Raw genomic sequence first — 57,671 nt, forward strand, 5'->3', positions numbered from 1 at the left:
GCAAGGGCCCGGTGTACTGCGACCCCGATCGCATCTGCCAGGCTTTGCTCGCGCTGCTGGACAATATTTGCCAACACGCCACACCGGGCACCGTCAGCATTGAACTGGGCGGTGACGAGCGAGGCCACTTCCTGAGGGTCACAGATGAGGGCCCGGGGGTCGACGCAGCATTCGCCCCACACATTTTCGATGCGTTTCAGCGTGGCGAAAGCTCACGCTCGCGTGCCCAGGGCGGCAGTGGCCTGGGCCTAGCCGTGGTGCGGGCAATTGCCCTCGCCCATGGCGGCGCAGTGACCTGTCGAACGGCGATAAACAGCGGCACGGTGTTTGAGCTGAGTTGGCCATGCGGCGCCTTGTTTACTACTCAAGCCTGACAACCAATAAACAATTAATACCAACTAAGGTGATGGCATGCGTCTCTCTATTGGCCTGTTCAAGAGAGCAATAAAGTATCGCCACTTTGCCTTACTGGACATACACGGACGTTGCGTTGCTTTCTTGAGTTGCGAAGGGATTCCTGCCAGGGGTGAATGGGTGGAAGTCAACGAAGTCAATCTCGCCTGGCTCAGCCAAACGCTGCCAAGCCAGGAGCGCCAGGGCAGCGAATAGCCGTATCGCCTGCCGCCTGGCTCTGATGTTTAACGTTATTACGTGGATAACTGTTATGCCGACACAGCATTCAGCTCGGAACACTATCGACCTTAAACAAGTGGAAGCGTCACTGACGCTCTACACGTTTAAATTGAGAAAGTTGCAACGTTTCTGGATTCCCCTGCAGAAGTACGCGCCGCGGTGTGTATTGGCGTTGTGGCTGATCGGCGTGGGCGTTTCTTTAGTGACGCTGTCGTATTACCACTGGCTGGTCATCGCACCCGCTATTTGTATGTTGATCACCGTGGAAATCATTATCGAAGAAGTACAGATCGATCTTTTATTGATGACCGATGAAGCGCGATATTTGCTCGATGTCACCCGTGGCATCTATCAGCGAACTACGCGCGCCGCAGGTGCCCCATGCAGCCCGTAACGCCGCCGACTCTGCTCGAAGAGAGTAAAAGACTGGGGCAGCAATCCGCCAGCCAGACCCTCAAGGCGATCGCCAAAGCCTATCCCGGCAAACTGTTCGGCACCTTGTCGCTGGTTGCGTTGGAGAATGCTTTGCTGCTGGCCTACCCGTTGTTCGCCGGGTTTGCCGTCGACTCGATCATCCGTGGCGATGTCGGCAGTGCCGTGTGGTACGCCGCCGTAGTCCTCGGTTTCTGGGTGGTCGGCGCGGCTCGCCGGGCCGTGGATACGCGCACGTTCACGCGCATCTATGCCGACCTCGCGGTGCCAGTAATTCTCAACCAGCGCCTGCAACGCCACAGCACCTCCAGGGCGGCGGCGCGAGTGGTACTGGCGCGGGATTTCGTCGATTTTTTCGAAAAGCATGTGCCCACCATAGCCACTGCGCTGGTGTCGGTTGTCGGCGCAGCGGGCATGCTGTTGGTGATCGAGCCCTGGGTCGGCCTGGCCTGCCTGCTCGCACTGCTGCTGTGCGTTACCCTCATGCCGGGCTTCGCACGGCGCAACCAGCGCTTGCATGAACGCTTGAACAATCGCCTGGAAAAGGAAATCGGCCTGGTGGAAAAAGTCGGCGCCAACACCCTGCGCCGTCACTACCACGTGCTGTCGCGATTGCGAATCGGGTTGTCCGACCGCGAGGCCGTCGCCTTCCTGTCCATCGGCTTGCTGGCGGCGTTGCTGTTCGTGGTTGCCATCAGCCAATTGGCCTTGGCGCCGGAGGTGAAGGCCGGGCATATCTATGCGGTGATGACCTACTTGTGGACCTTCGTCAGTTGCCTGGATGAAGCGCCGTCGACGATCGACCAACTGGCGCGGCTCAAAGATATCGGCAAGCGCGTGGACCCGGGGCTGGCTTAAGGCCGTGACAGGTGGGCGATGCACTTTGCGCCGATGTGTGTTTCCTTGCGTCATCCTGGCAACGTTGAAGATCCACCCGCATTGGCACGCGCTTTGTCGTGTCAGTATGACGCTCGGCGTGTTTCGGACGGCGATTCACCGAACAGCTCACGGTAATGCGTGGCGAAATGGCTCAGGTGAAAAAAACCCATGGCCACGGCGATCTCACCGATGTTTTTCTCGCTCGCAGGGGTTGCGATCAACTGTCGCCTGACGGCGTTGAGTCGCAAATTGCGCAGGTATTCGACCGGTCGCATATCGGTGACGGCCTGGAAACTATTTTGCAGGGTCCTGCGACTGACGTGCAGCTGTTCACACAGATCAAGAATGCTCAACGGCGTATCGCCGCTGGCAATGATCAATTCCTGGCTGCGCCTGACCAGGTAGGCACTGACGGCGAAATTGCCACGCCGGCAGCGCACCTCGTCGCTGGCATGGCTGAACAGATCGAGGAACGCGCCAAGCAATTCGTCTTCCAGCATCTTTTCCGAGGCCGGGCTTATAGCGCCTGCATGTTCCAAAAAGTGACGAAACAGCGGGTGGATGCGCTGGCGAATGCGCAACAGTAACGTTTCATCCACGCTGAGCGCAGACACGCTGGTCAGGCGTTTGAGCTGATCGTTGGATAGTTCGAAGGCGGCCAGTTTGGCAAAGCGCACGGCATCGACATTGAGTGCGAAAAAGTGCGTGCCTTGCGGCGCATGCAACACGAACTCTTCGCCGTCACGCAACAGCACCACGCTTTGCGCGCTCACCTGCTGGCCTTGAACCACCGGCGGGCTGCCCAGTGACATGGCCGCACACAAGCGCCCCTTGGGCGAGCGGCCATGCTGCACCACGCGCTTGTCCAGCACCTCCTGGAAGATCTGGAAACGATCGCCGGACAACTGCCACAGTTCGCTGGTCAGGCAACCACGACCGAGTTGGTCATACACCTGCTGCCAGCCCTGGATCGAGCCGGCGTGCTGTTGAGAGTCATTGAAGGTACGGACTTCGGCGAGCATATGCGTCATTCCTCGGCGGCCAGATTGTTGTTTTTGGCCTGAAGGCGGGCTCAGTCATCCATAACAGTCGCTGGCGATTGCGCAGGCACGAGGCCTGGGTGGAAATCCAAAGCCAGTTCCGTGCCAAGCATGCGCAAACGATAAGCGCCCGGTCGTATATCCAGCGGTGCCAGCAATGCACCGGACAACACGACCTGCCCGGCGTCCACGGGATAACCGTCCGCCAACAGACGCCGCACCAGCCAGCACAGGTTGAACAGAGGGTTGTCTTCGCGCGTCTGGGTATCACCGCTGCCGAGCAATGCGCCGTCATGCTCCAGGCGATACTCCACGCACGCATGCCGCACCGCATCGAACGACACGCGCGGCCCGACACAGTAAAGCCCTGCGGCGGCGTTATCGGCCAGGAACGTACCCAGCCCGAAAGCCCAGCCCTGCCAGCGGCAGTCGGCGATTTCGAAGGCCGGGGCCACCTCGGCAATTGCCGCCAGAATCTCCTCGTCAGGGTAATCGCCTGGCGCCAGGGGCCGCCCGAACACCAGCGCCAGTTCAACCTCAAGCTTGGGCTGGATCAGCCGCTCGAACGACACCGCGCTGCCCGGCTCGACCGCCATGGCCGACGTGAGCGCGCCATACACCGGTTCGTCGAGGCCAAAACGCGCCTGCGCCGCCCGGCCGGCAAAGGCCACCTTCCAACCACTCAGGCGCTCGCCACCTGCCAGACGCTGGGCCAAGCCCTGGCGCAACAGCGAGTAACCTTGCTGCTTGTCCAGTGCCTCGGGCGGCAACGGTGCGATGGCCCGGGCGCTATGCCCGGCCTCGTGCAGTTGGTCGAGCAACTCGTCAGCGCCACTCATGACAGTTGCTCCGCCAGCTTGCGCAGCACGCCGTCAAGCCGCTCAGGCGTGGTGATGGCGGCGACGAAGCGGTCCGGACGCACCACGACGATGCAGTCGCGCACCTTGGAGAACCATTCGCCCAGGCGGTTATCCACATCCTCCACACTCAAGGCATCATTGGCTTTCAACGGCTGGTTCCGCCCGACGCCGCTGCGCGAACGATTGACCTGGATGAAACGTGTATCCCAGCGCGTCCAATACTCGGCCATCGCCTCACTGAGATGCTCACGCGGGTTCACGCGATACCCCAGCACGGCATAACCATTGCCGAGCACCTCGTCCAGGCGCCGCCGCTGGCCCTGGTCGTCTTCGATGTTCGGCTGGATGAACAACTGCCCGACCAGATCGTCCTCACGCAACTCGGCCCGCTCGTGATAAACCAAGCCCTTGGTGATGGTGGCCTTGGGTTTGAACTTGAATTCCAGCAAGTGCGAGCGCAGGTTATCCACGCTGTTCACCGCCTGGAACAGCCAGTCGCGCACGCCAGCCATCAGCGGGTTAGTCAAGCCGAGTACCGCCCCCATGTTGTCGGCCAGAGCCACCAGTTCGGTCGCGTGACCACGCCGCTCCTGGTCGTAGGTAGCGAGGATCGACGGCGCCGCGCGGCCCTGGATGATCGCTGCCAGTTTCCAGGCCACGTTGGCCACGTCGCGCAGGCCCGAGTTGAGACCCTGCCCGGCCCACGGCGGGGAGATATGCGCGGCGTCGCCCACCAGTGCCACACGCCCTTCGACAAAGCGCGCCGCGACCCGCGAGTGGTGGGTATAGGCACGAATACGGATGATGTTGAGGTTGTTCACGGCATCGCCGATATGCCCGTGGATCAGTTTGCGAATCGTCGCCTCTTCGCACATTTTCGCTTCGTCCTCGCCCTCCATCAGCATGAATTCCCAGCGTCGCTGCTGGTAAGGCAGGTAGATGCACACGAAGGGCCGCTGCGGGTCGGCATGCAGCGCTGTGTAGGGCGCATCAAGTGTGTCGTTGGCGGTGTCGACCACCACCCATTTGCGCGGATGGGTCAGCCCAAGCAGTTCGATGCCGAGCTTTTTGCGCACGGTGGAGCGTCCGCCGTCGGCACCGATCACATAGTCGGCCTGAAGCTGGTAGATCTCGCCTTCGGCATCGCGCACCTGCAGGGTCACACCCTCGGAATCCTGCTCGAGTTCCAGCAATTCGTGGCCCTGACGCAGCTCAACGCTGGCATGCTGGCCGAGGTGTTCACGCAGGGTACCTTCGAGCAACTGCTGCATGAAGATATTGCGCATCGGCCAGCCGTACTGCGCGGCACTCGGCTTGACCTCGGCGAAACACACACCGCGTGCGTTGTAATAGCGCAGCGGCACGTCACAGATCATGTCGCGCACCGCCAGCTCGGCGATGCCGATTCCCTGCAGCACACGCAACGCTTCATCGTCCATGCCCACTGCACGAGGATAAGGCAGGATGCCGTCGGCCAGCTCAAGGACGACGCAGTCGACACCGTACATTCCCATATAGTGCGCGGCCGTAATGCCGTTGGGGCCACCGCCCACAATGACAACTTGGGTCTTCTCCTGCTTCATCGCTATTCACCGCTTTTCTTGTTGTGGTTTGGGTCCAGCACCGCTTGATCCTGCGCGCTTATCAGTGCAGACCGTCAAGGCCATTTACGTCTTCGGCTTTGAGCCCGCCCAACCGCGCATGCAGGCGTCCGCGCGTGGCGAAGGCCCAGATCACGACGATCTCATCCGGCGAAGGGCCGTCGCCGAAGGTCACCGAGAAACTGTCGTAGTGCGAGCGCACGTACAGGGCGTCCTTGTGCGCCAGCGGCACGTCGATGGTCGAGCCTGGGCCACCCCGCTTGCCGGTGGAGGGCACCCACGACTTGCCACCGCCCAGGGCGACGCGGATCGGATCGGCGGCCGGGTTGGTCAGGAACGCATTGCCGTGCTCGTACTCGCCTGCGCTGCCCACCAGGATGGCCTTGCCGTAACTTTCAATCTGACGCGAACCGGCCAGGGCCTGGATGCGCCGGCCGAACTCTTCACCCAGCAGTGGCGACGGCTCGATCAATTGCGAAAGGTCTTCACTGTAACGGCCGGCATACGGGTTGGCGATCACTGCAGCGACGGCGTATTTGAACACCGGCTCGCCATCGGCCAACTGGCCGGTTTCATTGGCCAGGGTCTCTTCAACGAAGCTGTACCATTTGCGGATGTGATAGCTGGCGAAATTTGCGGTTTTCATCGGGGCTGCCTCTGTTCAAAGGGGGTCGAGTGGGTCAAGCGTGATGTTGCGACTCGGCGCACCGGCGGCCTTGAAGCGGGCCTTACCGCACGCATCGTCATGCTCGGTTTCGAGAAAAAACTCCATGCGATTGCAATCGGGATCGTTGAAATACAGGCCGTTGCCGATTTCATGATCGGTAATTTTCACCACCTCCACTCCCTTCTTCAGCAACATGCCGTAGAGCTGGCGCAAGGTGGTCATGTCGCCGGCGATTTCCAATCCGTAGTGCTGCAGCCCCAGCCCGCCCTGGTGGGCGCCGGGTTCTGCGCGAATCAACGCGATGTCGTGATGCTTGGTGCCAAACGCCATCATCACCCAGCTCTCGCCACGGGCACTTTCGTGCATGCCCAGAATGTCGGCATACCAGCGCGCCGACACATCAGGATCACTCACCCAGAGCGATAAGTGAGTTCGAAGGATTTCGACTTTCATCACTGTTTACCTCAGTTTTTCTTGACGATGGATTGATGCCCGGCCTTGATTTGCGCCACGGCAGGCGTCCATAGCACGTCGGCGATCTCGCTGAATTCGCGCCAGTGCTTCTGCCAGCCATCACCGCCGTTGTCGGACGTAAACAAGTGCCCATACTTGGTGCCCGCCGCCATCTGGCGCGGGTTGGCCGGGTTGAAGGCAATGGCCCAGACGCAGGAATTGGGCTGCTGCGGTAACGGCAGCACGTTCCAGCTGAGGGCGGCATCATGGGAGACGAGGATCTTGCTGGTGGTGCCCGGCGTACCATCGGAAATGCTCAGGTACAGCTCGTCTTGAGTGCCCAGCGGCGCATTCATGGCACGCAGGTAGTACAGGCCGAAGGCTTCGCGACCGATAATGCCGGTCCAGGTCAGACCCTCGTCCAGGCTGCGGTAGACCGCATTCACGCAAACCACCACGATGACTTTCTTGCCGTGATTGGGCAGTACCACAATGTTGTGGATGTCCGAGTTGTAGTCCCACAGCAGTCGGTCATCGACGCGGGTCCAACTGTCGCCGCCATCGCGCGAATGGAACAGGCCACCCTCTTCCAGGCCAAACCACAGCTGATTGCGGTCGGTGGGGTCATAGGCGAAGGCAAGCAGGCGCGGACGACTGACACCATCGCAGAACTCGGGGATTTCCACCGGGGCGCGATCCCAACTCAGGCCGGCGTCGAGGGTGCGCCATAACACGGCGCGCGATGGCGCACCGGTGCCAACAAAAATCCGTTTGGCGTCCTGCGGGTCGACGGCGACTTTCCACACTGTCTCGCCGTTGAACGGCGAATCGACGCGCTTCCAATGGCCACCGGTGTCGCGGCTGATGCACAAGCCCACGTCCGTGCCGGCGTAGATCACTTCGGGTGCGTCGGGATGCACGCTCAGGGATCGGGTGATTGCATCGAACTCCAGGTCCTGCCCCAGGCCCAGGCGATGCCAGGTCTTGCCATCGTCGGCGCTGCGGATCACCGCTTGCCCAACGGTGGCGACCAGAAGGGTTCCATTACTCATCTGTGATACTCCTCAGATATAGATGCCACGGGTCAAACCGCCGTCGATGCCGATGGATTCACCGGTCACCGCAGCAGCTTTCGGCGACGCCAGGAAGCCAATCAGCCAGCCCATTTCAATCGGTGCGAGGGTGCGGCGAATCGGCGTCGCGTCGATGTAGGCCTGCTCGACCTGCTCGGCGGTCTTGCCCTGCTTGACTGCTTCGCGCTCGTACAACTCCTGGATATGCGGGGTATCGACGACGCCGGGGTGAATCAGGTTGACCGTGATGCCCGAAGGGCCGAGCTGGTCGGACAGGGTCTTGGTCATGTGGGCGATGGCCAGGTTGCGCATGCCCGAGAGCACTTTGCTGCTGCGCCCGGTGAGGCCGCCGATGTTGATGATGCGCCCGAAGCCGCCCGCCTTCATGTGCGGGGTCACGGCCTTGGCGCACCGGAAGTAGCCGATCACCTTGGTGTTGAGGTCCGACAGCAGTTCATCGTCGCCGGCGTGTTCGATGTCATTGCGCACCACACCCGACGGCGCTGCGGCACCGTTGACCAGGATGTCGATGCGGCCGAAATGCTTGTGCGCCGCCTCGACCATCTCCGACACGGCCTTCATGTCATTGGTGTCACAGAACAGCGGCAGTACTTCATTGCCGGTCTGTGCAGTGATCTCTTCGGCCGCCAGTTGCAGGAACGCCATGCGCCGCGCGCAGATCACCACCTTGCAGCCTTCCTCGGAGAGAAAACGTGCGACTTCCTTGCCGATGCCCATACCGCCACCGGTGACAATGGCCACGCGGCCTTTCAATTCCAGATCCATAGCAATTACCTCTTGTGATTATTCAGTTCAGGCCAGATCGACAAACACGCTTTTGGTCTCGGTGTAGGCATCGATCACGTTTTTACCCATCTCCCGGCCCCAGCCGGATTGTTTGTAGCCACCGAACGGTGAAGAGGGATCGACCACGTTCCAGCAGTTGATCCAGACCGAGCCAGCCTTGAGCTGTGCAGCCACGCGGTGCGCCGAGCGCAAGTCGCGGGTCCACAGGCCAGCAGCGAGGCCATAGGGCGAATCGTTGGCGCGCAGCACCAGTTCATCGATTTCGGTCCAGCTCATGACGGTCAGTACCGGGCCGAAGATTTCTTCTCGGGCCACACAGGCGCGCTCGGCACGGTCGAGGAACACGCTCGGTTGAATGAAATGCCCATGCTCGAGGTGTTCGGGACGGCCGCCGCCGCAGATCAGTTCGGCGCCCTCCTCCTGGCCCCGCTGCAGGTAACCCTTGACGGTCTTCAACTGCCGCGCGGACACCAACGGCCCCATGCTGTTGGCCGGGTCCAGGCCATTGCCCAGGACATAGGCGGCAGCGTGGCGCTGCAGTTCTTCGAGCACCTGGTCGAGCACACTGGCGTGGACATACAGGCGCGAGCCCGCCGTGCATACCTGGCCCTGGTTGTAGAAAATCCCATCGGCGGCCCCCTTGGCGGCGCGCGCAATGTCGGCATCGGGCAGGATGATGTTCGGCGACTTGCCGCCCAGCTCCAGCGAGACCTTTTTCATGTTGCTGGTGGCCGCCTGGGCGATCAGCCGCCCGACTTGGGTCGAGCCGGTAAAGGCGATCTTGTCCACATCGGGGTGCTGTGCCAATGGTGCGCCAGTGTCGGCGCCCAGGCCTGTGATCAGGTTGACCACACCGGCGGGGAAGCCTGCAGCCTCGATCAGTTGCACCAGGCGGATCGCGATCAGCGGCGTTTGTTCGGCGGGCTTAAGCACCGCCACGCAACCGGTGGCCAACGCGGGGCCGAGCTTCCAAACGCACATGGTCAACGGGAAGTTCCACGGCACGATCAGCGCGCAGACCCCCACCGGTTCGCGCAGCGTGTAGTTGAGCATCGGCGCGCCGCTGGCCGGCGATACGGGCAGCGTGCTGCCTTCGATCTTGGTGGGCCAGCCGGCAAAGTAGCGAATGATGTTCGCCGCGCTGGCCGCTTCACCGCGCGCGTTGGCGATAGGCTTGCCGTTCTCCAGCGTGATCAGTTGCGCGAGTTCCTCGCGGTGCTGGTCCAACAGATCGGCCAGGCGAAACAGCAACAGGCCGCGCTGCGCCGGTGACTGCAAGGCCCAGGTGCCGGTAAAGGCTGCGCGCGCGGCCGCAACGGCCGCATTCACATCACGCTCATCGCCTTGGGCGACTTCGGTCAGGGTCTGTTCGGTGGCCGGGTTTTCCACGGCAAAGCGACGACCGCTGGCGGCGTCCTGCCAGGTGCCGCCGATAAACAGGCGGCCTGGCTGGGCCAGGAACGCCTGGACGGCAGGTAATAATTCGGGCTGATACATAATCGACTCCTTCACAGCGCCATTTCGATCAGGCAAGGACCACGGTCGGCCTTGGCATTGGCCAGCGCGCGTTGCAGTTCGGCATTGGTCTGTACCGTGCAGGCCGGTACCCCGTAGCCTTTGGCCAAGGCCTTCCAGTCAATACGCGGGCTGTCGAGCACGGTCAGGCGCAGGGCTTGCGGGTCCATTTCGGTCATGCCGAAACGGCGCAGCTCGTTCTGCAAAATCGCGTAGCGATGGTTGGCGGCAATCAGGATCACCACCGGCAACTGCTCGCGGGCGATGCTCCACAGGGTTTGAATGGTGTACTGGGCGCTGCCGTCCGATTGCAGGCAGAACACGCTATTGCCGCGTTCCGCCAAGGCGGCACCGAACCCCACCGGAATCCCCTGGCCAATCGCGCCACCGGTATTGGTCAATACCCGATGCCGAGCGGCGCGGGCGGAGGCGGTAAAAAAGGGATAGCCGCAGGTGCCGCCCTCAACCGAGACGATGCTGTCTTCGGGCAGTGACGCGGCCAGCACTTGGCCGATGGATTGTGGCGTCAGCTCGGCATGGCCGGGCGGTAGTTCGATACCCTGCGGGGTCGGCACATAGGCCGGTGCATTCAGGGCATCGGCCAACGCCGCCAGCGCGCCGGCGACATCGTCACCGACTTCTGCCAGCGTCAGCAGACGTTCACGTTCTGCGAGGCGCGACGGGATGCCTTCGTAGCCAAAGTAGCTAATGGGCTCGGGCACGCCAGCACAAATGACCAGGTCGTACTGCTCAAGAATTTCAATCGCCACTTCCGGGAAATACGGCAGGCGATCCAGGTCCGGCAAGCCACCGCCACGGTAGCTCAGGCGCGGAAAGGTCTCGGCAAACAGGCGCACGCCGGGCAGTTGCGCCAGGCGCCCCGCTGCTTCCAGGCCCGCGACCGACAAGCCCTCATCGCCGACGATAAACACCAGCCGCTGACCATCACGCAGTGCCTGCGCCACGGTTTCTACCCGGTCACCGGCAAACCGGCGAACCGGCGCGCGCAACGGGGCGAATACACCGTTGTGCGTCACCGCGTGGGCTTGCAGGTCCATAGGCAGGATCAAACTGGCGATCTGGCCTTTGGCCTGCCACGCCGCACGCACGGCTTCCTGCAAGTCTTCACCGATACCCGCCGCCGTGCGCGAGGTACGCACCCAACCAGAAACGGTGCCGGCTAAGGCCTGGATGTCGCTGGCCAAGGGCGGATCGTAGTTGACATGCCAGGAGGCGTGATCGCCGATGACGTTGACGATCGGCGTATTGGCCCGACGCGCGTTATGCAGGTTGGCGATGCCATTGGCAAAGCCCGGGCCCAAGTGAGTCAGGGTCATTGCCGGCTTGCCGGCGATGCGGCCATAGCCGTCAGCGGCGCCGGTGCAGACCCCTTCGAACAGCGACAACACCGGCTTGAGAGCAGGTGCGCTGGCCATGGCCGCCACCAGCGGAATCTCGGTGGTGCCCGGGTTGGCAAAGCAGTACTCGATACCGCTTGCCGCTGCCGCATTCACTATCAGTTGCGCGCCATTCATTGTCAGCCCTCTCGCTTGAGCGTTTTCTTTGTTGAGATTTATCACACAATATAGAGAGACAGACAAGCATTTTATGAATTAAATCTCTTAATTTGAGATTTAAGTGAATTTATAATCTGAAAAGCTTAGCCTGTCGACCTGCAGGGTCGGGTTTGCTCGAGAATGCGGTTTGTCAGTAACTTCCATCACTGGCCCACCGCTTTCACGAGCAAGACCGCTCCCACATTGGATCTGCGCTGTTTTCGCCTATAGTGCTTACCCGCATGCCATCCCTTCTCTAGGAACGAAATGAGCAGCCTGAGTAAATTGCTGAATGTCCTGGACCTGTTCGGTCCGGCGACGTTGAAGATCGACCCGGACACCATCGCCGAGCGCATGGGCCTGTCGCGCGCCACCGCGTATCGCTATGTCAAGGAATTGTGCGACGCCGGCCTGCTGACCCGCGTGGACGCCGGCCACTACGGCCTGGGGCCGCGCGTGATCGAGCTGGACTGGATGATGCGCCAGTACGACCCCATCCTTCTGGCGGGGCGCGAGCTGATGCACGAGCTGTCGGCGCAGACCGGCCTGGCGGTGTTCGCCAGCGTCTTCTACGACGGACGCATCATCAACACCTACATTGCCGAACCCACCGACACGTATCACTTCTCCTTCGGGCGCGGGCATCCGCTGCCCTTTTTTCGCGGCGCGCAGTCCAAGGTATTGATCGCTTTCCAGAAAGGTCGACGCCTGCAGCGTCTGTTCGAAGAGCATATGGCCAGCGACCCGGAAAGCCCGTACGACTGGGCCAGCTTTGCCAAGGCCACAAAGAAGATTCGCAAGGATGGGTACTGCATGACCCATGATGAACTCAACCTCGGCCTGACCGGCATCGCCGCGCCCATCATCCAGCCGGACATCGACGAGGTGATCGGCAGCCTGTCCGCCGTCGGCAGCACCCAGAGCTTCAAGCTGCTGCGCCAGGAAACCGTGATTGAAATGGTCATGGAAACCACCCGCCGGATTGCCGAGAACCTGCGCAATCCGCCGGGCGCCGCCGCATCCTGAGGTTTAGGCGCGGCGGCTGCGGTGGGCTAGAACGGCACGGCGATGGTCAGCTGGCTGTAAACGTTGGTGCCGTTGCCGGCGACCTGGTTGCCGCCCGTGGTGGCGTCCTGCTTGGGCTTGTAGAGGCCGATCAGCGGCGTGACGATCAGGTGCGGGTTGACGGCCCACTCGGCGTATACATCCAGCTCCCGAGCATTGAGGTTCAGCGCATTGCTCTTGCGCACGGTGTCGAAGTCGAAGTACAGCGCACCCAGGGTCAGGTTTTCCAGAGGCGTGGCCTTGAGGGCCACGTGCTGGATGCTGGTGTTGCTGTTGAACGGCCCGGCATAGTTGCCCGCGACTTCGCCCTGCAGCCAGGTGCCATAGCCAGTGCTCAAGCCGGTGAACAGCGAATCCCACTGCTGTGAGTAGCGGGTGTAGCGGTAGCTGACCTTTGGCGTCCAAGCGACATCGGCAAAGGTGTAGCCGGCTTCGCCGTACCAGGCTTTTTCGGGACCGGTGTCCTTGTCCTGCCAGGCATATTCGAACGCCAGGCTGACATTCGGCAGACCTGCGTCGCCTTCGCCGCGCACGCTGTAGACATTCATGCCCTTGCGCTGGCGCTGAAAATCACTGGCCCAGCGTTCGTTCACATCGATGCCGTGCACCCAGGTCAAGCCCAGTGTGCCCGGCTTGGTGGTGTAATCCAGGGTACCGGCGGCCACTTCGGTTTCAGCCTGGGCGCGGTTATCGGACTTGAGCCACAACAGGCTGCCGTGCAGACCATCCTTGCCGCCCAGCCGCAGGAACGCGGTTTGATCGAAGGCGTGCCGCGCGGCCAGGTAATACGCACCGCCACGGTTCATCGTGCCATTGGCCGGCCCCTTGCCCAGGTTCGGACCGTCGTCGTTGATCAGGAAGCCACTGCCGAGCTTGACCACCTGGCGACCGCCGGAAATGTCCACGCCGTCCTTGCCCAAGGCCGGAAACAGGTCGCCGGAGCGCCAGCCCAGGTACGCATCTTCGATTTTGGTGGTGCGTTCGCTGCCCAGGGTATTGCCGGCCGGGTCGCCGTCACCCCAGGTCGCGGAACTGACCAGCGCGAAGGCGCCATAGGCGGTGCCATTACCGGCCAGGGACTGGTCGCCGCTCAAGCCATACTTGATGAAACCTTCGCGCCAGGTCGAACCGCCCGGCGTGCCGTCATAGTTCTTGCGGCTGTTGAACATGCCGAACACGGCGGTCATGTCGGCATTCAGATGCCGGCTCTCATCGCTGTACAACTCATAGGCCTGGGCCTGGCTGATGGCGCAAAGCGTCAACGTACAGGCCAACGTACCGCTGAGAAATGACGTGGAGGGATACCGCATGATCGAAGCTCCTTGGGTGCGCCTTTTGAGAGGCTGTCTTAGTTGTTGAGGCGTTATTCGGCTGCGCGCTTGTTGACGAACAGCAACTGTTGGCCGGTAAATTCCAGCAACCCTTCCAGGCCGAACTCGACGCCGAAGCCGGACATCTTGCTGCCGCCGAACGGCGTGTTCGGCTGAATGCGCGCGTGGCAGTTGACCCAGGCCACGCCACTCTCCAGACGGCTGGCCAATGCCTGCGCCTGCTCAACGTCCGGGCCCCAGACAGAACCGCCCAGGCCCATGTCGCCGGCATTGGCGCGGCGCAACACATCCTCGACATCCTGATAAGCGATCAGCGGCAATACCGGCCCGAACTGTTCCTCGTCGACCAGACGCTGGCCATCGGTCACATCCGCCACCAGCGTGGGCGGGTAGAAGAACCCAGGGCGATCCAGGCGTGCGCCGCCACACAGCACCCGCGCACCGTGTGCCCGCGCATCGGCAATCAGGGCGTCCACCAGTTGCAGTTGATCAAGGTTCTGCACCGGACCGAAGTTGACGTCGGGCTCCAGGCCATCACCGACCACCTGGCGCTCGGCAATCCGCGTCAGGGCCTCGGCAAACGCCTGGTACTGGGATTCGTGAATGTACAAGCGCTTGAGTGCGGCGCAGGTCTGGCCCATGTTGAGGAAGGCGGCCTGGAAGATCTCTTCGGCCACCTCCTCCACCGACGTACCCGGCAATACAATCGCCGCGTCGTTGCCGCCCAGTTCCAGGGTAAGGCGCTTGAGGTTGGTGGCGGCCCCGCGCATCACGCTTTGGCCGGTGGCGGTGGAGCCGGTGAACACAATCTTCTGGATCCCCGGGTGCGACGTGATCGCGCTGCCGAAACCCTGCTCGCCGGTCACGCAGTTGATCACACCGTGTGGCACATGGCGCCCGATAATTTCGACCAGGCGCAACGTGCTAAGCGGCGTCAGGCTCGATGGCTTGCTGATCACGCAGTTACCCGCGCGCAGCGCCGGCATGATGTGCCACACGGCGATCATGAAAGGCCAGTTCCACGGCGTGATGGACGCCACCACACCCAAGGGCTTGCGGTGCAGTTCGATGCGCTGGGTCGGGGTTTCTTCCACCAGTTCCACGGCGATCTCCTGCCCGGCGGCGTAGCGGGTCCAGGCGGCGGCGCCCATGACTTCGGAAAACGCCAGCTCAAGCGGTTTTCCTTGCTCCTGCACGATCAGCCGGGCCAGTGCATCAGCGTCCTTTTCGATCGCATCGGCAATCGCATTGAGGTGCTCACAGCGCTGCCCATGGGTACTGTGGCGCCAGGTCTTGAAAGCGGCCTGAGCGGCGGCCACCGCCTCGTCCAACTGGGACAGCGAGCCGGCCGGGCATTGGGCGAATGCGGCGCCGGTGGCCGGATTGATCACGTCAAACTGGCCGTTTTCACCGGCAACCGAAACGCCGTTGATGAGCATCTTGTAATGGTGCATATGCAATTTCCTTTAGCGCAGACGAGCCCTGCCGCACAACGGCAGTGAACAATTCACAGGAGAGAGGTTTCGAACCAGGCCTTAGAGCTTGTGACTGCCCAGGGCCAGGAACCGCTGCGGCGATACCTTGCGCAGGCGCGCGGCGAGATACAGGCCGCCCAGCAGGGCTGCGGGAATCACCGCGCACAAGCTGTAGGACAAGAGCTGGCTGGCCCCCGTGAGCACATCGAAATGCGCCACCGCCAGTACCAGCACGCTCAGCAATGCCAGGCACGACAGCACCGGCAGAATGCGCCCGCGCAGCAGGCCGACCTTGAGTTCGGGGTGCCGATGAAAATACACGCAGATCGCGAACGATGTCATCGCCATTAGCAGGATCACGCACAGGGTTGCCAGGTTGGAGAACCAGGCGAACAGCTGCAGGATCGGGTCGGCGTCCATCGCGGCGAAGATCAAAACCACCACGGCCGCGATCAGGCTCTGCAAGGCAGACCCCATGTGCGGGCTCTGGTGCACGCGGTGAGTGGTGCCCAGCACGCTGTGCAGCAGGCCGTCACGGCCGATAGCGTAGAAGTAGCGCGCCGCAGCGTTATGAAACGCCAACAGCCCGGCGTAGATGCTGACCATAAACAGCACGCGGATGACCTGGGTCAGGTGCGGGCCGACGAAGTGATCGGACATGCCGTAGATAAAGGTGGTGGGGTCTTGCATGGCTTGCAGCATCGGCACGATCTTGTCCGCGCCCACACCCACTACCATCGACCACACCGACAGCGCATAGAACCCGCCGATCAGCAACACCGAACTGTAGGTGGCGATCGGGATGGTACGCTGGGGGTCTTTCGCTTCTTCACCGTAGATGGTGGTGGCCTCGAAGCCGATAAAGGCGGCGAAGCAGAACAGCAGGCCGATGGACGGAGTGCCGCTGAACACATGCTGACGGGTGAACGAGTCGAGATTGACGCCGCTGTCACCCCCGTTTTTCAGAATGGCGAAGTCGAGGATCAGGATCGCCAGGTATTCAGCGATCACCACCAACGACAGTACCCGTGCCGAGAGGTCGATCTTGCGATAGCCGAGAAACGCAATGCTCGCCATCGCCATCAGCGAATAGGACCACCAGGGCAATATCACACCCGCCACGCTTTCCATGGTGCCGGCGACCACGCCACCGAACATGCCATACAGGGCGATCTGCAAGATGTTGTAGGCGAACATCGCCAGCACTGCCGCCGAGCCGCCGGCCAGGCCGCCCAGGCCACGGGAGGTGAAGGCGTAGAAACCGCCCGCGTTGGTGACATGGCGGGACATGGTGGTGTAACCCACCGAGAACGCCAACAGCACCAGCAAGGCCAGCAGCAGTAACGCTGGGGTGCCGGCACCGTTGCCTAGCATGATGCCGATCGGGAACCCACCCGCAATCACGCTAAGCGGACTTGCCGCCGAAATCACAAAGAAGATGATGAAGCCGACACCCAGGGCGCCACGCTTGAGCTCTGTAGAGCTGTTGACCGGCATAGTTACACTCATGTTCTTGACCTTATTGTATGAGGCAGTCGCTGTGGGGTGGCCCCGATCCAGCCGCTATCGGTGCCGGGTAGCGCTTTTATTCTTGAGGTTGCACGCTGGATTCGATCCTATGCCCGCCCACGCAACCCTCGCTATCCCAAATCGGTAACATCGCGGTCAGCGCCCCAAAACAGGTCAGGGCCGACTTATTCCCCTGCCGATTTGGGATAACGGCGCGGGTGCGCGTTCGTGCATGCTAGGTTCACCCGTCCTATGCCTGGCTGACCTGAAGTTGCCGGCGTTGGCCATTCAATTATCGAGCCCACACTATGCCCTCCAAGCACCGCTGGCTGATCCTTGCCATTATTTCCAGCGCATTGCTGCTCATCGTCATTGATATGACCGTGCTGTACACCGCTTTGCCCACACTGACCCGTGAGCTCGGCGCCACGGCCTCGCAAAAGCTCTGGATTATCAATATCTACGCGCTGATCGCCGCTGGCCTGCTGCTGGGCATGGGCACGCTCGGTGATCGCCTGGGGCACAAACGGCTGTTCCTCGGCGGGTTGAGTGTGTTCGGCCTGTTCTCGCTCATCGCTGCATTCTCGCCCTCGGCCAATGTATTGATCGGCGCCCGTGGTGGCCTGGCCGTCGGCGCGGCAATGATGATGCCCGCCACCCTGGCACTGATCCGGCTGACGTTCAGCGACGAGCGCGAACAGGCCATGGCATTTGGTATCTGGGCATCGGTGGCCTCCGGCGGTGCGGCGCTCGGCCCGGTCGTGGGCGGCTTGCTGCTGGAGCATTTCTGGTGGGGCTCGGTGTTTCTGATCAACGTTCCGATTGTGCTGGCGGCGCTGCTGCTCGGGGCGATGCTGATCCATGCTCATCCGGGCAATGCCCAGCGGCACTGGGATTGGCTGGGGTCGCTGCAGGTCATGATCGCGTTGATCAGCCTGGCCTATGCCGTCAAGGAACTCGGCAAACGGTCGCCCTCCTTCGCGGCCATACTGGTGGCGCTACTGCTGGGGGCGTTGTTCATGACACTGTTCATTCGACGTCAGCGCCGCGTCGCGCAGCCAATGCTGGAGTTGTCGCTGTTCGGCATGCCGCTGTTCAGAAATGCCGTGATTGCGGCGCTCGCCTCAGCCGCCGCGTTTATCGGCATGGAGCTAGTGTTCAGCCAGCGCCTGCAATTGGTGTTGGGGATGTCCCCCCTGCAGGCGGCCCTGTTTATCCTGCCGCTGCCACTGGGTTCCTTCGTTGGCGGGCCACTGGCCGGCTACTACCTGTCACGCCTGGGCAATCGACGCATGTTGTTCTGGACCCTGCTGCTCTCGGCCACCGGCATGCTGGCGTACGTGTTGCTGTGCAACGCGGCGGTACCGCTGCAGGTTGCCAGCCTTGCGCTACTGGGCATGGCCATGGGCGCGGCGCTGACGGCAGCTTCCAGCACCATCATGCTCAGCGTCCCCACCGATAAGGCCGGCATGGCCGCATCTATCGAGGAGGTTTCCTTCGAACTGGGCGGTGCCGCCGGGGTGACGCTGGCAGGCAGCCTGTTGTCGGCGATTTATGCCGGGTGTGTCAGCCTGACGATCCCGCCGCGGCTGGGCCTGAACCCCTTGACGTTCGAGAGCCTGGACGACGCGCTGCTGGTCTCTGCAACGTTATCGACCGATGACGCGGCGCTGCTGACGGGGCTGGCACGTTCGGCGTTCGATGCCGGCTTCGTGGCGGTGCTCGCGGTGCTGACAGCCCTGTTGTTGGTTGCGGCGCTGCTGGTCAAGTTCAGCGGGCAGACGGCCGTCATAGCGCGATAACGAGAGAATTACCGAACCGGCCTCCCTAACACCCGAGACCGGCCGATATACGACATACCCAATAAGAAGTCAGTGGCCCGGGCCAACTGATGGTCAACAAGCATGCTGTTCACCTGCGAGATACTCCGATGCTCGACGCCCTCTCCATCCGTTTGAAAATCATCCTGCTTTCCGGCCTGTGCCTTCTGGGCGTAATCGGTCTGATCGTCAGCCTGAACCTCTATCAGAGTAACCAGAACAACCGGTTGATCAGTACGTCCAGCAGCAAGATGCTCACCGAGAGCGGCGAGACCCTGCTGCTGGCCAAGGCCGCCGAGCAGACGGGTAACCTGCAGCGGATCTTCGGCAACAGCCTGCTGCTCATTACCGCCCTGTCCGACCAGGCAGCACATTTGCGTAACATGGCCGCGCAGCGCGGCTTGCCGGCCGCGACGTTGCGTGAGGAGCTGAACCAGAGTCTCAAGGCAACCTTCGAGCGCAATCCGCAGATACTCGGGCTGTGGCTGGTTTTCGAGCCGAATGCGCTGGAGGGTCAAGACAGCGCATTCGCCAACGACGCCGAGCGCGCCTCCAACGAAACCGGCCGCTTTGCCAGTGCCTGGAACCGGGGCGCTGGCGAGTCGGTGAACATACTGATTCCCGAAAGCGATTTGCAGAAGACCGAGCTCAGCATCAGCGGCACCCCCTACAACAGTTGGTACACCTGCCCGCGAGACACACGGCGCACCTGCCTGATGGCGCCCTATGCCGACACCCAGGCCGGGCAGGTACAACTGATGACCACGCTGTCGATACCGTTGATTGCCGATGGCAAGGTGATCGGCGCCCTCGGCGTGGATCTCGCACTCGGCGCCCTGCAAGCGGCCGCAAACGATGCCCAGCGCATGCTGTTCAACGGCTCGGGAAGCATGCTGATCGTGTCCGACAGCGGCGTGCTCGCGGCCTACAGTAAGGATGTCGCCCAGGTTGCCAAGCCGCTCAACGTCGCATTGGGCGAGGAAAGCAAGGCGATACTTGCGGCATTGACGCAAAAAAAACCGCTGGTACTGGCCCAGAATGATTTGATCCGCGCTGTCTACCCCGTCGCACCAATCCCCGACGCGCCAGCTTGGGGGGTGGTCATTGATTTGCCCAAACAAGTCTTGCTGGCCGACTCGGTAGCGCTTCAGACCGTGCTTGACCAGACCCAAACCCGCGACACGCTGGAGTCATTGCTGGTGGCCATCGGCTCCGGGCTGTTGGGCCTGCTGCTCATTTGGTTCACTGCCTCCGGGGTGACGCGCCCGATCAACAGTGTCGCGCAGATGCTCAAGGCAATTGCCAGTGGCGACGGCGACCTGACCCAACGCCTGCACTACCGCAAGAAAGATGAACTGGGCGAACTGGTGAACGGGTTCAACCGTTTCCTCGACAAACTGCAGCCGACTGTGGCGCAGATCAAGCAGAGCATTACCGATGCGCGCGGCACCGCCGACCAGTCTTCGGAAATTGCGCGGCTGACCAGTGAAGGGATGCAGGTGCAATTTCGCGAGATCGATCAACTGGCAACCGCCTCCAACGAAATGAGCGCCACCGCCCATGAAGTCGCCCACAGCGCCTCGAATGCCGCCCAGGCAGCACGCGGTGCCGACCAGGCGTCCAGGGATGGCATCACCCTTATCGAGCGCAGCACCCAGGACATCAATGCGTTGGCCCGCGAGGTCAGCAAGGCCGTGACGGAAGTCGAAGCCCTGGCGGTCAACAGCGAGCAGATCGGTTCGGTGCTGGAAGTGATCCGCAGCATTGCCGAGCAAACCAACCTGCTGGCACTCAACGCTGCGATCGAAGCGGCGCGTGCCGGGGAAAGCGGCCGGGGTTTTGCGGTGGTGGCCGATGAAGTCCGCAACCTGGCCAAGCGCACCCAGGATTCCGTCGAGGAAATCCGCATGGTCATCGAACGCATCCAAACCGGCACGCGGGGCGTGGTGGCGACCATGCATTCCAGCCAGACGCTCGCCCAGGACAACGCCGGGCAGATTCATCAGGCCGTGCAGGCGCTTGGCAAGATCAGCGACGCGGTAACGGTGATCAGCGACATGAACCTGCAGATTGCAAGCGCGGCGGAGGAGCAAAGTGCGGTGGCCGAAGAGGTCAATCGCAACGTCTCGACCATCCGTGGCGTGACCGAGACCCTGACGGAACAGGCCGCCGAGTCGGCGCAGATCAGCAGTCAGCTCAACGCGCGGGCCAATCAACAGATGAAGCTGATGGATCAGTTCCGCGTGTAACACACGGCGGTATGGCGGCGCGTGATGTCTGGGACGGTAATTCGGCGAACAGCGCATGGTACTCAGCCGCAAAATGGCTGAGGTGGTAGAACCCCCACTGGGCCGCGGCATCGCCAATCGAGAGATGCGCGGCCTGGGTGGACATCAAGGTGCGGCGTACGCCATTGAGCCGCACACAGCGAAGGTAGTTCAGCGGCGTGGTCTCGGCCACGGCGCGAAAGCTGTTCTGCACCGTGCGCCGGCTGATCTGGAGGCGTTCGCACAGCTCGAACACACTGGGCACGTCGAACAGCCCGGTGGTCGCCATGCGGTGGCATTTCTCGACGATAAAACTGCGCGTGGAACTGCTCGTGCGCTGCTGCTTATCGCAGGCCGGATCGGTCATGAGCTGCATCAACTCGCTGAGCATGGCCTGCTCCAGCGCCTCGTCGTGTTGCCGCTCTTGTGCGCTGTCGTGAGCATCGCTGGCCATCGCCTGGGCGAACACCGCCAGCAAGCGCCGACGGGCATCGGCGAAACGTTGGCTGGAAACCCTGATCACCGGCTGACGCAGCAACAGGCTCACATCCTTGGCCGACGCGGTTTGCGCCAGCGCCTGCTCGAACAATTCACGCTCGAACGTGATGGACAGCAGCTGCATGCCCATCGGCATATGAAACATGAACTCCTCGCCACCGCGCAGAAAGAACAGGCTGCTGTCGTCCACCTCGCGCCCCTGCATTCGCATCGAGCCGGGCACGTTGATCGGCACCGCGAAGCACATCTTGCCCCGCGGCGCGACACCGTGCTGCACGACACGCTGGTTGATCTGCTCAAGGAAAACGTGGCAACCGCCGGTGGTCAACTGCATCAGCGAACTCTCGGTCGAACCGGCGGTTAACTGGCTGTAGTCCTGGTTCCACTGCTGCACGTTGGCCGCATGAACGTGAACATCCTTAAAATGACCGACGCTGTTATTTCTCATAATGAGCGATACCCTCGGATATTTTTTATTTTAAGGTCGATTTATTTATAGATATTCTCACATAGCGCAATTAATGCAAATTTCGTGAAAGCTTCAGTTCACGCCGCCTCACCTGCGTCGGCGCCCCACATGTGCCGATTCGGGCTACCAGCCTTACCCGCGTCGCGTAGATGATCAGGCCACATCAATCAACATCGCAGAGAATCCGTCATGAGTGAAGCCAAGCTTGCAGCCCTGCATTTCGCCGATGCACCGCACATCACCTCCAGCACGCTCCCCGGCCCCAAAACGTGCGAGGCCCTGGCGCTTTCGGCGCGTACCGAGTCGATGGCGCGCGGCGGTGGACGCATGCCGATCGCCATGGACAGAGCCTTCGGCGCAACCTTCAAGGACCCGGACGGCAACACCTACATCGACCTGTCCGCCGGCGTCGGTGTCAGCAGCGTAGGCCGCTGCCACCCCAAAGTGGTGCAGGCGATTCGCGAACAGTCCGAAGTGCTGATGCATGCCCTGGAAATCAACAGCACCCGGCGTACCGAGCTGGCCGCCAAGCTGTCCGAAATCGCGCCCGAGGGTTTGCGTGGCGACTGCATCACCTTCTTCACACAAAGCGGCAGTGATGCACTGGAAGCGGCGATCAAGTTTGCCAAGCGCATCACCGGGCGGCACCAGATCATCGCCTTTCACGGCGGATACCATGGCGTGTGGAACGCTTCGGGTTCGCTGACCACTGGCACGGCCTACCGCAAAGGTTTTGGCGCGCAAATGGGTGGCGTGATTCACGCCCCCTACCCTTACGCCTACCGTTTCCCTTTCGACACCACCCACAAAAGCGCCGAGCAGATCGCCGGCGAGTACATCGACTACCTGTTGAACACTCCCTACACCGCCGCCGATGACGTGGCAGCCGTGATCGTGGAACCGGTACAGGGCGAAGGCGGCTACGTGCCCCCATCGCCGGAATTCCTGCAATTGCTGCGCAAGGCCTGCGACCGCAGCGGCACACTGCTGATCGTCGATGAAGTGCAGTCCGGCGCGGGGCGCACCGGCAAAATGTGGGCGGTCGAACATTCCGGCGTGCAGCCCGACATGCTCACCTTCGGTAAGGGCATCGGCAGCGACCTGCCCATGGCCGGCCTGATCATGCGCTCGGACCTGGCAGCGAAAATCCCCGACGGTTCCATGCCCAACACGTTCGCCGCCAACTCGTTGTCGGCCGCCGTGGCTCTGACCAACATCAGTATCCTGCAGGATCCTGAACTCGACCTGCTCAACCGCGCCCACACGCTGGGGCTGGAGGCACAGGCGCATATTCGTGGCTTCAACAGCCCGTTGGTCGGTGAAGTGCGCGGGCGCGGCCTGATGATCGGCATCGAACTGGTCGAAGACCCGCTCACCAAGGCGCCCCTGGCGGGCGAGAAGATCGGCCAACTGATGGGCTATCTGCTCAACCACGGCGTGCTGATGATTCCCTGTGGCCGCTACAGCAACGTGATGCGTGTGATGCCGTCGCTGACGATATCCCGCGAACTGTTCTTCAAGGCACTGGACATCTTCGGCGACGCCCTGGCTTCCCTCAAAGCATGATCTTGTCCATTACTGGAGGACCGCAACATGACTGAGCACTTGAATCATTTCATCGAAGGTGCGTCGTGCGAAGCCTTCGACCGTCGTCGTATAAACCTGGTCAACCCCGTGACTGAACAGGTGTACTGCAGCTCCGCGCGTGGCACCAGTGAGGACGTGGACCGTGCCGTGTCGGCTGCGCGCCAGCAACTTGAAGACGGTGAGTGGAGCCAACTCGACGGTGCCCAACGTGGCCGACTGCTGTCGAAACTGGCCGACCTGGTGGAGCGCGACACCGAGCTGCTGGCCGATATGGATGCCGACGCCATTGGACGCTCGCCGATCGAACCGCGCCGGATGGACCTGCCCAACGCGATTGCCAACCTGCGCGCCGCCGCCGGCTGGGCCAACCAGCTTGAAGGCCGCACCATTCCCACTGGTGGCTACTTTGGCACCAAGACCTTGTCGTACACGGTACGCGAGCCCGTCGGCGTAGTCGGTGCCATCGTGCCCTGGAACTCGCCGCTGATGATCACCGTGTGGAAGCTCGCTGCATTGCTGGCGGCTGGCTGCACCGTCGTAATCAAACCATCGGAAGAAACCCCGCAGTCGGCCCTGCACCTGGCGCTGCTGGCGCAAGAAGCGGGCTTCCCGGACGGCGTGATCAACGTGGTCACCGGCTACGGCAACGAGGTCGGTCGCGCCCTGTGCGAACACCCGGATGTCGCCAAGATCAGCTTCACCGGCAGTCCCGAGGCCGGGCGTGAAATCCAGCGCACCGCCGGTGTGTTGTTCAAGCGCGTGGCCTTGGAATTGGGCGGCAAGAGCCCGCAGATTGTGTTCGACGATGCCTCCTTCGACGACGCCCTGCGCGGTTGTACGCTCGGTCTGTTTGCCAACCAGGGCCAGGTGTGTGCGGCCGGTTCGCGGATCCTGGTGCAGCGCAGCCTCGCCGAACGTTTCGGTGCCGCACTGGCCGAGGCCGCACAGGCGGTAACCGTGGGCGATCCTCGCGAGCCCGGCGTACAGATGGGCCCAGTGGCCAAGAAGGCGCAATTCGATCGCGTCAACCGCTACATCCAACTGGGTATCGACCAAGGCGCCACACTGCTCGCCGGCGGCGTCTCGGCGCCTAAGAAGGGCTGGTTCGTGCGCCCGACGATCTTCGCCAACGCCCGCAACGACATGGAAATCGCCCGGGACGAGATCTTCGGTCCTGTCGGCACGCTGATCTCGTTCGACAGCGAAGACGAAGCGATAGCCCTGGCCAACGACAGCAGCTACGGCCTCGCGGCCACGGTCTGGACCAGCGATCTGGTCAAAGCGCACCGTGTCGCGGCAGCGGTGAAAGCCGGCGCCGTGGGTATCAACTGCTGGAGCCCATTGGACGCCAACCTGCCTTGGGGCGGCGTCAAGACCAGCGGTATCGGGCGTGAAGGCGGGTTCAGCGGCGCGCTGGCCTACACCGAGGAGAAAGTCATCACCGTGCTGCTGCCGGCCTGAGCACACGCCTTGACCTGACCGAGCCACCCTCCAACGTTGAGGGTGGCCATTGAACCGTGCATCGCTCCGTGGAGAGCCTGATATGAACCCAATAGATCAACCGACAATCGATCGGTACCCGACCCCCCTGCGCGTGTTGCACTGGGTGCGTGCCGTGCTCGTCCTGGGCCTGCTGTGGGTCGGCTGGCACATGACCGGCATGAATGATGAAGTGGCGAGCAAATACGAGCTCTATTACCCGTGGCACAAGTCCTTCGGAGTGTTGACGTTCCTGGTGGTCCTGACTCAGCTCGCCGTGCGTTTTCGTACCCCCAAGCTGCCGCAGCCGCTGGAAACCCTGGCGGGGTATGAACGGTTCCTGTCACGCCTGACCCAGCGCGTAATGTACGTGCTGTTGGTGATCGTGCCGTTGATGGGCTACTCCATGTCGAGCACCTACACGATGAGCGACGGGGTGTTCTTTTTCGGGGTTAACCTGCCGGAACTGTTGCCAAAGAATGACGATTGGTTTGCGGTGTTCCAATGGCTGCACAAAGTCCTCGCCTATACGTTGCTGGTCCTGATCGTGCTGCATGTGGCGGGCGCCCTCAAGCATCGCTTCTACGACCGCGACCCGCGCAACGACGTGTTGCGCCGCATGCTCTGACGGGATGAGGCGACCGGTGAGTTTGTTTACAACTTGGCGACCCGACCGCTCGCTGAACGGGTCGACTTGAGCAGCACAGAGCAAATCGGTATTGATGAGTTTGCGTTGACAGGACTGCCGCCGGTACCCAGTTTGGGCGTACACCGAAAGCCATCCAGAGCCATACTGGATTTCGTCAGGAATCGCCATTCGTGATCGCTTATGTACGGCGTCTGAGTGGGGGCAAAATTGGGGGCATATTAAGATTTTTTCAAACTGAAACTACCGAGTTAGAGCCCAGTCGAAATGTTTTTTGGCGATCCTGAGAGTCTTTAGGCGTTGTCGGGCAGGCTGTTTAGCTGAGCATTTCTGGCTTTTCATGGGCATGGAGATCCTTTATTTCCAAGTCCGCCAGTCCCGCTGCCTCACCGAAATCGCCATCAACTTATTTTGGCCCAGCAAATGCAAACGGGCCCCGTCAATAAATGGTTCCGACACCTGATGTTCGATCCGTTCAGCGATTAACTGCGCGCATAGCCTTTACTGCCAATGCGAAAACCTTGGAGCGCAGGTGCGACACCCTCGGCCAGACCGCATGCACATCAACGTTACCGAAAAACGACTTGCGACACGAAGCAGACATTAGTGCAGGTAAATAAGCCCGTCGCTTTTCTTCCTTTGGCCTCGTTTTTTTCCACTAGATTTGAGGTTGCTCGCCGAGCACTCCGATAGAATCAGGCAATACTAAAATCGAATCAGGCATAGTTCCCAACCACTCTGCGCCCTAGCATAGCCTGACCTTATATATTCAGGAGTGCGCCCCATGCGTGCAGAAAAAACCATTTTTATCACGGGCGTTAGTAGCGGCTTTGGCCAGGCCCTGGCTAAGGAAGCTCTCGCTCAGGGCCATCGAGTGATCGGCACTGTTCGCAGCGAATCCTCTCTGGCAACGTTCCAAACGCTCTTGCCTGAGAGAGCCCATGGCGTGGTGCTGGACGTTACCCACTTTAATGCCATCGACGCCGTCGTCGCCGCTGTTGAGGATCAGTATGGCCCGGTGGACGTGCTGGTTAACAACGCGGGTTATGGCCACGAAGGGGTTTTCGAGGAGTCGTCGTTGGAGGAAATGCGCCGTCAGTTCGACGTCAATGTATTCGGCGCGGTGGCGATGACCAAGGCGTTTGTGCCCTTTTTTCGCCAGCGACGGGCGGGGCATATCCTCAATATCACGTCCATGGGTGGCTATATCACCATGCCAGGTATTGCTTACTACTGCGGCAGCAAATTTGCCCTGGAGGGCATCTCTGATACGTTGAACAAGGAGCTTGCACCCTTCAATATTTTTGTAACGGCCGTGGCGCCGGGGTCTTTCCGAACGGACTGGGCAGGTCGTTCGATGCAGCGTACGCCGCGCAGCATCAGTGACTACGATGCGACCTTCGACCCGGTGCGAAAAGCCCGTGAGGAAAAAAGCGGCCTTCAACTGGGCGACCCGCAGAAAGCCGCACGCGCCATGATGACTATTATCACCAGCCCTAACCCGCCGGCTCAACTGCTGCTGGGCAGCGACGCCCTGGCTCTGGTGCGTGACAAGTTGCACCGGACGGCGGAGAGTATTGAGCAATGGGAAGCGCTGAGTTGTTCCACGGACGGCTGAGCATAACAGTGGAGAACGTGCAATCGATGCCGAAGCCCAAGAACCCTAGCACTGCGCGTATGGTGCAGTTGATGGGCCAGCTTGCACCGCTGGAGGGTTACAACCTGAGTCCGCTGGATGATGTGCGTTTTCTGCGTTCCAACCGGCCGCTGACGCGCACGCCGGTTTTATATGAACCGGGCATCGTCATCCTCTGTCAGGGGCAGAAACGCGGCTATCTGGGTGATGAAGTTTACATCTATGACGCCCAGCATTATCTGGTGGTGTCAGTGCCAGTGCCTTTTACAATGGAGACCGACGCTAGCGAGGCGGAGCCAATGCTGGCGGTGTACATACGTCTGGATTTCAATCTGGCCGCCGAGCTGATTCAGCAGGTAGATGAGGTATGGAACATCGGCGTGGCTCAGCCTATGGGCATGTACGCCTCGCCCATGGACGAACCGCTGCGCCAGTCAACCCTGCGTTTTCTGGAAGTCATGGGCGACTGCACCGACGCGCAAATCCTCGGACCAGCGATGTTGCGCGAACTCTACTACCGCATCCTCACTGGCGAACAAGGCGGCACCCTACGCGCGGCTATCGCACAGCAGGGTCAGTTCGGCAAAGTGACGCGCGCCATTCACAAAATCCACCGCTGTTACCAAGAGCGTCTGGATGTAGAAATCCTCGCTCAGGAAGCGCAGATGAGCGTGCCTAACTTTCATCTACATTTTCGCAAGGTGACCGATTCCTCGCCTATGCAGTACCTCAAGTCGACGCGGTTGCATCAAGCGCGATTACTGATGCTGCGTAACGACCTGACAGCGGCCAAGTCGGCATTTCTGGTGGGTTATGAAAGTGCTTCGCAATTTAGCCGCGATTTCAAGCGCCTCTTTGGACGCACGCCAATAGCGGAGGTGGCGTGGATGAAGCAGGCTTATGCGTTGCCGGCACCGACAACCCCTTCGCCCTTCGTGTCATCACACTGAGCTTCAAACAATCCTGCCTTGCCCGTCGCCAGTAGGCTTGGGAACGTGCGGATGGCGTGCCTGCCGACACAGCGGGCGAGTGAAGTTTCACATCTGCTGCCGCATAGATGAACACCCATCCAGGACTTGTATATTCAGGTGCCTATCAGAAAAGTTATCGCTCTACGGCGATGCATTTGATCTCCACGAGAAGGCCGGGGCGAGCCAGTTCACCGACACCTATGCATGTCCATGCACAAGTACTCCGAGGAAAGACTTTATCCTTCACGTGTCTAAAAATTGGCATGTGGCGGTGCATATCGACGTGATAAGTTGTCATTTCGACGACATCTTCAAATTCGCAGCCGCCGGCCTCCAAGACGAGCCGAAGATTGTCCCATGCTGCCAAAAACTGCTGCTCTGGGTCTTCGATAACTGATAATTCCGGCGTCCGGCCTACCTGGCCAGCGCAGTATAGAGTCTTTCCTACCTTTACAGCTGGTGCATAACCAGCATGTTCGCAGAGCAATTTCATGCCTTCTGGAACAATGAGCTGACGATCAGTCATGGTTGTGGAGCCCAAAATATAAACGGATACGAAAGCTAACTCACGTGCCAGAACAGCGCCCACTCGGGCCACGGGTCAACCCAGCCTCATAAAACCGCATTCGCCACTCTAGCAATCCGGGCCAGTAAGCGAACGACAGACCACTAATAAATAAAGGCGAGCATTGGCTTAGCTGCTGTATCCATAGAAATACTAGCCATGCGGCGAAAGAGCTATCGAGATCCGCCCGTTTAACGCCTTTACTCTGAAATTGACTTGTCGAGAAGGTGGCTGTCGACTGAAGAGGACTTGCGACGGCGGAAAATTCGTATGCCAGTCGACCGTAGCGGTGCTCTAACAATCTCAATCGGTAACCAGGTGAGGGTTATTGGGGAAAGAGCCACTGCGGTAGCGAACGCATTCAATCCCTCTTTGCAGATCACGTCAGAAGAGAATTCGCTTTCCTCGCCATTGAAAGTACACACGATTCGCTCATCAAAGGACTTTGAGTAGGGCCGTCTACCCTCCTCACTTCCGCAGATGTGTTTAATAACCTCACTGCCCTCCAGAACGTTTCGATCAGGGAAGTTGAAGTCCGCGATATCCAGGCCGCTGGCTCGCGTACATGGCAATGATCGGCCTGGTCTGCTGAAAGCACCGTCGGCGTTCCCGCGCCGTGCCAACGATTGAAGCAGTGCTCGTATCTCCGGCCGGCATGACAGGTTTGTGGTCGATTCCGATAACAGATGAGCCCGGGTTGTATCCGGCTCCTGCACAGATGATCTGGACTGGGCCTGCAATTGGGATTGGAAATCTGCTCCATGGGCCGTTGCCGACTTCTTATTTCCCGAAGTCGGCAACACTGATGAAGCTGGCGGTACCGCAGATATATCGGTCATGGGGACGCCTCATATCAGGTCTGGTGTCATGAGTCTCGCCAGCATTCCTGGCGTGGCTGTTCAGTTTTTGCGCCATCAGATCCCGCTGAACCAGTTGTATCCCTGGTCTTCCCAATACCCACCCGGGTTGTCGTTGCTCACGAAAATCTCGACAACATGCTTGGGGTTTTTGAATCCCAATTTGGTGGGTACTCGAACCCGCAGCGGATAGCCGTACTCGGGCGGCAACGCGACATCGGTGTAATCCAGCGCCAGCAGTGTCTGTGGGTGCAAGGCCGTCGGCATGTCCAGACTGGAGTAGTAACGATCAGCACATTTGAAACCGACAAATTTCGCTGTGGTGTCGGCGCCGATGTGTTCCAGGAAGGTTTTCAGCGGTACACCTCCCCATTGCCCGATGGCGCTCCAGCCTTCAACACAGATCAAACGGGTGATATCGCTACGTTGCGGCAGTTTGCGTAAGCTTTCGAGTGTCCAGGGGGCCTTGTCCCTGACCCGGCCGGAGACGGCGAGCGAGTAACTGGCGAGGTCCACCTCAGGGATATCGTCCTGACCATAGAATGCGTTGAACGGAAACGGCGTAGTGATCTGGGCGCGGGTGAAGGTCGGTGCCAGTTTCTGTCCGCTGAACAGCCACGCCTGGACCCGGTCGTTCCAGCGCGACATGGCCCAAAGTACTTTGTCGACCTGATCGCCGTCCTGCAGGTTGCAACCGGTCAGCATCGACATCGCGCCCACCGTCAGGCCGGCCCGAAGAAAATGCCGGCGCTGAATGTTTTCCAGTTCAAGCTGTTGCGCAGGTTCAAGCCTGACGCGCTGAACAGTTTTTCTAAGTTCAGTCATGGCCATTTTCCCCGGCATCAAGAGACCGCACTCCACCCGTAATCATTGGCAGCAGGGTTTTCGGTACCAAAATCACCAAGATCAGATGAATCACGACGAATGCAGCAATCATCGCCATCGCCCCGAAATGTACATAACGTGCAATGTCATAGCCGCCCAGTAGCGCGACCAACTCTTGAAGTTGAATGGGTTTCCAGATCGCTACGCCCGAGATGACGACGAGTGCGCCTGCCGCCAGCACGATCCAGTACATCAGGCGCTGCACTGTGTTGTAGACACCCTGTTCATGCACCAGCCGTAAGCGCAAAGCGTCCGTAAAATCATGCTTCAAGGCGGCAAGCCCGACGGGCAGCAGCTCGCGTTTGAAATGGCGACTGACCAACCCGTACAGCACATAGATTGCGCCGTTGATCAGCAGCAGCCACATGAATGCGAAATGCCAGGCCAGCGACCCGCCCAGCCATCCGCCCACGGTCACCGCCACCGGAAACCTGAAGCTGAACAGTGGCGAGGCGTTGTAAATGGACCAACCGCTCATGAACATGCAGACCATGCAAACGGCGTTGAGCCAGTGGGTGAGGCGAACCGGCCAGGGATGAAGCTTTTTCTGTCTCACGTGGTTCCCCTTGCAAACCATCCATGTAGCGGAGCGTTGCCAGACGGCAGCGCCCCTGCCTTTTCAGGTGATTACATCGGTGGTTGGAAGCCATCCTTGCCAACCGCAATGCCACGCGCGGTGGTTCCATCCGCAGCCGGGAACACGACAATTTTCGCGCCTTTGACCAGTTCATCGGCTTTGCCTGACTCGACGTAGGCGATTGGCACATCATCCGGTACGACGATTTGTTTCTCGCCGCCCTTGTAGTTGACGGTCAATGTGCGACCGTCAGCTTTGGACAGCTTCCCCACGGTACCGTTGGTCATGGTGCCTGTGCTGCCATCCGCGTTCTGCCAGCCGTAATGACCTTCGCCACTGCCCTTGAGGCTGGCGTCGAATACCGTGACCTCCAGCGCCTTCAATGTTCCGTTGGTCTGCGGAATGGCCGCCGAGCCAATGAAGCTGTCGGATTTGATCGAGTCGATATTGGCCTTCGATACCCGGTTGATACTGGTCTTGTCAGGCAGTCCGATAGTCTGCTTAGCGCCCGAGCGGACAGTGAATGTCAGCGTATTGTTGCTGACACTTTCCACCGTGCCACGCAGTGGTTTGATTACCGGCATGTCGGCCGCGGTGGCAATGACGGCGGCACTGAGCATCAACAAACCGAACGTGGTAGACAGGGCGTGTTTGAGTTGCATGGCGACAATTCCTCATGGGTTGATGTGCCGCCATCCTCGTCCGCAGACCGGGACGTCACGATGACCGCCGAATGACATTTTTGTCATTCGCCAGCCCCTGCCCATGAATGACAGAAATGTAACCGACTGCGCCCGCTCATCCCGTTACACTGCACAACCGAGATACCGATGTCGCGGGCTGAATCCCGTCATGAAGAGACCCGAGCGCACCTCACGATGCATATCCTGCTGATTGAAGATGACACCAAAACAGGTGAGTACCTCAAAAAGGGGCTCGGCGAGTCCGGTTACAACGTCGACTGGACCCAGCACGGTGCCGACGGCCTGCACATGGCCCTGCATACAACCTACGACCTGATCGTACTGGATGTGATGTTGCCTGGGATTGACGGGTTTCAGATCATTGAGCTGTTGCGCGCCAGACAAGACGTTCCCGTACTGTTCCTCACCGCGCGCGACCAATTGCATGACCGCATTCGCGGCTTGGAACTGGGCGCCGATGATTACCTGGTCAAACCTTTTTCGTTTACCGAACTGCTGTTACGCATCCGCACCATTTTGCGTCGCGGTGTAGTTCGCGAAGCCGACCATTTTCACCTCGCCGACCTGGAGCTGGATCTGGTGCGGCGTCGCGTTACACGCCAACAGCAGGTAATCGTGTTGACCAACAAGGAGTTCGCCCTGCTGCATCTGTTTCTGCGTCGGGCAGGCGATGTGCTGTCCAGGACACAGATCGCTTCGGAAGTCTGGGACATGAATTTCGACAGCGATACTAACGTGGTGGACGTTGCGGTGAAGCGCCTGCGCAACAAGGTCGACCAGCCCTACCCGATCAAGTTGATCCATACCATTCGCGGTATCGGCTATGTCTGCGAGGTGAGGCCATGCGGACCCGACGTCAACCCTCTCTGACCCTGCGGTCGACCGTGGCGTTTTCCATGGTAGCGATGCTCGCCGTGGCCGGTGCGGGCGTTTACCTGTATCAGACGATGAAAGCCTCGGTTTTGGTGTACAGCGATCATGCGGTCATGGGCCGTCTGGAGCACTTTCGCAAGCTGCTGCACTACGAGCTCGCCATCGAGAAGCTGCGCGACAGCCCACAGATTTTCAAGAACATGCTCGACAGCGAAGACGACATCTTCATCATTGAAGAACCCGGGCAGCAACCGGTAATCCAGGTAAATCCACTCAACGTCACGCTGCCTGAACTGCCTGTGATCGGCCAGAATACAAAGCTGAGCGTCAGTGATCTGCGCAGCGGCGTGACCGACTCGGGAACAATGCTGCGCGCCGCTACCGTCGTCACGACGTCTGGTGGACGTGAAGTCCGACTGACAGCCGCACACCTCATGGGCAAGGAAATGGCTATGCTCGCGGCGTATCGCGAACGCATCTACCTGGCCGTTGCTCTTGCCTTTCTGGCGACAGCCTTGCTGGGCTACCTGGTACTGCGCCGAGGGCTGCGTCCGTTGCGCGAAATGGCCGCCCATGCGGCAGCCATCACACCCGAGCGTCTCCACAGCCGCATGGACAGCGCCGATACGCCGGTTGAACTGCAACAGCTGAGTGACGCCTATAACGCAATGCTTGATCGCCTTGCCCAGGGTTATCAGCGATTGACGCAATTTTCCGCTGACCTTGCCCATGAAATCCGCACGCCGGTGGGGTCGCTTATGGGGCATTGTCAGGTCGCCCTTCGCCAGCGGCGCAGCGAGGACGACTATCAGGCACTGATCGCTTCAAACCTTGAAGAGCTCGAACGGATCTCGCGCATCGTCGAAAGCATTCTGTTCCTTGCGCGCGCCGATGAAGCGCAAGCGGTGGTGGAGCGCCAACAACTATCGTTGCATGACGAATCTCAGCGCATTGCTGAATATTTTGAAGGCTTGGCTGAAGAGCGGCGAATGAGCTTCCAGATAACAGGCGATGGCAACGTGCTCGCGGATCCATTGCTGCTGCGCAGAGCCTTGAGCAACCTGGTGGCGAACGCGATTCGCTACGCCTACGAGGGCACCGAGATTGTGATGCGGGTGACGGACTCCCACAGCGGTGCGCGGATTGAAGTGGAGAACCAAGGTCCTGTACTGAGCGACGAAACCCTGGGCAAACTCTTCGACCGTTTTTACCGCGGCGATGCGTCTCGCCAGCAGAACTCCGACTCCTACGGCCTTGGCCTCGCCATCGTCGTGGCAATCATGCAACTGCATGGAGGTCACGTGCGTGTCGAACAGCCAAAGCCTGGGATTATCCGTTTTTCGCTGTCATTCCCTGGAGCTTGAACGATATCAACGGGCAGCACTTGTCGTTCGCTGCCCTCACTGAAAGTCATGCGAGCAGGTCAACTTTCTGAGGGCTTGCTCAGGCTCCGATGCTCGATCGGCGCATACGTTTCTTCGCCGGCTATGGGTACCCAATCATTTAACGGTGTCAGGAAGTGCAGTTCAAAACGACGTGACAGGAACGCCCATTTTCCGTCCCGACGTTCAAACCTGTCGTAGTACAGCCCGCTGACTTGAACCGGGCCTTTTTCAATGTCATGGAACAGGCAATCCGCAGCCACCGTACCCATCGCGCTGTCACCTTTGATTTCGATCAACGGGTTGGCCATCCAGTGGTGCATATGTGGCATCTGGCGCCAGCTGTTTTGCGCCATCGCGAGGATTTCATCACGACTTTGGGCATTGCCGAAACCTGGTAAATCCAGTGTCGATTCCTCGTGCCAGATACCGCTCAGGAGCGACACGTCGATGCGGTCGAAGGCATTGGCGTAGGCGCTGATCAGCGACTCGATGGCGGCGCGACTTTCCAGGGCGTCCAGTCGGGTGGTCAATTCTTCAATGTTCATGAGGAGGTTTCCTGCTGAGGCTTCGCAAAAGCGACAAAGCAACCCTCTGCGAGGGCTGCACTACGGTTGAGCAAGTGCTCAGATCTGCGACAGGCCGCCATCGACCATCAGCTCCACACCGTTGACATATTTCGCATCGGCGGATGCAAGGAACAGCGCTGAGGAGGCGATTTCTTCAGGCTGGGCCATATACCCCAGCGGAGTGATCTGCTCGACATGTTGGCGCAGCGCGACAATGTCGCTTTCGCTCATCTTCAAGCCGTTATCCATCAGAGGGGTGCGAGTGAAGCCAGGGCTCAGAACATTCGCTCGAATCTTGCGATCTTTGAGTTCGTTGGCCCAAGTCCTTGCGAAGGACCGCACTGCAGCCTTGGAAGCGTTGTAGAGACTCAGCCCTTCCATCCCATTGCTGGAGCAAATAGATGCCGTCAACACGATCGAAGCGCCATTTTTCAACAACGGCATCAACGTCTGGACGGTAAAAAAAACGCCCTTCACGTTGATGTCGAACATGTTGAAATAAGCCGCCTCGGTGGTCTCGCCCAGCGGATTTTTTTCACAAATACCCGCATTGGCGAACACAGAGTTCAACTGATCGTTGCGGGCTTCGATTATTGCCTTGAGCTTATCGAGATCAGCCTGGCGGGCGACATCGGAAATGACCGCGACCGCTCTATCGCCAAGCTTGGCCACCGCCGCCTCCAGCGTGGCTGCAGAACGCCCAGTGATGTAAACACGCTTGGCTCCCTCGGCAATCAAACCCTGCGCAATCGCAAACCCGATCCCGGTGGATGCGCCGGTGACGACTGCAACCTGATTAGCGAATTTACCTGACATATCTGACTCCTCAGCCTTGGTTGTGTGGATCGACTGGAACCACAATGCGGCCATTTTGAGAGGAGTCAGGCGCTGAGCGGCACTGCCATAAATGAACATTGGCCGTTCAATTATGTGAGGCGTAAGCGAAGGCCTGATCGCTTAGATTGGAACCAGTTGATTCAGAACATGACCCGCAATCGAGAATATTCTGGAACCGAAGGGTTTCAGGAAGGAGATCTTATGCCTCAGACAAAAATCGCCCCCCCGGAACCGCGGCGCTGGTTGATGTTCGCCATCTTGTTGGTCGGTGCGTTTTTACCACCGCTGGATTTTTTCATCGTCAACGTAGCGCTGCCCTCAATTCAGGATTCGCTGGGCACAGCCTCCTCTGCCGAACAGCTGATCATCTCTTCATATGCGGCGCTTTATGCCGTGACACTGATCACCGGTGGACGGCTTGGAGACATCTTTGGCCGCATGAGAATGTTCTTCGTTGGCCTGATTGGCTTTGCCGTCGCCTCACTGATCTGCGGTGTTTCCGAGTCATCCTGGGTGTTGATTGCCGGACGTTCGCTGCAAGGCGTGACGGCAGCGGTCATGGCGCCCCAGGCACTCGCCTCTGTGCAGGCTATATTCCCCGAGTCCGAAAAGCCCTTGGCACTGAGCCTTTATGGCGCGGTCTTTGGCCTGGCGTCCGTCATCGGCCAGGCACTTGGCGGGATATTGATATCGCTCAACCTGATGAACTTAGGGTGGCGGGCGATATTTCTGGTGAATTTACCGATTGCGTTGCTGGTCGTTCTGATTGCCATTCCCGTGGTCAAGGAAACCCGCGCGAAACAGACCAGCAAGCTGGATCTGGGCGGAACGCTATTGTCCATGGTGACGCTTGGGGCTCTGATCGTTCCACTGATCGAGGGGCGTGAAGCGGGCTGGCCTTTGTGGGCCTGGCTGTCGCTGGCGGCGGTGCCGCTGCTGGCCTGGCTGTTCTGGCACTACGAAGCCCGTTTGCATCAAGCGCAAGGCGCACCGTTGCTTAATCCTGCCGCACTGCGCGCGCCTGGGCTGGGCCGGGCGTTGCTCGTCGCCCTGACCTTTTACGCGATCGGCGTGTTTTTCCTGCTGTTTTCCATTTATTTACAGGGAGCATTGCATACGAGCCCACTCAGTGCAGGTCTGGTCTTTCTTCCTTTCGGTGCGGGATTTCTGCTGGGACCGCTCGCCACCCATCAGTTCCGGCGTTTTCTCGGGGATTACGTGAACCCCTTCGGAATGGGGCTGGAAGTGCTGGGGTTTGTGCTAATGGCCAGGCTCGTAGCAAAGACGCCAATGACCGTCAGTCCCGCGGCGCTGCCCCTTGCCGTCATTCTCTTTCTGATCGGTTTCGGACAAGGATTGGCCCTTCCGACATTGATGCGCATGATCACAGGACGTGTGGCGCCCGCGTACTCCGGCATGATTGCGGGCATTACCAGCTCCACCCTGCAAATCAGCACATCACTGAGCGTCGCAATAATAGGCGGCATTTTCTACACCCTTCTCGGCACGGATACGGACGCGGCTGCCATCACCCACGCCTTCACCGTCTCCATACTCTGCATTGCGGCGTGCCTGGCGGTAGGCGCGGGACTAAGTCTTACCCTGGCGCGCCAACCTGCTGCAGAGTTGCAAACAGCGACCATGCGCGCAGCAGAGTGAGTCAACCGGCTGCCTGATTGCCGACCATGATGGAAGCAAGGTCGGCAAGAGCACGAAGGCTGTCCATCTGGCGCATGTCCTGGTGGTAACCCATCCATATGTCGCGGCCCGGGGGCGGTTCATGCGGATCAATCAGCCGCAGCGCCGTTAACTGGTCACCCAGGGCGCGGGGCAATACGGCGACGCCCTGCCCTTGCGCGCACATTTGCGCCTGGACTGTGCGGCTGCTACTGGTGAACACGGTACGGGCCAGAGGGTAACGCTGCTGCAGCCACTGCACATCGGGATAATGAGACTGGGCAACACTCATGGTGATCAAACCAAGCCCGTCGCCCTGTGGCTCGGGGTCAGCAGATCCGACGGCGGCATACAACCCATAGCTCAGGGTAGTCAGCTTGCGGTGAACAATATCGGGTTCGGTGAAAGGAACGATTCGAAACGCGATGTCGGCGTCGCGGCGAGCCAAGTCAAACAATCGATGCCCGGCGATGACCTCGGGCACGATCAGCGGATAACGTCGTCCCAGTTCGTTCAGGACCGGGGCGAGCACATAACAGGCGAACCAGTCAGCGCAAGAAATGCGCAACACGCCTTCGGGCTGTGCGCTGTCCCCCGCAAGGCGCCTTTCGATTGCCAATGCACTTTGCTCCATTTCTTGCGCCAGGCTGAGTAGCTTTTCGCCGCTGTCGGTCAGTACCAGACCTTGGGCGGTACGAAGAAAAATGGGCTGGCCACTGGACTGCTCAAGCACCTGCAAGCGCCGCCCCACGGTCGGATGGCTTACGCCCAACAGCTTGGCGGCAGCGCCCAATGACCCGCTGCGGGCAATCGCGAGAAAGACCCGCACATCACTCCAGTCCATGCTCTACCCCGTACAAAAATGAACAGTGAGAGTGCAGCAATGGCACTGCCGTAGCAATCCCACGCCGGACATACTTGTCCGCATTCTCCTTCGTCGAATACCAACCGGGGACTGCAAATGAAGATAGGTTTTATCGGTGTGGGAAGCATGGGCAGAGCAATCATTCCACTGCTCGTCCGGGCAGGCCATCACGTCTCGGCATGGAACCGTAGTCACGCGGCGATCATGGATCTTGAAGGCGTAAGTATTCTCGAATCGCCGACCTCGGCCTTTGAGCAAGAGGTCGTCATCAGCCTGCTGGCCGATGATGCCGCCGTCAGGGAAGTGCTGCTGTCCAGCGCGGCTCTGGAAAATGCAGATAAGACCTGCGTGCATGTCGTGATGTCGACTTTGTCGCCTTCGCTCATGGTCGAGTTGCAGGGCATGCATGATGCGATCGGCATGGCACTGGTCGCGGCGCCGGTTTTCGGCGTGCCCGCCGTAGCCGCGAACGGCGAGTTGAATATCCTGGCGGCCGGATCGCAGCAAGCGGTCTCGACGGTTCAACCGCTGTTTGACCTGCTCGGGAAAAACACCTGGTATCTGGGCGATCAGCCTGAACACGCGTGTATCGCGAAAATCGCCGGCAACATGATGATCACCCAAGCCATCCAGTCGCTGGGCGAAGCAACCGGACTCGTTCAACGTCACGGACTGAGCCCTTCTATTTTCGTCAACCTCATGACCCAGACCCTGTTCGCCTGCCCTAGTTATCACCGGTATGGGCAGAACATCGTCAACAGCAGCTTTGAACCGGGTTTCAAACTGTCTCTTGGCCTCAAGGATATAAATCTGGCTATTGATGCGGGCCGTCTCAAGGACCTGGAACTGCCGGCAGCCGATGCCGTGCGATCGAAAATGACATCCGCAGTAGCCCGAGGAGATGGACACAAGGACTGGTCGGTTTTCGCTACGCAGACAGTTACCCAATCAACCGATCATGCCCAGCAACCCTGGCGAAGCGCACCGATAAAACGTACGCGGCGTGGCAACTTCTGGGTGACGGGAGCCCGCGTTACCCAGAACGGTAAAAACTTTCAGAAAGGTCCGATGTACGTAGCCTGGGAATCCCCCGAGCACATCACTCAACCCTATCCCGTGGTGCTGGTGCACGGTGGCACGCTGCAAGGCACTGAATGGCTGGATACCCCCGATGGTCGTCCGGGATGGGCACAGCGGTTCCTCGAAGCGGGCTTTGTAGTCTTTCGCGTCGACCGACCGGGTCACGGACGATCGCCCTATCATCCCGACATCATGGGGCCGATGGGACCCGCGTTTTCCTATGAGCGCGCCCGCGAAGTCTACTTTCCAGAAGGAGGAGGAGAAACACAGTGGCCGTTTGAGCTGGACGATGAAGCGGCTTTTGACGCCTTCATTGCAGCTTACGGCCCCATGCCGGCCGACCTTGCGGCATCGCAGACCCTAGACGCGGATCGACTGGCCGAACTGCTCGACAGAATCGGTAAGGCCATCATCGTTACGCATTCCGCTTCCGGGCCGAGTGGCTGGTTGGTCGCCGATCGTCGACCCGACCTGATCGCAGGGATTGTGGCAGTGGAGCCTATGGGGCCGGTGTTTGGCCATACGCCGGGTATAGGCAGCCTCGAATGGGGACTGACCGCCGCCCCTTTAACCTTTGATCCGCCTCGCGCAACGGCGGAGCAAGTCCGCACAGCAGAACCTTCAACCCTGAAAATTCCCGGATTGCAGGGCGTTCCGGTAGCGCTGGTGACAGGTGAGACATCTGCATTTGCTTCTTACGCCTCCAGCATTGTCCCTTTCCTGCGAAATGCCGGTGCCAACATTCACCACCTTGATCTACCGGCACTGGGTATTCACGGCAATGGCCACGGATTGATCTATGAACGCAATTCAGACTCGGCTTTCAAGGTAGTCACGCAGTGGTTGGAGAAATCGTTGAACATGCCCGATCCCGCGTAAAGCGCCTGCTCAGGTTCTCCGTCCAATCATGAAAGGACCAAGGAAGGTTACAGACAAGCCCCTTAGAACAACTGCCACGAGGTTATCCATGGAAAATTCCGACATCACGCGTCAACTCTCGGCAATCAGACAAACCATCGACAATATCGACGCCGCACTCATCCACATGCTTGCTGAACGGTTCCGCTGTACTGATGAGGTCGGCTTGCTCAAAGCCCGACATCAATTGCCTGCGGTGGACAAGAAGAGAGAGCAGCATCAATACGAACGTCTGACAGCCCTCGCCCAGGAGGCCAACCTCGATACGGCCTTCGTCCAGAAGCTGATGCAGTTTGTCATCGGTGAAGTGGTCGACCGTCACAGACAATTTGCGGCCGGCCATGACCCAAGATTCTGCAAGGGCGCTGTCCTCAGGACTGAACACACCACCGGCTAACCCGCCGCCTCCCCCAATAGACGCCCGGGAGTTGCTGATAGATCGCAAACAATTCGATAGAGAGCGACTGAATAAGCCCCTTCCTCCGACCGATTCCTGCAAGGCAATTAGACAATCAAGACGAGCAGAACCGCATGAGATGGCCAACGATCGATCAAATTCGCAGTTTCACTGTTTTACCCTCTGGCTACACATGGGATTACCTGAAACGCGAGGAGATCAATGCAGCGATAATTTTTTTCCAGACGTGGTTCCCCTCCATTAGGGTGGGGTTAGGGAGCCCTTTTCTGAACCAGCGATTTTATGAAGACAACGTGGTGCTCGAAGACGATCTGGAGCGGGGAATGTTCGCTATCGTGGTCCGCCAGAACCATGAAATCGTCGCTATAGCAACGTGGGAAAAAATTGACGACGCTGATGTCATCTTCGGGCGAGTGGGCGCGGTAGCCAAACATCATAGACAAACCAAACTGGCCGTAGCTGCCCAAGACCTCGGAGAAAAAATGGGAAGGTCCATGGGCGCGGGCTTGATCTATGGTATGGCGACAACCAGCGCTCCGTATATGCAACAAGCATTGGAGCATGCGGGTTACAAAGCCGTAGGAATAATGCCTGGCTTAGACCAAGAGGAAACAGAGCCAGGAGTCGTGCGCAGGGTGTACGAAGTTATCTACGCAAAACGACTCGCCCCCCACTCAAGTTTTCTGATTCCTTCAGTACACAACCTCACACCGACCGTCGCTCGGCTTTATGCAGAAATATTTCACGAAACAACCAAGATTGACTGAGACGCGAGCATAAATACCGGGATGCTTCTGATCAAAAAGATTCCCGCTCACGCTTATTGCGTTGCTAGGGAGCACCGCTTTAGCGTGCCTGCCAAAAGAACGCGAAGGCGCACCGAATACCCGCTACTACCATACTGGAGCCAGTCGTAGGTCGCCGTTCAAGATCACTCGCACACTCGATGCGATTGGGGGCAAAAGTAGGGAAAAATAACAGCATTATCGACCGGAAAACGCCTTCCTAGAGCCCAGTCAAAATGTTCTTCGGCGACCCTGAGAGTCTTTAGGCGTTGTCAGGAAGGCTGTTTAGCTGAGCATTTCTGGCTTTTCATAGGCCACGGAGATCCATTCACTTCCAGACGATTGCTACATTGGGGGCATATCTGAGGGCATACTTTGGATGGTCTGAAAAGGATGCCCCCAGCCTAAGGCCAAGTGGGCTATTGATGAGGATAGCTCCGACCGGACACTCTGCGATTCGATAGACCGGCCTGAAGCTTTCAGCGGAACGGTGGACACTGGAATCGACGAGCGAACAACACCACCTCCGTACAGACTCGTTTTCCGGGATTGTCGTTGCTTACCCGAGGTCTTCCTCTCGATGGCGTGATGCCCAGGTCGTACATCTTTGTCAGTAACGTCACCGATTTCATTGGTGCGCCGTTGTCCGAGTGAAGCACCAGCGGCTGGGGAAAACTCGGCCGGGTTCATGCGCGATGTGGACCTGGACAAGGCCGTCAACGGCATCATCGAAGCGGGCTTTTTGCACTCCGGGCCAATCTGCGCCGCAGCCGAACGCTTCTTCGTGCATCGTTCACAGATCGAAGCGGTCATGGACAAACTGGCCCAGCGCCTGAGCACGCTGAATATCGGCTCGCCCCTGGATGAGCGCACTAAATTTGGCCCGGTCAACTACCGACAGCATCAACTCAAACTCGGCAAGTTTTTCGCCAAGACCCGCGCCGAAAAACAACACCATCATTCACGGAGGCAACCTGATCGACCGCCCAGGCTGTAACGTCGAGCCGACGATCATACTCGCCAACAGTGTCTACGACACCCTGCTCAACGAGGAAACCTTCGGGCCCATCGCCACGCTCTTGCCGTCCGACAGCGAAGAAAAACTGCTGGCTTTGATGAACCCTACGGCTTGAGCGCCAGCCTCTGGACAAACGACTTGAGCAAAGCCCTGTGCATGGTGCCTGCCATCGAAGCCAGCACGGTGTGGGTTAACATGCACACGATGCTGGACTCGGCGGTGCCATTTGGCGGCAACAAATCCTCAGGAATAGGCCGGGAGTTCGGCAGCGCATTCATTGATGACTACGCCGAGCTGAAGTCAGTGATGATTCGCTACTGAGCCCAATCTCGACATTTTTCGATTTTCATGTAACGGCTTTTGCAGCTCTGGCGATCAAACAACGCTAGAGTATTTGATGTCTCACATAAGGAATTGACAGATGTTCATTGGACGACTCGCCGAACTGACCGGCTGCACCCCAAAAGCCATTCGACTGTACGAGCAAATGGGCCTGATCAACGAGCCGGAGCGTGAGGGGCGCTATCGCCTCTACAATGCTCACCACTTGGAAATCGTCCACCTCATACGCAAGGCGCAGGTGGCCGGGTTCAAGCTGGCCGAGATGAACCCGCTGATTGCCGCAAAAAACAAGTTGAAGTCCTTTCCGCTAGCGTTGGCCAACCAGGCCGTCGACGACAAGCGCCGGCAAGTCCAGGACAGGATCGCCGAACTGCAGGCGCTTGATCTTCACTTGATTGAACTCAAAAGCGAGATGAACTCAATGTTTGCGCCTCGCCCTGTGGCGGGTCTTAATAAGGTTGATGCGCCTGTCTGTGCAGATAAGCAAACGCTTGCCTCAAGGCCACTTCAGGCGGCCGTGGGTTGAAACCCAATTCGTTTTTCGCCTTGGTAATGTTGTATTCCTGCGCCACGTTGTGAAACAGGCGCACCTGGCTCAAGAGCAACTGGGCGGGTATGCCCATTAATTGCGCCCAGCGTTCCTGCAGCCAGGCCACGCCCAGCAATAGCCAGCGTGGCGCTGAGACAGGCTGGCGATACCCAGGCGCCTGGGTGTTGGCGGCCGCGATCAAATCGCTGAGCGGCGACGAACGCTCATTGGCCAGGATATAGCGCTGCCCCGGCCGGCCCTTTTCGGCGGCGAGTATCATCCCGTCGGCCACATCACGAACATCGACGAAGTTGAAACGAAACCCCGGATCAAAGGGCATCTGCCGCCGCCGAACCGATTGAAGGAAGCCCATGGTATCCGTGAGGTAGCCGGCATTGGGGCCAACCATGGCCGAAGGCAATACCGATACCATGCTCAACCCCAACGCCTCAGCGCACTGCCAGGCTGCCTGCTCGGAGAGAATCTTCGATTTGTAGTAGGCGTTTTCGCTTTCCGTATTCCAGTGCGCCTCATCCAGCGCCGTACCATCATGACCGACGGCGGCCACCGAACTGACGTAGACCACACGCTGCACACTCGCCCGTGAAGCGGCTTGCAGCACACGCCGTGTGCCCTGGATATTCGGCTCGACAATCTCGGCCTGCGGGTTGCGCGCCCAGTGCTTGAACACGGCCGCCACTTGAAACAGTACCTCCACGCCCTCCAACGCCTTGTCCAAGGCCGCACTGTCCATTAACTCGGCATACACCAACTCGCAGTCCAGCCCGGCAAAGGGTGCGTGGTTATGGATATCACGAACGCCGGCTCGAACCCGATAGCCCTGGCCGAGCAACGCTCGCACCAAGGTATTGCCCAGATGGCCGTTGGCACCCGTCACCAGACATAAACCTTTCACAGGAACTCCTTGTTGGCAGCGCGCCAGAGTGTGCGCTTGAAAAAAGCATACGAGGTGTCCCATGGGGCAGAGTCAAGTAATCGTCGGTACGTTAGTTCAGTTTTCTGATTTCAGCGCCTCGGACATATCTAGACACATCTATAATGAGAACTTAGCAAAATATCATTGTTTGGCAGTTATGACACGAACGTACCAAGTTTAAAAAAATCATATAAAACAATGTCTTAATCATCTGCCCCTTAGGACAGATGTTCTTCGGGGACCCCGATAGCTTGTAATAGAACTTCATGGCCAGAGTACGACATTACTGCCCGCGGCTTTCTCGCGACTGTCATTGAGACGCGGCCACAGCTGCTGGCCTGGCGCCACAAATGGCAAGGCATGGCCTACGTGGTCCAAGAGCTAGCAGAGCGCGAATTGAGCCCAGCTTTGGGCCGAGAACCGGATGTATTATCCGGCATCCGCGAAGAAGTCATCGATCTGGAAGAGGATTACACCCACAACTACGCCACCTGGTATCCCTCAGGTAAGTGACCCGGCACACGATCAGCATCGCTTTCGCACCCCGGCGCCAGGAAACGATGCGGCATGCCTGATATCCTTCCCTGTCAGGAATCCAAGCCCCAGCGCTTTCAAGGACGTAGTAAATGAATTCGCAAAATATCGTTCGCTACTGGCACTCCGTCGAGCTGCTGCAACCTCAGGCAGTCCCAAAGCTGAAAAAGCGCGACAGCGACTACCAGCCGTTTTTCCAAGACATCCCCACCTCGGCCCAAATTCTGCCTTGGATGCCAGCCAACCTACTGAGCCGGCAGCGCCTGCCCAACAAGCGCGTATGGAGCCACACGCTCTACGCGCACCTCTACAGCAACGTAGACGTTTCTCGCCAGTTGGAAGCGCTTTACGGAGCCGACAAAGGCTACAAGGAGCCACAGCATAGGCTCTCCGCCTTGTACGCGCTCAAGTTCAACGATCAGGGAATGATGCTGGTCGACAGCCTGGTGTTATCCAGCGAGGCATGGTTCGTCGGCTGCGCCATCAAGCAGAAAGATTGGACACGCGGCTTCGAGGAGACCCAGGACTTTCTTCGCGAACAGACTAAAAGTCTACTCGGTGGCGTAGTCTTGGCGACCGACCTTTCGCGCCTGACAAACTATATTCGTCAGGCCCTGGGGCTCGATGATTTTTTCGCAGACGAGTCGCGCGTACACCGTTTCCGTTCAGCACCGATTAACCCCAACAAGCCCGAACAGGAAGACGACCCGCTCAACAGCTTCCTACTGAGCGATCTGGCCGACATGGCCGATGCCCTGGCACGTGGCGAAACAAGCGAGCCTTTAGCCCGTTACCTGAGCCACCACGACTCAACCCAGCGCCTGCATCTCGACAAACCCGAAGCAGATCTGGCGCTGATCGACCGCCTTGCGCCCTCACGTTATGCAGCAGGCTGCTGGCCTGCCGAACGGCATTTGGGGTTGGTGCACTCCCAACAACTGGCAGTCAACAGCCTGCTCCAGACCCTCAGCAACGGCACCGGCATCATGGGCGTCAACGGTCCGCCGGGTACCGGGAAGACCACCCTGCTCCGGGACCTGATTGCGGCGGTGGTGACTGAACGAGCCGACGTATTGGCCTCGCTGGGCAGGGCCTCGGATGCCTTCATCCAGGACGGTCGCGAATCCGCCAACGATGGCGGACGTGAGCGCTTTGCCTATCAACTCAATCCACGCCTGTTTGGCTTCGAGATGGTGGTAGCCTCCTCCAATAATGGCGCCGTGGAGAACGTAACGCTCGAGTTGCCCCAACTGGATAAAGTTGACCCGTCCTGGCTGCCAGATGCCGAGTACTTCAGTGAACTGGGCGAGCTCACCAGCGGCAAGCCAGCATGGGCAATGATCTCTTCGGCACTGGGTAGCAAAGCCAAGCGCACTCAGTTCGTCGACCGCTTCTTTTATGGCAAGCGTCCGCCCAACGCGACGAAGACTAGAGACGAATCCGCGCCCTCCCAACCAACATCTCTCGACAACAGCGACTTGGGCGAGGATCTGTACGACGGCGATCCAACGCCCGAGGCGTCCGTAGCGAACAGCACGGACGATCAGCCAGCCCCCAAAGGCATGCGCGAATGGCTGGCCGAGCAAGCCGCATACATGAAGTCGCTCTCGTCCACCGATAAAAACATGCTCTGGCGCGCCGCCGTCAAGCAATACCAGGACGCCAAGAGCGCCGAACAAGCGATACGCGCTCAAGCCAGCGACATTCTCGAACGGATTCAGGCAGTGATCAGCGCCAAGGCCCGAGTACATCAGAAGGAACAGGAGCGCCAAATCCGTCTGACCCTACGCAGCAGTCTTAATGACGAACAAGCCAAGCTGGAAACACGGCAGCTCACGTCCGCCCGCGAGCAACTGCAACGCGAGCTTCAGGTCCTTGAAGCACACCTGGCAAAAAAACCGGGGTTTCTCGCCAACCTATTCAGCCTCTGGGGGGCTCATCGCACGTGGGCAGCCCGGCAACGCCTGCTCGATAGCGCCCACGCCTTGGCCAAGGACGCCTTCGACAGTGTTCAACGTCAAGTGCAACGACTCGTCGGCCAGCTCACTGAACTCAATCGACAATTGGCTAAGGATGAACAGGAGATCAACGAAGCCGTACTCCACGCCTCCCTGCAGATCGAAAAGGCTCGCAACATTGCGCAGGCTGGCGGGGCCAAGCACCTGCAGGTCTGGCTCGAACAAGGCCGGATCGGTAGAGGCAGCGATATAGAGCTGCTCGAACCTTGGATAATCGAAGGCTCGCGCCAGGCCCGGGCAAAGGTATTCATCGAGGCACTCAAGTTGCACCGCGTGTTCTTCCAGATCGAAGCCTCGCGCTTGCGCGCAAACCTGGACTTCATCACTAGTACGCTCACCGGCAGTCGATACCGCGGAGTGTCCCCAGCCGTGGTGCGTTCGGCATGGGCATCACTGTTCATGGTAGTGCCAGTGCTTAGCAGTACCTTCGCCTCGTTCGCCCGCTCTTTCGGCAGCCTTGGCTGCGGGGAAATTGGCTGGTTGTTGGTGGATGAAGCCGGTCAAGCTACCCCACAGGCTGCGGTGGGTGCCCTGTGGCGTGCTCGCAGGGCTGTGCTGGTTGGTGATCCGCTACAATTGGAGCCGATCGTTACCGTATCCGATGCCGTACTCGAACACATGCGCAACCGCTATCAAGTCGACGCTCACTGGTTGCCCAATCGCCAGTCTGCTCAGACCTTGGCCGACCAAGCCACTCCTTGGGGTCGTATGGCGGGCCCTAAAGACAAGAAATGCTGGGTCGGCCTGCCATTGGTGGTGCACCGTCGCTGTGACAAACCGATGTTCGACCTTGCTAATCGCATCGCCTACGACGGAGCCATGGTCTATGGCACCCTCGCGCCTTCGCCCGTCAAGGAAACGCCGGCCCGCCTACCCACCGGCTGGGTGCACGCGAGTGGCCGTTCTTCTGGCAATTGGGTCGACAGTGAAGGCAAGGTGCTAGAACGGCTGTTGGCCATGCTTGATGGCGACGGTGTGCCGCTGGATAGCATCGCCGTTATCACACCCTTTCAGGACGTGCGTAACCAACTCAAGGATCGATTACACGACAAGATCGTACGCGGCACGATTCACACCATGCAAGGAAAGGAAGCAGCAGTGATCATCCTCGTCCTGGGCGGAAGCAGTGAAAACGGTGGAGCTCGCGAATGGGCCGTTTCCAAGCCTAATCTGCTCAACGTCGCTGTCACCCGCGCCAAGCGCCGCTTGTACGTGATTGGAGATCGCAATGACTGGGCGCAACGCAAGCTTTTCTGTGAGGTTATGGAGTTGCTACCGGCTCACCCCCGGATGACGGCCGACAGCCCTGCATGAGCAAGTGGCTGTCGTGGGTCAGACTGTAGTGGTCTAATGAAACCGGACACCCATTTAGGCGAGAATGCTCGCCAGATCGAGGTGTCAGATGACCAAACAGCGCCGTTCCTTTTCTGCTGAATTCAAACGCGCAGCTGCCGGCCTCGTGCTTAAGCAAAACTACAGCTACATCGAAGCCAGTCGTTCACTCGGCGTCGGCGAGTCAGCGCTACGCCGCTGGGTTGAGCAGGTTCAGAAGGAACGCCAAGGCGTCACCCCGCAAAGCAAAGCGCTGACCCCGGAACAGCAAAAAATTCAGGAGTTGGAAGCTCGGATCGCTCGCCTTGAGCGAGAGAAATCCATATTAAAAAAGGCTACCGCGCTCTTGATGTCGGAAGATCACGAGCGTACGCGCTGATCAATCAGCTGAGCGTCCATGAGCCGATTGCCTCATGTCGAGCGGCTTCGGTTGTGCAGTCGGGTGAGCGAGTTGTTTTCACAAAGTCGCAGTGCTGCCGGCAGCCGTAGCATTATCTCGTTGATGCGTGACGATGGTGAGCAACCGGTCGGTTCAAAGTGCGCAGCTTGATGCGTGAGCTTGACCTCGTGAGCAAACAGCCAGGTTCTCATGCCTATAAACGTGCGACAGTCGAACGGTTGGATATCCCGAACATCTCTGATTCATCACTGCTCTCCCGTAACCCGTGTTTTGCTCTTCGTCAAAGTCAGGCTCAACAGGACCGAAATCAAGATGATGCCGCCGACTGTGGTCAGCGACCATTGGATCGGCACGTGCCACCACGGCGCGATCAGCATCTTGCCGCCGATGAACATCAGCACGATGGCCAGGCCATACTTGAGCAAGTGGAAGCGGTCGGCCATGTCCGCAAGCAGGAAATACAGTGCCCGCAGGCCCATGATGGCGAAGATGTTGGAAGTGAACACGATGAAGGGGTCGGTGGTAACGGCGAAGATAGCCGGGATGCTGTCAACAGCGAATACCAGGTCGCTGGCCTCGATCAGTACCAGCACCAGGAACATCGGCGTCGCCCAGCGCAGGCCGTTCTGGCGCACAAAGAAACGCTCGCCGTGAAAGCCGTCGGTGATGCGAAGATGCCTGCGCAGCCAGCGCAGCAAAGGGTTCTTTTCGAGGTCTGGCTGCTGGTTGGCGAAAATCAGCATCTTGATGCCGGTGATTACGAGGAAACCACCAAAGACATAGAGTAGCCAGGCAAACTCCTGCACCAGCCAGACACCGGCGAAAATCATACCGGCGCGCATGATGATCGCACCGAGCACGCCGTAAAGCAGGACGCGGCGTTGCAACTCTGGCGGCACGGCGAAGTAGCCGAAGATCATCACGAAAACGAACATGTTGTCGATCGACAGCGACTGCTCGATCAGGTAGCCCGTCAGGAATTCGAGCGTGGTGCGCTGGGCCACTTCGGCGCCGAACGTGCTGCGCAAATACCACCACAGCAGGAGGGCGAAGACCAGCGCCAAACTCATCCAGGCGGTGACCCAGGCCAGCGCTTCGCGCGCCGAAACACGATGCGCCTTGCGCCCGCCGAAGACGAACAGATCGAGCGCCAGCATGGCAAGGACGAACACGATGAAGGCGGCCCACATCCAGGGTTCGCCAACGCTGATTGCGGTCATCTAAGGTCTCCTCGTGATGCAGCAATAGACTTGAGGAATCATGCTAATGAGCCGATCACATCAATAAAAATCGTTTATTCGATGCGAATAGTTCGTTTTTTACGAAGTAACGAAGACAACGCAAGAGGCGATGCGCACGGCTCCAGCAGCCTCGTTTAATGCTCGATCGAGATGGAAAGATCTGCAGACCGTTCGAACGCTTGCCAACTGCCAAACCTATCAACGACTCTTTCTGGTCGCAGGCCCAACCATGCGTCACTCGCCGGCGATGGAGCGGGCAATCGCACTGGCCGACGCTACAGGCGCAGCGCTGCATATCGCGGTGTTCATCGAAGACTTCGACCTTATGCGGTTAATGAGCAACAGTGAACAGCTTCGTGAGAGTTGCCGGCAGGAGAACCTGCAGTGGTTGAAGGATGAGGCCGAACTCATTCGCAGGAAGGGCATCAATGTGACCACCGAAGTTGCATTGACCCGTGACCCGCTGCAAGAGATCCTTGGGCATGTGGCTGAAATGCAGCCGGACCTGATTATCAAGGACGTACATCATGAATCAGCGCTCAAACGCGTATTCGTCACGCCTTTGGATTGGCAGTTGTTGCGCGAATGTCCGCCCCCCGTACATCTGGTCAGCGAAGTCAGGTGTCCGCTTCCTCGGGTGATTGTGGCAGCGGTTGACCCATCGCATCCAGAGGGTCAGATCAGCGGAATCAACGACAGCGTCATTCAGGCGGCGAACGAATTGGCGACGCAATGTGATGCTGAATTGCACATGCTGTATGCCTATGAACTGACACACACATTTCTCTGATGCAGGTGCTGGTGCCGTGACGATGCCAGGCTTCAGCAACGACGTGCGCCGGTCACTTGAAAAGTGCTTCATTGCCTTGGCTGGACGCCACGGCGTGCCACCTGAGCGGCAACACTTCATAGCAGGGCCGCCAACCAAAGCGATGGCCGAGTTTGCCACTCACACTCGAGCGGATGTCTTCGTAATGGGAAACACTCATCATAAAGGGGTAGACAAGCTGATAGGCAGTACCACGGAGCATGTTTTGTATAAGGTGCCCTGCAGCGTTTTGGCCATCAAGGGAGAAGTGGATCAATGAGCGGAAAAAAACACCATTATTCCAACCGGCTGCGGGGCTGATGTCATTTTTACCCAGGCTGCTGACTTCAGATGAACTTGGGCGGTCTGTAGGACACGCATAAGACCATCGATTACCAGGTATTCAGGTAGGTCAACTGCTTCCGGTAGGCTGAATCAAAACGGCATCAGCACCGGCAACTCTGGTTCACCAGGGAAAAATATGTCGATAACTCTTAAGTCACTCTCCGTTAATCCTTGGCGCAATCGTCCCAAGCATTAAATTGTAAGAGTGTGTTTCCGCAGAAGCTCACCCATTACATACAAGATTTTAAACTACATTCGGTCATCACCCTCCAAACGGCAGTTTTCTGCCTAGACTTGCTCTTGTCCGCTGTGCACATGCTTTCCAGAGCATGGAATTGCACGGAAAACTAAAACAAGAGGAAACCCCCAATGTTCAAACCTATGTGGAAAGCAGTCGCATGCACCCTTGCACTTGGCACCATGAGCATGGCCATGGCTGCAGATCCGGTGATTATAAAATTCTCCCACGTCGTTGCAGAGCAGACTCCCAAAGGTCAGGGCGCCCTGATGTTCAAGAAACTGGTGGAAGAACGCTTGCCCGGCAAGGTCAAGGTCGAGGTCTATCCCAACTCTTCATTGTTTGGCGATGGCAAAGAGATGGAGGCCTTACTGCTCGGGGACGTACAGATGATTGCACCGTCGCTGGCCAAGTTCGAGCACTACACCAAGACCGTTCAACTGTTCGACCTGCCTTTCCTGTTTGATGACATCACCGCTGTTGACCGCTTCCAACTGAGCCCGCAGGGCCAGGCACTGCTCAAGTCCATGGAAGACAAAAACATCACAGGACTGGCCTATTGGCACAACGGGATGAAACAACTGTCCGCGAACAAAGCGCTACGAGTGCCGGGTGATGCCCGTGGCCAGAAGTTCCGGGTGCAGGCCTCTGCCGTGCTCGAGGAGCAGTTCAAGGTCATACGCGCCAATCCGCGCAAGATGAGCTTCGCCGAGGTTTATCAGGGCTTGCAGACCGGTGTCGTCAACGGCGCGGAGAATCCTTACTCGAACATCTACAGCCAGAAAATGCATGAAGTACAGAAGTACATCACCGAATCCAACCACGGTGTACTGGACTACATGCTGATCACCAACACCAAATTCTGGAGCGGTTTATCGCCGGAGCTTCGTGGCGAACTGGACAAGATCCTCGTCGAAGTCACCGCGCATGTGAACAAAGAGGCCGAGCAACTGAATCAGAACGCCAAGCAGAGCATCATCGCGGCCAAAACCACCGAGATCATTATCCTGACGCCTGAGCAGCGCGACCAATGGCGTGTAGCGATGAAACCGGTGTGGAAGAAGTTCGAAGGCGATATCGGCGCCGAGCTGATCACTGCCGCTGAAGCTGCCAACCAGGCCCAATGATCGGTGGACGACAGGTGTTGCCCTCCTGGCAGCACCTGCCTGTCATTCGCTACAGGAGATGCCATCCATGAATGCCCTTCGGCGCATCTGGGAACACTTCGAGGAAGGTTTCATCGTCTTCCTTTTGGCCGCAATGACGTTGGTCACATTCGTCTACGTTGTCCTCAACAACCTCTACACCCTGTTCTACCGCCTCGCCGAGAGCTGGGAAAGCGCCAGGGAATCGCTGTTCGCCATCGGCGACGGCGTCATGGGTATGGCACAAGCCATGACCTGGAGCACCTCACTGACCAAGGCTTTGTTTGGCTGGCTGATTTTTTTCGGGTTGTCGTACGGCGTCCGAACCGCTGGTCATATCGGCGTTGACGCTCTGGTCAAGCTGGCGAGCAAACCGGTGCAACGGGTCATTGGCATCATTGCCTGTCTTTGCTGCCTGACGTATGCCGGACTGCTCAGCATCGCCAGTTTCGGCTGGATCCAGACCCTGATGATTGCCCAGATAGGTGCCGAAGACTTGGGCCAGTACGGGATCATGCAATGGCACATCGGCTTGATCGTCCCCGTAGGTTTTGCCTTGGTCTTCATCCGATTCGCTGAAATTCTCGTGCGTATCCTGCAAAACAGGCAGACCGGCCTGGGCCTGGCGGATGAAACCGCAGACGCGTTGAAACTGACCGAACACGAGGATGACAAGTCATGACCATTGCCTTCCTGTTTGTGATGCTGTTCGTGCTGATGTTCATCGGCGTTCCCATTGCCATATCCCTGGGGTTGGCGGGCTCGTTGACCATCGTTTTCTTCAGTCCCGACTCTGTGCGCTCTCTGGCGATTAAACTGTTCGAGACGTCGGAGCACTACACGCTGCTGGCCATCCCGTTCTTTCTGCTCGCGGGTGCCTTCATGACCACCGGTGGCGTCGCTCGGCGGCTGATTGACTTTGCCAATGCCTGTGTCGGCCATATACGTGGAGGTCTGGCTATCGCTGCCGTATTGGCGTGCATGTTGTTCGCTGCCCTTTCCGGATCGAGCCCAGCCACTGTGGCGGCGGTGGGTTCAATTGCCATTGCCGGCATGGTCCGCTCCGGTTATCCGCAAGCCTTCGGTGCGGGGATCGTCTGTAACGCCGGGACCTTGGGTATCCTGATTCCACCCTCGATCGTGATGGTGGTCTATGCAGCCGCGACCGAAACGTCAGTCGGCAAACTGTTTATGGCTGGCGTGTTACCAGGCCTGCTTCTGGGGCTGGCGTTGATGGTGGCGATCTACATCGTCGCCGTGAAGAAAAAGCTGCCCGCCATGCCGCGCGCGACGTTCCGTGAATGGCTTAGCACGGCACGCAAGGCGATCTGGGGTCTACTGCTGATGTTCATCATCCTGGGAGGTATCTACTCCGGGATGTTTACCCCGACCGAAGCGGCGGCGGTGGCGGCCGTATACTCGGCCTTCATTGCCTTGTTCGTCTACAAAGACTTAACGTTCCGCGAAACGCCAAAGGTCCTGCTGGACTCGGCCAAGCTGAGCATCATGCTGATGTTCATTATTGCCAACGCCATGCTCTTCGCGCACGTTTTGACCACTGAGCAGCTACCGCAACAGATCACCGCGTGGGTGATTGAAGCGGGGCTGACACCGGTGATGTTCCTGCTTGTGGTGAACATTGTGCTGTTGATTGCAGGGGCCTTTATGGAGCCCTCGGCAATCATCCTGATCCTGGCACCGATACTGTTTCCCATCGCCATGAAGCTGGGTATCGATCCCATTCACCTTGGCATCATTATGGTGGTGAATCTGGAAATCGGCTTGATCACTCCACCCGTGGGTCTGAACCTGTTCGTGACCTCTGCTGTGACAGGTATGACGCTGCCTGCAACCATCAGAGCAGCCATGCCCTGGCTGATGATACTGCTCCTGTTCCTGATTCTGATTACCTACGTGCCTTGGATCTCCCTGGCTTTGCCAAGCTGGCTGGGCATGAGCTGATACCTGCCTGTCCGGGTACTGGACGTTCGTATCCGGACAGGACTTTCACGTTTGCGCTACCCCGGCCACTTAGTGTTGTTCTGAGTCCGTCACGCAACTCCATAGCTCTACCGAGGACGGATTGCTGACAGGTGGCCCCAGCCACTCACTCATCTCGTGACAATGCTGATCAAAGCACAACTGGTAGTCACCTGCTTCCGGAGTACGTCCCAGGTTCAGCGGCTGCATGGGTGGTAGGTGGCGCTGATAGTGCCAGCTGCCTTTTTCCAATCTCGCCTCTGCGGGAATTTCCATACCCGCGCCATTTCCTTTGACCCTTGCCTCCATAAGAACGAGCCCTTGCTCCGAGACACGGTAGTCTTCTTCCCAACGAATTTTTTCGATTGTGTGATTCCAAGCCAGTGTAAAGCTTGAGATTGGGAGTTGGGCCCAGGCGACCCCCGCCAAACCCAGGCACAAGCTGATCATGCTCTGGCCAGTCCGCCACGGCGAGACCGCCAGACATGCTGAAGGATCAGCAACACACCCAGCACAAAACCGATTTCGTCGGTCAACGGCAGCGCAACGACCAACAAAGCACCTGCCGCGAAACACAATAAACGCTCCCAAACCGGCATCTTCTGTTGCAGATAACCTGTGGACGCCATTCCCCAAAGGCCAACGGCCAACATCGTCTTGACTAACATATAGGCAGTCATCCACAAATTGTCGCCTTGCAACATTAGCGCAGGGTTGTAGACCGCCATGAACGGAATGACGAATCCTGCCAGTGCAATACGAACCGCCCACAAACTGATCTTGAATCCTGTTTCCTTGGCAATGGGCGCTGCGGCAAAGCATGCCAAGGCAACCGGAGGGGTAAGGTCTGCAAGAATTCCGAAATAGAAAACGAACATGTGCGACACGATCAGCGGCACACCCAACTCAAGCAAAGCGGGTGCTGCAATCGAACTGGTGATGATGTAGTTGGGAATCGTCGGGATACCCATACCCAAGACCAGGCAGGTAACCATCGTCAGTATGAGTGACAACAACAAGTTATCCCTGCCGATGGCCAGTATGTAACCGGCGAAGGTCGATGCTATGCCCGTCAATGACACTACACCGATGATGATTCCCACTAGCGCGCAAGCAATCCCGACCGGCACAGCATGACGAGCACCTTCAACCAACGCATGCAGGCAAATACTCAGGGTTTCTCGGCCTCCCTGAATAAACCAACAGATGACCACTAACGTGGCGATCACCGCAAAGATCACGCTGATACCCAACTGGAAAAAACCGACGCAGAGGACACCCAGAGCGATCCAAAAAGCACATCGCAACGCGAAACTGGACACCCGAAGAATGATTGCCGAACCGAGAATAACGATGGCTGTCAGCGCCAGACCCACCATCCCGGAGAACAGTGGGGTACGTCCGGAAAACAGCAGGTAGACCAGGACAAAAAGCGGAATCAGCAAATACCAGCTTTCCTTTACCGCAACCCATGCGCTGGGACATTGGTCTTTGGGTAGCCCTTTAAGGTCGGAGCGTTTTGCCTCAAGGTGAACCATCCAGAACACCGAACCGAAATACAGGATGGCTGGAATTAACGCAGCTTTGGCGATCTCTACAAACGGGACATTAATTGTTTCCGCCATAATGAAAGCGACAGCCCCCATCACAGGCGGCATCAGTTGGCTGCCCATGCTCGAAGTTGCCTCTACGCCGCCAGCAAATGCTGCCTTGTAGCCGAAGCGCTTCATCAATGGAATCGTGAACTGTCCGGTCGTGACAACGTTTGCAATGCCTGAGCCTGTGATCGTCCCCATCAAAGCCGATGACGCGACCGATACTTTTGCCGGTCCTCCGAGTTTGTGGCCAAACAATCCCATGGCGAAGTCAGTAAACAATTTGATCATTCCCGCCTGTTCGAGAAAGGAACCGAACAAAATGAACAGGAAAATATAGGTAGCGGAAACGTAGGTTGGTGTGCCGTAGAGCCCCTCGGTGCCGAATGACAGCTGGTTGACGATTTGATCAAATCCGTAGCCTCGATGTGCCAGGTCGCCTGGCAGGTATTCACCCAATAAACCGTATGCCAAAAACAGTCCACAGATGACGGGCAATGCGATACCCATCACCCGACGAGCCGCCTCAAACACCAATGCGATCAATACCAGCCCAACGACCATGTCTGCAGATGTCAGGTCACCCGAACGCTGGATCAAATCCGCCTCGAAGAACCATTGATACAAGGCAGTGGTAATCCCGGCGAGACTCAATATCCAGGCCAACGGCTGCCAAGGTCGTGTTCTGCCATACGCCGGGTAACTCAGAAACACCACCCACAGCAGGAAACCAACGTGCACCGCGCGCAGCACCTGGCTGGAAACAGGCGCAAACGCAGCGGTGATAATCTGGAAAACTGAAAACAACAACGCCCCGTAGAACAGCGTCTTAGGCCAGTCGCGTGGGTTGGCGGCTATGCCATGATGATCTTCGCTCATTGGGTACCTGCATCAAAACTACATAGAAGGGTACGAACCGCTCTATCGCTCTAGCGACCATCCCCGTGGCGCATTTTTGGATTACAGCGCTCCAGCTTCCTTGTAGTAGCGCTCGGCGCCGGGGTGAAGTGGAATGGGCAGATTCTTGGTAGCATTTTGCAACTTGATGTCCTTGGCGGCTGAGTGAGAATTACCTAAACGAGTGAGGTTTTCGAACATCAGCTTGGTCATCTGGTAGGCAACGTCATCCGAGACATTCTCGCGCGTCACCAAAATATTGGTGATCGCCACCGTAGGCACTGACTCAGGCTGTCCGTCATAGGTATTGGCTGGAATTTGTGCAGGCTGATACGCGGCATTGCCGATTTTCGAAACCACATCAGGAGGGATGGAGACGTAGTTCAATGACATGGTTGAGGAAAGGTCGCGGATGGCCGCCATTCCTAACCCCGAGGACTGAAGCGTGGCATCTAACTGACGGTTTTTGATCAGCTCGACCGACTCCGCAAAGGGTAGGTATTGGACTTTGCTCATGTCTTCGTACGTCAATCCCGCCGCTTTGAAGATCGCACGCGCGTTCAGCTCGGTACCGGACTTGGGGGCGCCGACGGAAATGGTTTTCCCTTTCAGATCCGCCAAGGTTTTGATGCCGGACTCTTTGTTCGCAACAATTTGAATGTAGTTCGGATAGGCTCCTGCAATTGCTCGCAACTTTGTCAGCGGGGCCTTGAACCCTGCATCTTCCACGCCGTTTTTTGCATCCGCCACAGAGTCCCCAAGCGCCAGAGCGAGCTCCCCACGATCAGCTTGTAAAAGGTTGAGATTTTCCACCGAGGCTTTTGTCGCTTGGACAGAAGTCTTCGCCCCCGGTATCCCATCGCTGTATATCTGTGACAGCCCAACCCCAATGGGGTAATAAACCCCGCTAGTACCACCTGTAAGGATATTTATGAACACAGGTGCGGCGTTAGCTGCGCACGAGACTGTCAACGCAGCGGTGGCCGCAAAGAGGCTAAAGCGTTTGTTTACTCGCATGGAAAACTCTCCGTCTTGTTATGGCTTAATGCAG

General features: G+C 58.7%; 49 protein-coding genes and 4 pseudogenes (1 of these 53 cut by a window edge). 28 read left to right on the top strand and 25 right to left on the bottom strand.

Annotation, left to right across the window (positions count from 1 at the left end):
• The 4 genes in view from FBY10_RS25060 to FBY10_RS25075 are tightly spaced (at most 55 nt apart) and all read left to right on the top strand, a layout consistent with a single transcriptional unit that may run on beyond the window.
• Positions 1-374, top strand: the 3' end of a protein-coding gene (locus FBY10_RS25060; protein WP_145338152.1) for an ATP-binding protein. 718 nt of this gene lie to the left of the window's left edge; only the last 374 of its 1,092 coding nucleotides appear in the window; the start codon falls outside the window, past its left edge; its stop codon occupies positions 372-374.
• Between the two features lie 37 nt (positions 375-411).
• Positions 412-609, top strand: a complete 198-nt coding sequence (locus tag FBY10_RS25065) for a hypothetical protein (protein WP_145338153.1) — start codon at positions 412-414, stop codon at positions 607-609.
• Positions 610-664: 55 nt separating this feature from the next.
• Positions 665-1,027, top strand: coding sequence for a hypothetical protein (locus tag FBY10_RS25070; RefSeq protein WP_078833289.1), 363 nt, complete (start codon positions 665-667; stop codon positions 1,025-1,027).
• Positions 1,015-1,923 (top strand): ABC transporter six-transmembrane domain-containing protein, encoded by a 909-nt coding sequence (locus FBY10_RS25075; RefSeq protein WP_145338154.1) that lies wholly within the window; start codon positions 1,015-1,017, stop codon positions 1,921-1,923. Before FBY10_RS25070 ends, FBY10_RS25075 begins: the two co-directional genes overlap by 13 nt.
• Positions 1,924-2,024: 101 nt before the next feature.
• Here the strand turns inward: FBY10_RS25075 and FBY10_RS25080 are convergent, their stop codons facing one another.
• The 9 genes from FBY10_RS25080 to FBY10_RS25120 all read right to left on the bottom strand — a co-directional run bounded on the left by FBY10_RS25080 (position 2,025) and on the right by FBY10_RS25120 (position 11,495).
• The gene (locus tag FBY10_RS25080; protein WP_065930131.1) at positions 2,025-2,966 is read right to left on the bottom strand and encodes a helix-turn-helix domain-containing protein; all 942 of its coding nucleotides are present in this window, start codon (positions 2,964-2,966) and stop codon (positions 2,025-2,027) included.
• 50 nt (positions 2,967-3,016) lie between these two features.
• Positions 3,017-3,823, bottom strand: coding sequence for a 2-keto-4-pentenoate hydratase (locus tag FBY10_RS25085; RefSeq protein ID WP_145338155.1), 807 nt, complete (start codon positions 3,821-3,823; stop codon positions 3,017-3,019).
• Complete coding sequence (locus FBY10_RS25090) at positions 3,820-5,427, bottom strand: bifunctional 3-(3-hydroxy-phenyl)propionate/3-hydroxycinnamic acid hydroxylase (protein WP_099491966.1); 1,608 nt, start codon at positions 5,425-5,427, stop codon at positions 3,820-3,822. The genes FBY10_RS25085 and FBY10_RS25090 overlap by 4 nt, the downstream gene beginning before the upstream one ends.
• Before the next feature lie 61 nt (positions 5,428-5,488).
• Positions 5,489-6,091 carry an amino acid synthesis family protein gene (locus tag FBY10_RS25095; protein WP_145338156.1) on the bottom strand — a complete coding sequence of 201 codons (603 nt, stop codon included), beginning with the start codon at positions 6,089-6,091 and terminating at the stop codon, positions 5,489-5,491.
• A 15-nt stretch (positions 6,092-6,106) separates the two neighbouring features.
• Positions 6,107-6,565: a VOC family protein gene (locus tag FBY10_RS25100; RefSeq protein ID WP_065930135.1), complete on the bottom strand. Its 459-nt coding sequence runs from the start codon at positions 6,563-6,565 to the stop codon at positions 6,107-6,109.
• Between the two features lie 11 nt (positions 6,566-6,576).
• Positions 6,577-7,617, bottom strand: coding sequence for a glycosyl hydrolase (locus FBY10_RS25105; protein WP_145338157.1), 1,041 nt, complete (start codon positions 7,615-7,617; stop codon positions 6,577-6,579).
• A 12-nt stretch (positions 7,618-7,629) separates the two neighbouring features.
• Entirely contained in the window at positions 7,630-8,424 is a 795-nt protein-coding gene (locus FBY10_RS25110; protein WP_053129953.1) for an SDR family NAD(P)-dependent oxidoreductase, read from the bottom strand.
• A gap of 27 nt (positions 8,425-8,451) precedes the next feature.
• Positions 8,452-9,942, bottom strand: a complete 1,491-nt coding sequence (locus FBY10_RS25115) for an aldehyde dehydrogenase family protein (protein ID WP_145338158.1) — start codon at positions 9,940-9,942, stop codon at positions 8,452-8,454.
• A gap of 11 nt (positions 9,943-9,953) precedes the next feature.
• Positions 9,954-11,495 (bottom strand): acetolactate synthase large subunit, encoded by a 1,542-nt coding sequence (locus FBY10_RS25120; RefSeq protein ID WP_099491964.1) that lies wholly within the window; start codon positions 11,493-11,495, stop codon positions 9,954-9,956.
• A gap of 288 nt (positions 11,496-11,783) precedes the next feature.
• Between FBY10_RS25120 and FBY10_RS25125 the strand changes: the two genes are divergently transcribed.
• Positions 11,784-12,542, top strand: coding sequence for an IclR family transcriptional regulator (locus FBY10_RS25125; protein WP_145338159.1), 759 nt, complete (start codon positions 11,784-11,786; stop codon positions 12,540-12,542).
• A gap of 26 nt (positions 12,543-12,568) precedes the next feature.
• Here FBY10_RS25125 and FBY10_RS25130 read toward each other — a convergent pair whose 3' ends face one another.
• From FBY10_RS25130 to FBY10_RS25140, 3 genes are all read right to left on the bottom strand, one after another.
• Entirely contained in the window at positions 12,569-13,891 is a 1,323-nt protein-coding gene (locus tag FBY10_RS25130; RefSeq protein WP_178116791.1) for a hypothetical protein, read from the bottom strand.
• 53 nt (positions 13,892-13,944) lie between these two features.
• Positions 13,945-15,366, bottom strand: a complete 1,422-nt coding sequence (locus FBY10_RS25135) for an aldehyde dehydrogenase family protein (protein WP_099491963.1) — start codon at positions 15,364-15,366, stop codon at positions 13,945-13,947.
• An 81-nt stretch (positions 15,367-15,447) separates the two neighbouring features.
• Positions 15,448-16,896 carry an APC family permease gene (locus FBY10_RS25140; protein WP_145338160.1) on the bottom strand — a complete coding sequence of 483 codons (1,449 nt, stop codon included), beginning with the start codon at positions 16,894-16,896 and terminating at the stop codon, positions 15,448-15,450.
• 308 nt (positions 16,897-17,204) lie between these two features.
• Between FBY10_RS25140 and FBY10_RS25145 the strand changes: the two genes are divergently transcribed.
• The 3 genes and pseudogenes from FBY10_RS25145 (at position 17,205) to FBY10_RS32325 (ending at position 20,965) form a co-directional block, all read left to right on the top strand.
• A complete protein-coding gene (locus FBY10_RS25145; protein ID WP_145338161.1) occupies positions 17,205-18,698 on the top strand; it encodes an MFS transporter in 1,494 nt (497 codons plus the stop codon).
• Between the two features lie 401 nt (positions 18,699-19,099).
• Positions 19,100-20,107 (top strand): annotated as a pseudogene (locus FBY10_RS32320) (HAMP domain-containing protein); the annotation flags it as partial.
• A gap of 102 nt (positions 20,108-20,209) precedes the next feature.
• The gene (locus FBY10_RS32325) at positions 20,210-20,965 is read left to right on the top strand and encodes a methyl-accepting chemotaxis protein (RefSeq protein ID WP_370623266.1); all 756 of its coding nucleotides are present in this window, start codon (positions 20,210-20,212) and stop codon (positions 20,963-20,965) included.
• Here the strand turns inward: FBY10_RS32325 and FBY10_RS25155 are convergent.
• Entirely contained in the window at positions 20,913-21,929 is a 1,017-nt protein-coding gene (locus FBY10_RS25155) for a helix-turn-helix domain-containing protein (protein ID WP_099491959.1), read from the bottom strand. The genes FBY10_RS32325 and FBY10_RS25155 overlap by 53 nt on opposite strands.
• A 210-nt stretch (positions 21,930-22,139) precedes the next feature.
• On the opposite strand from FBY10_RS25155, the gene FBY10_RS25160 reads away from it, so the two are divergent.
• The 5 genes from FBY10_RS25160 (at position 22,140) to FBY10_RS25185 (ending at position 28,248) form a co-directional block, all read left to right on the top strand.
• Complete coding sequence (locus FBY10_RS25160; protein ID WP_145338163.1) at positions 22,140-23,516, top strand: aspartate aminotransferase family protein; 1,377 nt, start codon at positions 22,140-22,142, stop codon at positions 23,514-23,516.
• A gap of 27 nt (positions 23,517-23,543) precedes the next feature.
• The gene (locus FBY10_RS25165) at positions 23,544-24,998 is read left to right on the top strand and encodes an aldehyde dehydrogenase family protein (protein ID WP_145338164.1); all 1,455 of its coding nucleotides are present in this window, start codon (positions 23,544-23,546) and stop codon (positions 24,996-24,998) included.
• 82 nt (positions 24,999-25,080) lie between these two features.
• Entirely contained in the window at positions 25,081-25,644 is a 564-nt protein-coding gene (locus FBY10_RS25170; protein ID WP_145338165.1) for a cytochrome b, read from the top strand.
• Between the two features lie 802 nt (positions 25,645-26,446).
• Positions 26,447-27,280: an oxidoreductase gene (locus FBY10_RS25180; protein WP_145338166.1), complete on the top strand. Its 834-nt coding sequence runs from the start codon at positions 26,447-26,449 to the stop codon at positions 27,278-27,280.
• A 26-nt stretch (positions 27,281-27,306) separates the two neighbouring features.
• On the top strand, positions 27,307-28,248 hold the full coding sequence (locus FBY10_RS25185) for an AraC family transcriptional regulator (RefSeq protein ID WP_145338167.1): 942 nt from the start codon (positions 27,307-27,309) through the stop codon (positions 28,246-28,248).
• Positions 28,249-28,402: 154 nt separating this feature from the next.
• On the opposite strand, the gene FBY10_RS25190 is transcribed toward FBY10_RS25185, so the two are convergent.
• The 4 genes from FBY10_RS25190 to FBY10_RS25205 form a co-directional block, all read right to left on the bottom strand.
• A complete protein-coding gene (locus tag FBY10_RS25190; RefSeq protein ID WP_145338168.1) occupies positions 28,403-28,795 on the bottom strand; it encodes a RidA family protein in 393 nt (130 codons plus the stop codon).
• A gap of 953 nt (positions 28,796-29,748) precedes the next feature.
• Complete coding sequence (locus FBY10_RS25195) at positions 29,749-30,516, bottom strand: molybdopterin-dependent oxidoreductase (protein ID WP_145338169.1); 768 nt, start codon at positions 30,514-30,516, stop codon at positions 29,749-29,751.
• Positions 30,509-31,132, bottom strand: a complete 624-nt coding sequence (locus FBY10_RS25200; RefSeq protein ID WP_145338170.1) for a cytochrome b/b6 domain-containing protein — start codon at positions 31,130-31,132, stop codon at positions 30,509-30,511. The genes FBY10_RS25195 and FBY10_RS25200 overlap by 8 nt, the downstream gene beginning before the upstream one ends.
• Positions 31,133-31,203: 71 nt before the next feature.
• Positions 31,204-31,815, bottom strand: a complete 612-nt coding sequence (locus FBY10_RS25205) for a hypothetical protein (RefSeq protein WP_145338171.1) — start codon at positions 31,813-31,815, stop codon at positions 31,204-31,206.
• Positions 31,816-32,031: 216 nt separating this feature from the next.
• On the opposite strand from FBY10_RS25205, the gene FBY10_RS25210 reads away from it, so the two are divergent.
• Complete coding sequence (locus tag FBY10_RS25210) at positions 32,032-32,727, top strand: heavy metal response regulator transcription factor (protein ID WP_092398187.1); 696 nt, start codon at positions 32,032-32,034, stop codon at positions 32,725-32,727.
• On the top strand, positions 32,700-34,094 hold the full coding sequence (locus FBY10_RS25215) for a heavy metal sensor histidine kinase (RefSeq protein ID WP_145338172.1): 1,395 nt from the start codon (positions 32,700-32,702) through the stop codon (positions 34,092-34,094). The genes FBY10_RS25210 and FBY10_RS25215 overlap by 28 nt, the downstream gene beginning before the upstream one ends.
• Before the next feature lie 59 nt (positions 34,095-34,153).
• Here the strand turns inward: FBY10_RS25215 and FBY10_RS25220 are convergent, their stop codons facing one another.
• Together FBY10_RS25220 and FBY10_RS25225 are read right to left on the bottom strand one after the other, a co-directional pair.
• Positions 34,154-34,660 (bottom strand): nuclear transport factor 2 family protein, encoded by a 507-nt coding sequence (locus tag FBY10_RS25220; protein ID WP_145338173.1) that lies wholly within the window; start codon positions 34,658-34,660, stop codon positions 34,154-34,156.
• 78 nt (positions 34,661-34,738) lie between these two features.
• Positions 34,739-35,596, bottom strand: coding sequence for an SDR family oxidoreductase (locus tag FBY10_RS25225; RefSeq protein WP_237683084.1), 858 nt, complete (start codon positions 35,594-35,596; stop codon positions 34,739-34,741).
• 69 nt (positions 35,597-35,665) lie between these two features.
• On the opposite strand from FBY10_RS25225, the gene FBY10_RS25230 reads away from it, so the two are divergent.
• Complete coding sequence (locus tag FBY10_RS25230) at positions 35,666-37,177, top strand: MFS transporter (RefSeq protein ID WP_256663582.1); 1,512 nt, start codon at positions 35,666-35,668, stop codon at positions 37,175-37,177.
• Position 37,178: 1 nt separating this feature from the next.
• Here FBY10_RS25230 and FBY10_RS25235 read toward each other — a convergent pair whose 3' ends face one another.
• The gene (locus FBY10_RS25235; protein ID WP_145338174.1) at positions 37,179-38,039 is read right to left on the bottom strand and encodes a LysR family transcriptional regulator; all 861 of its coding nucleotides are present in this window, start codon (positions 38,037-38,039) and stop codon (positions 37,179-37,181) included.
• 117 nt (positions 38,040-38,156) lie between these two features.
• Between FBY10_RS25235 and FBY10_RS31900 the strand changes: the two genes are divergently transcribed.
• The 5 genes and pseudogenes from FBY10_RS31900 to FBY10_RS25270 all read left to right on the top strand — a co-directional run bounded on the left by FBY10_RS31900 (position 38,157) and on the right by FBY10_RS25270 (position 43,147).
• Positions 38,157-40,019, top strand: a complete 1,863-nt coding sequence (locus tag FBY10_RS31900; RefSeq protein ID WP_256663583.1) for an NAD(P)-binding domain-containing protein — start codon at positions 38,157-38,159, stop codon at positions 40,017-40,019.
• An 88-nt stretch (positions 40,020-40,107) separates the two neighbouring features.
• Positions 40,108-40,455: a chorismate mutase gene (locus FBY10_RS25250; protein ID WP_145338175.1), complete on the top strand. Its 348-nt coding sequence runs from the start codon at positions 40,108-40,110 to the stop codon at positions 40,453-40,455.
• A 134-nt stretch (positions 40,456-40,589) separates the two neighbouring features.
• The gene (locus FBY10_RS25255) at positions 40,590-41,243 is read left to right on the top strand and encodes a hypothetical protein (RefSeq protein ID WP_145338176.1); all 654 of its coding nucleotides are present in this window, start codon (positions 40,590-40,592) and stop codon (positions 41,241-41,243) included.
• 685 nt (positions 41,244-41,928) lie between these two features.
• A pseudogene (locus FBY10_RS25265) lies at positions 41,929-42,600 on the top strand (aldehyde dehydrogenase family protein); the annotation flags it as partial.
• 100 nt (positions 42,601-42,700) lie between these two features.
• A complete protein-coding gene (locus tag FBY10_RS25270; RefSeq protein ID WP_145338177.1) occupies positions 42,701-43,147 on the top strand; it encodes a MerR family transcriptional regulator in 447 nt (148 codons plus the stop codon).
• Here FBY10_RS25270 and FBY10_RS25275 read toward each other — a convergent pair.
• Entirely contained in the window at positions 43,071-44,066 is a 996-nt protein-coding gene (locus FBY10_RS25275; protein ID WP_145338178.1) for an NAD-dependent epimerase/dehydratase family protein, read from the bottom strand. The genes FBY10_RS25270 and FBY10_RS25275 overlap by 77 nt on opposite strands.
• Before the next feature lie 381 nt (positions 44,067-44,447).
• Between FBY10_RS25275 and FBY10_RS31585 the strand changes: the two genes are divergently transcribed.
• The 3 genes and pseudogenes from FBY10_RS31585 to FBY10_RS25285 form a co-directional block, all read left to right on the top strand.
• Complete coding sequence (locus FBY10_RS31585; RefSeq protein WP_178116792.1) at positions 44,448-44,600, top strand: hypothetical protein; 153 nt, start codon at positions 44,448-44,450, stop codon at positions 44,598-44,600.
• A gap of 113 nt (positions 44,601-44,713) precedes the next feature.
• Positions 44,714-47,953 carry an ATP-binding protein gene (locus tag FBY10_RS25280; RefSeq protein WP_145338179.1) on the top strand — a complete coding sequence of 1,080 codons (3,240 nt, stop codon included), beginning with the start codon at positions 44,714-44,716 and terminating at the stop codon, positions 47,951-47,953.
• Positions 47,954-48,041: 88 nt separating this feature from the next.
• Positions 48,042-48,607, top strand: a pseudogene (locus FBY10_RS25285) (transposase); the annotation flags it as partial.
• 9 nt (positions 48,608-48,616) lie between these two features.
• Here the strand turns inward: FBY10_RS25285 and FBY10_RS25290 are convergent.
• Entirely contained in the window at positions 48,617-49,591 is a 975-nt protein-coding gene (locus FBY10_RS25290; protein WP_131696396.1) for a TerC family protein, read from the bottom strand.
• A 250-nt stretch (positions 49,592-49,841) separates the two neighbouring features.
• Here FBY10_RS25290 and FBY10_RS25295 point away from each other — a divergent pair.
• From FBY10_RS25295 to dctM, 4 genes and pseudogenes are all read left to right on the top strand, one after another.
• Positions 49,842-50,700, top strand: a pseudogene (locus tag FBY10_RS25295) (universal stress protein).
• A gap of 434 nt (positions 50,701-51,134) precedes the next feature.
• On the top strand, positions 51,135-52,130 hold the full coding sequence (locus FBY10_RS25300) for a TRAP transporter substrate-binding protein (protein WP_131696397.1): 996 nt from the start codon (positions 51,135-51,137) through the stop codon (positions 52,128-52,130).
• 67 nt (positions 52,131-52,197) lie between these two features.
• On the top strand, positions 52,198-52,830 hold the full coding sequence (locus tag FBY10_RS25305; protein WP_145338180.1) for a TRAP transporter small permease: 633 nt from the start codon (positions 52,198-52,200) through the stop codon (positions 52,828-52,830).
• Positions 52,827-54,110, top strand: a complete 1,284-nt coding sequence (gene dctM / locus FBY10_RS25310) for a C4-dicarboxylate TRAP transporter large permease protein DctM (protein WP_145338181.1) — start codon at positions 52,827-52,829, stop codon at positions 54,108-54,110. The genes FBY10_RS25305 and dctM overlap by 4 nt, the downstream gene beginning before the upstream one ends.
• A 69-nt stretch (positions 54,111-54,179) precedes the next feature.
• On the opposite strand, the gene FBY10_RS25315 is transcribed toward dctM, so the two are convergent.
• The 3 genes from FBY10_RS25315 to FBY10_RS25325 all read right to left on the bottom strand — a co-directional run bounded on the left by FBY10_RS25315 (position 54,180) and on the right by FBY10_RS25325 (position 57,637).
• Positions 54,180-54,578 (bottom strand): DUF1850 domain-containing protein, encoded by a 399-nt coding sequence (locus FBY10_RS25315; protein ID WP_145338182.1) that lies wholly within the window; start codon positions 54,576-54,578, stop codon positions 54,180-54,182.
• On the bottom strand, positions 54,575-56,602 hold the full coding sequence (locus FBY10_RS25320) for a TRAP transporter permease (protein ID WP_145338183.1): 2,028 nt from the start codon (positions 56,600-56,602) through the stop codon (positions 54,575-54,577). The genes FBY10_RS25315 and FBY10_RS25320 overlap by 4 nt, the downstream gene beginning before the upstream one ends.
• Before the next feature lie 81 nt (positions 56,603-56,683).
• Positions 56,684-57,637 (bottom strand): TAXI family TRAP transporter solute-binding subunit, encoded by a 954-nt coding sequence (locus FBY10_RS25325; RefSeq protein ID WP_131696402.1) that lies wholly within the window; start codon positions 57,635-57,637, stop codon positions 56,684-56,686.
• Between the last annotated feature and the right edge of the window lie 34 nt (positions 57,638-57,671).

Source organism: Pseudomonas sp. SJZ103 (assembly GCF_007828335.1).
In the GTDB taxonomy this organism is placed as follows: Bacteria; Pseudomonadota; Gammaproteobacteria; order Pseudomonadales; family Pseudomonadaceae; genus Aquipseudomonas.

Bases quoted from the DNA above. Each gene is read 5' to 3' on its own strand.
- FBY10_RS25065 (WP_145338153.1), top strand. From the start codon at position 412: ATGCGTCTCTCTATTGGCCTGTTCAAGAGAGCAATAAAGTATCGCCAC.
- FBY10_RS25070 (WP_078833289.1), top strand. From the start codon at position 665: ATGCCGACACAGCATTCAGCTCGGAACACTATCGACCTTAAACAAGTG.
- FBY10_RS25075 (WP_145338154.1), top strand. From the start codon at position 1,015: ATGCAGCCCGTAACGCCGCCGACTCTGCTCGAAGAGAGTAAAAGACTG.
- FBY10_RS25080 (WP_065930131.1), bottom strand. From the start codon at position 2,966: ATGCTCGCCGAAGTCCGTACCTTCAATGACTCTCAACAGCACGCCGGC.
- FBY10_RS25085 (WP_145338155.1), bottom strand. From the start codon at position 3,823: ATGAGTGGCGCTGACGAGTTGCTCGACCAACTGCACGAGGCCGGGCAT.
- FBY10_RS25090 (WP_099491966.1), bottom strand. From the start codon at position 5,427: ATGAAGCAGGAGAAGACCCAAGTTGTCATTGTGGGCGGTGGCCCCAAC.
- FBY10_RS25095 (WP_145338156.1), bottom strand. From the start codon at position 6,091: ATGAAAACCGCAAATTTCGCCAGCTATCACATCCGCAAATGGTACAGC.
- FBY10_RS25100 (WP_065930135.1), bottom strand. From the start codon at position 6,565: ATGAAAGTCGAAATCCTTCGAACTCACTTATCGCTCTGGGTGAGTGAT.
- FBY10_RS25105 (WP_145338157.1), bottom strand. From the start codon at position 7,617: ATGAGTAATGGAACCCTTCTGGTCGCCACCGTTGGGCAAGCGGTGATC.
- FBY10_RS25110 (WP_053129953.1), bottom strand. From the start codon at position 8,424: ATGGATCTGGAATTGAAAGGCCGCGTGGCCATTGTCACCGGTGGCGGT.
- FBY10_RS25115 (WP_145338158.1), bottom strand. From the start codon at position 9,942: ATGTATCAGCCCGAATTATTACCTGCCGTCCAGGCGTTCCTGGCCCAG.
- FBY10_RS25120 (WP_099491964.1), bottom strand. From the start codon at position 11,495: ATGAATGGCGCGCAACTGATAGTGAATGCGGCAGCGGCAAGCGGTATC.
- FBY10_RS25125 (WP_145338159.1), top strand. From the start codon at position 11,784: ATGAGCAGCCTGAGTAAATTGCTGAATGTCCTGGACCTGTTCGGTCCG.
- FBY10_RS25130 (WP_178116791.1), bottom strand. From the start codon at position 13,891: ATGCGGTATCCCTCCACGTCATTTCTCAGCGGTACGTTGGCCTGTACG.
- FBY10_RS25135 (WP_099491963.1), bottom strand. From the start codon at position 15,366: ATGCACCATTACAAGATGCTCATCAACGGCGTTTCGGTTGCCGGTGAA.
- FBY10_RS25140 (WP_145338160.1), bottom strand. From the start codon at position 16,896: ATGAGTGTAACTATGCCGGTCAACAGCTCTACAGAGCTCAAGCGTGGC.
- FBY10_RS25145 (WP_145338161.1), top strand. From the start codon at position 17,205: ATGCCCTCCAAGCACCGCTGGCTGATCCTTGCCATTATTTCCAGCGCA.
- FBY10_RS32325 (WP_370623266.1), top strand. From the start codon at position 20,210: ATGCAGGTGCAATTTCGCGAGATCGATCAACTGGCAACCGCCTCCAAC.
- FBY10_RS25155 (WP_099491959.1), bottom strand. From the start codon at position 21,929: ATGAGAAATAACAGCGTCGGTCATTTTAAGGATGTTCACGTTCATGCG.
- FBY10_RS25160 (WP_145338163.1), top strand. From the start codon at position 22,140: ATGAGTGAAGCCAAGCTTGCAGCCCTGCATTTCGCCGATGCACCGCAC.
- FBY10_RS25165 (WP_145338164.1), top strand. From the start codon at position 23,544: ATGACTGAGCACTTGAATCATTTCATCGAAGGTGCGTCGTGCGAAGCC.
- FBY10_RS25170 (WP_145338165.1), top strand. From the start codon at position 25,081: ATGAACCCAATAGATCAACCGACAATCGATCGGTACCCGACCCCCCTG.
- FBY10_RS25180 (WP_145338166.1), top strand. From the start codon at position 26,447: ATGCGTGCAGAAAAAACCATTTTTATCACGGGCGTTAGTAGCGGCTTT.
- FBY10_RS25185 (WP_145338167.1), top strand. From the start codon at position 27,307: ATGCCGAAGCCCAAGAACCCTAGCACTGCGCGTATGGTGCAGTTGATG.
- FBY10_RS25190 (WP_145338168.1), bottom strand. From the start codon at position 28,795: ATGACTGATCGTCAGCTCATTGTTCCAGAAGGCATGAAATTGCTCTGC.
- FBY10_RS25195 (WP_145338169.1), bottom strand. From the start codon at position 30,516: ATGACTGAACTTAGAAAAACTGTTCAGCGCGTCAGGCTTGAACCTGCG.
- FBY10_RS25205 (WP_145338171.1), bottom strand. From the start codon at position 31,815: ATGCAACTCAAACACGCCCTGTCTACCACGTTCGGTTTGTTGATGCTC.
- FBY10_RS25210 (WP_092398187.1), top strand. From the start codon at position 32,032: ATGCATATCCTGCTGATTGAAGATGACACCAAAACAGGTGAGTACCTC.
- FBY10_RS25215 (WP_145338172.1), top strand. From the start codon at position 32,700: ATGCGGACCCGACGTCAACCCTCTCTGACCCTGCGGTCGACCGTGGCG.
- FBY10_RS25220 (WP_145338173.1), bottom strand. From the start codon at position 34,660: ATGAACATTGAAGAATTGACCACCCGACTGGACGCCCTGGAAAGTCGC.
- FBY10_RS25225 (WP_237683084.1), bottom strand. From the start codon at position 35,596: ATGTTCATTTATGGCAGTGCCGCTCAGCGCCTGACTCCTCTCAAAATG.
- FBY10_RS25230 (WP_256663582.1), top strand. From the start codon at position 35,666: ATGACCCGCAATCGAGAATATTCTGGAACCGAAGGGTTTCAGGAAGGA.
- FBY10_RS25235 (WP_145338174.1), bottom strand. From the start codon at position 38,039: ATGGACTGGAGTGATGTGCGGGTCTTTCTCGCGATTGCCCGCAGCGGG.
- FBY10_RS31900 (WP_256663583.1), top strand. From the start codon at position 38,157: ATGAAGATAGGTTTTATCGGTGTGGGAAGCATGGGCAGAGCAATCATT.
- FBY10_RS25250 (WP_145338175.1), top strand. From the start codon at position 40,108: ATGGAAAATTCCGACATCACGCGTCAACTCTCGGCAATCAGACAAACC.
- FBY10_RS25255 (WP_145338176.1), top strand. From the start codon at position 40,590: ATGAGATGGCCAACGATCGATCAAATTCGCAGTTTCACTGTTTTACCC.
- FBY10_RS25270 (WP_145338177.1), top strand. From the start codon at position 42,701: ATGTTCATTGGACGACTCGCCGAACTGACCGGCTGCACCCCAAAAGCC.
- FBY10_RS31585 (WP_178116792.1), top strand. From the start codon at position 44,448: ATGGCCTACGTGGTCCAAGAGCTAGCAGAGCGCGAATTGAGCCCAGCT.
- FBY10_RS25280 (WP_145338179.1), top strand. From the start codon at position 44,714: ATGAATTCGCAAAATATCGTTCGCTACTGGCACTCCGTCGAGCTGCTG.
- FBY10_RS25290 (WP_131696396.1), bottom strand. From the start codon at position 49,591: ATGACCGCAATCAGCGTTGGCGAACCCTGGATGTGGGCCGCCTTCATC.
- FBY10_RS25300 (WP_131696397.1), top strand. From the start codon at position 51,135: ATGTTCAAACCTATGTGGAAAGCAGTCGCATGCACCCTTGCACTTGGC.
- FBY10_RS25305 (WP_145338180.1), top strand. From the start codon at position 52,198: ATGAATGCCCTTCGGCGCATCTGGGAACACTTCGAGGAAGGTTTCATC.
- dctM (WP_145338181.1), top strand. From the start codon at position 52,827: ATGACCATTGCCTTCCTGTTTGTGATGCTGTTCGTGCTGATGTTCATC.
- FBY10_RS25315 (WP_145338182.1), bottom strand. From the start codon at position 54,578: ATGATCAGCTTGTGCCTGGGTTTGGCGGGGGTCGCCTGGGCCCAACTC.
- FBY10_RS25320 (WP_145338183.1), bottom strand. From the start codon at position 56,602: ATGAGCGAAGATCATCATGGCATAGCCGCCAACCCACGCGACTGGCCT.
- FBY10_RS25325 (WP_131696402.1), bottom strand. From the start codon at position 57,637: ATGCGAGTAAACAAACGCTTTAGCCTCTTTGCGGCCACCGCTGCGTTG.